Source organism: Acidimicrobiia bacterium, assembly GCA_035948415.1.
Classification (GTDB): Bacteria; Actinomycetota; Acidimicrobiia; order IMCC26256; family PALSA-555; genus PALSA-555.
Genome location: DASZJD010000021.1, coordinates 1 through 57671, shown reverse-complemented (window position 1 = coordinate 57671; position 57671 = coordinate 1). Strand labels below are relative to the sequence as shown.

General features: G+C 73.5%; 52 protein-coding genes. 32 read left to right on the top strand and 20 right to left on the bottom strand.

From position 1 onward, the window contains the following. Positions 1 to 14: 14 nt before the first annotated feature. From VG869_02915 to VG869_02905, 3 genes are all read left to right on the top strand, one after another. Positions 15 to 1265, top strand: a complete 1251-nt coding sequence (locus tag VG869_02915) for an alpha-L-fucosidase (GenBank protein HEV3450132.1) — start codon at positions 15 to 17, stop codon at positions 1263 to 1265. Between the two features lie 86 nt (positions 1266 to 1351). Then, the gene (locus VG869_02910; protein ID HEV3450131.1) at positions 1352 to 1801 is read left to right on the top strand and encodes a nuclear transport factor 2 family protein; all 450 of its coding nucleotides are present in this window, start codon (positions 1352 to 1354) and stop codon (positions 1799 to 1801) included. A gap of 200 nt (positions 1802 to 2001) precedes the next feature. After that, positions 2002 to 2310, top strand: a complete 309-nt coding sequence (locus VG869_02905) for an STAS domain-containing protein (GenBank protein ID HEV3450130.1) — start codon at positions 2002 to 2004, stop codon at positions 2308 to 2310. Between the two features lie 67 nt (positions 2311 to 2377). On the opposite strand, the gene VG869_02900 is transcribed toward VG869_02905, so the two are convergent. The 3 genes from VG869_02900 to VG869_02890 all read right to left on the bottom strand — a co-directional run bounded on the left by VG869_02900 (position 2378) and on the right by VG869_02890 (position 7839). Continuing rightward, positions 2378 to 5194, bottom strand: coding sequence for an EAL domain-containing protein (locus VG869_02900; protein ID HEV3450129.1), 2817 nt, complete (start codon positions 5192 to 5194; stop codon positions 2378 to 2380). A gap of 342 nt (positions 5195 to 5536) precedes the next feature. Beyond that, positions 5537 to 6730 (bottom strand): CoA transferase, encoded by a 1194-nt coding sequence (locus VG869_02895; GenBank protein HEV3450128.1) that lies wholly within the window; start codon positions 6728 to 6730, stop codon positions 5537 to 5539. After that, complete coding sequence (locus VG869_02890; protein HEV3450127.1) at positions 6727 to 7839, bottom strand: hypothetical protein; 1113 nt, start codon at positions 7837 to 7839, stop codon at positions 6727 to 6729. The genes VG869_02895 and VG869_02890 overlap by 4 nt, the downstream gene beginning before the upstream one ends. A 145-nt stretch (positions 7840 to 7984) precedes the next feature. Here VG869_02890 and VG869_02885 point away from each other — a divergent pair, with 145 nt between their 5' ends. The 9 genes from VG869_02885 to VG869_02845 all read left to right on the top strand — a co-directional run bounded on the left by VG869_02885 (position 7985) and on the right by VG869_02845 (position 16394). Continuing rightward, entirely contained in the window at positions 7985 to 8764 is a 780-nt protein-coding gene (locus tag VG869_02885) for a c-type cytochrome (protein HEV3450126.1), read from the top strand. Then, the gene (locus tag VG869_02880) at positions 8761 to 9630 is read left to right on the top strand and encodes a Rieske 2Fe-2S domain-containing protein (GenBank protein ID HEV3450125.1); all 870 of its coding nucleotides are present in this window, start codon (positions 8761 to 8763) and stop codon (positions 9628 to 9630) included. The genes VG869_02885 and VG869_02880 overlap by 4 nt, the downstream gene beginning before the upstream one ends. Next, positions 9627 to 10616, top strand: a complete 990-nt coding sequence (gene coxB / locus VG869_02875; protein ID HEV3450124.1) for a cytochrome c oxidase subunit II — start codon at positions 9627 to 9629, stop codon at positions 10614 to 10616. The genes VG869_02880 and coxB overlap by 4 nt, the downstream gene beginning before the upstream one ends. Positions 10617 to 10619: 3 nt before the next feature. Continuing rightward, positions 10620 to 12539 (top strand): cytochrome c oxidase subunit I, encoded by a 1920-nt coding sequence (ctaD, locus tag VG869_02870; GenBank protein HEV3450123.1) that lies wholly within the window; start codon positions 10620 to 10622, stop codon positions 12537 to 12539. Between the two features lies 1 nt (position 12540). Then, positions 12541 to 13206: a cytochrome c oxidase subunit 3 gene (locus VG869_02865; GenBank protein HEV3450122.1), complete on the top strand. Its 666-nt coding sequence runs from the start codon at positions 12541 to 12543 to the stop codon at positions 13204 to 13206. After that, the gene (locus VG869_02860; protein ID HEV3450121.1) at positions 13203 to 13568 is read left to right on the top strand and encodes a hypothetical protein; all 366 of its coding nucleotides are present in this window, start codon (positions 13203 to 13205) and stop codon (positions 13566 to 13568) included. Before VG869_02865 ends, VG869_02860 begins: the two co-directional genes overlap by 4 nt. After that, a complete protein-coding gene (locus VG869_02855) occupies positions 13561 to 14355 on the top strand; it encodes a cytochrome c oxidase assembly protein (protein HEV3450120.1) in 795 nt (264 codons plus the stop codon). The genes VG869_02860 and VG869_02855 overlap by 8 nt, the downstream gene beginning before the upstream one ends. After that, positions 14352 to 15824, top strand: a complete 1473-nt coding sequence (locus VG869_02850) for a cytochrome bc complex cytochrome b subunit (protein HEV3450119.1) — start codon at positions 14352 to 14354, stop codon at positions 15822 to 15824. The genes VG869_02855 and VG869_02850 overlap by 4 nt, the downstream gene beginning before the upstream one ends. A gap of 123 nt (positions 15825 to 15947) precedes the next feature. Next, entirely contained in the window at positions 15948 to 16394 is a 447-nt protein-coding gene (locus VG869_02845) for a pentapeptide repeat-containing protein (GenBank protein HEV3450118.1), read from the top strand. Here VG869_02845 and VG869_02840 read toward each other — a convergent pair. Next, positions 16378 to 17400, bottom strand: coding sequence for a phosphatase PAP2 family protein (locus VG869_02840; GenBank protein ID HEV3450117.1), 1023 nt, complete (start codon positions 17398 to 17400; stop codon positions 16378 to 16380). The genes VG869_02845 and VG869_02840 overlap by 17 nt on opposite strands. Before the next feature lie 114 nt (positions 17401 to 17514). Between VG869_02840 and VG869_02835 the strand changes: the two genes are divergently transcribed. After that, entirely contained in the window at positions 17515 to 19026 is a 1512-nt protein-coding gene (locus VG869_02835) for a glycosyltransferase 87 family protein (GenBank protein ID HEV3450116.1), read from the top strand. Between the two features lie 4 nt (positions 19027 to 19030). On the opposite strand, the gene VG869_02830 is transcribed toward VG869_02835, so the two are convergent. Further along, a complete protein-coding gene (locus VG869_02830) occupies positions 19031 to 19486 on the bottom strand; it encodes a hypothetical protein (GenBank protein HEV3450115.1) in 456 nt (151 codons plus the stop codon). 241 nt (positions 19487 to 19727) lie between these two features. Between VG869_02830 and VG869_02825 the strand changes: the two genes are divergently transcribed. Genes VG869_02825 through VG869_02810 form a run of 4 tightly spaced genes read left to right on the top strand, consistent with a single transcriptional unit; the run spans position 19728 to position 22979 of the window. Further along, positions 19728 to 19970, top strand: coding sequence for a WhiB family transcriptional regulator (locus VG869_02825; GenBank protein HEV3450114.1), 243 nt, complete (start codon positions 19728 to 19730; stop codon positions 19968 to 19970). Positions 19971 to 20019: 49 nt separating this feature from the next. Beyond that, positions 20020 to 21189: an acyl-CoA dehydrogenase family protein gene (locus VG869_02820; protein ID HEV3450113.1), complete on the top strand. Its 1170-nt coding sequence runs from the start codon at positions 20020 to 20022 to the stop codon at positions 21187 to 21189. Between the two features lie 16 nt (positions 21190 to 21205). After that, entirely contained in the window at positions 21206 to 22258 is a 1053-nt protein-coding gene (trpD, locus tag VG869_02815; protein HEV3450112.1) for an anthranilate phosphoribosyltransferase, read from the top strand. 1 nt (position 22259) lies between these two features. Beyond that, positions 22260 to 22979, top strand: a complete 720-nt coding sequence (locus tag VG869_02810; protein HEV3450111.1) for a hypothetical protein — start codon at positions 22260 to 22262, stop codon at positions 22977 to 22979. On the opposite strand, the gene VG869_02805 is transcribed toward VG869_02810, so the two are convergent. Beyond that, positions 22946 to 24613, bottom strand: coding sequence for a DEDD exonuclease domain-containing protein (locus tag VG869_02805; GenBank protein HEV3450110.1), 1668 nt, complete (start codon positions 24611 to 24613; stop codon positions 22946 to 22948). The genes VG869_02810 and VG869_02805 overlap by 34 nt on opposite strands. Positions 24614 to 24676: 63 nt before the next feature. On the opposite strand from VG869_02805, the gene VG869_02800 reads away from it, so the two are divergent. Then, positions 24677 to 24913: a hypothetical protein gene (locus VG869_02800; GenBank protein HEV3450109.1), complete on the top strand. Its 237-nt coding sequence runs from the start codon at positions 24677 to 24679 to the stop codon at positions 24911 to 24913. A gap of 12 nt (positions 24914 to 24925) precedes the next feature. Here VG869_02800 and VG869_02795 read toward each other — a convergent pair whose 3' ends face one another. Beyond that, the gene (locus VG869_02795; GenBank protein ID HEV3450108.1) at positions 24926 to 25345 is read right to left on the bottom strand and encodes a secondary thiamine-phosphate synthase enzyme YjbQ; all 420 of its coding nucleotides are present in this window, start codon (positions 25343 to 25345) and stop codon (positions 24926 to 24928) included. Positions 25346 to 25543: 198 nt separating this feature from the next. Between VG869_02795 and VG869_02790 the strand changes: the two genes are divergently transcribed. Further along, the gene (locus VG869_02790) at positions 25544 to 25735 is read left to right on the top strand and encodes a hypothetical protein (GenBank protein HEV3450107.1); all 192 of its coding nucleotides are present in this window, start codon (positions 25544 to 25546) and stop codon (positions 25733 to 25735) included. A 33-nt stretch (positions 25736 to 25768) separates the two neighbouring features. On the opposite strand, the gene VG869_02785 is transcribed toward VG869_02790, so the two are convergent. Beyond that, positions 25769 to 26962, bottom strand: coding sequence for an amidohydrolase family protein (locus tag VG869_02785; GenBank protein HEV3450106.1), 1194 nt, complete (start codon positions 26960 to 26962; stop codon positions 25769 to 25771). Positions 26963 to 27045: 83 nt separating this feature from the next. Here VG869_02785 and VG869_02780 point away from each other — a divergent pair, with 83 nt between their 5' ends. Next, entirely contained in the window at positions 27046 to 27570 is a 525-nt protein-coding gene (locus tag VG869_02780) for a DoxX family protein (protein ID HEV3450105.1), read from the top strand. Between the two features lie 3 nt (positions 27571 to 27573). On the opposite strand, the gene VG869_02775 is transcribed toward VG869_02780, so the two are convergent. Further along, positions 27574 to 29352, bottom strand: coding sequence for an FAD-binding protein (locus VG869_02775; protein ID HEV3450104.1), 1779 nt, complete (start codon positions 29350 to 29352; stop codon positions 27574 to 27576). A gap of 50 nt (positions 29353 to 29402) precedes the next feature. On the opposite strand from VG869_02775, the gene VG869_02770 reads away from it, so the two are divergent. The 4 genes from VG869_02770 to VG869_02755 are packed head-to-tail and all read left to right on the top strand — an operon-like array spanning position 29403 to position 34868. Next, on the top strand, positions 29403 to 30590 hold the full coding sequence (locus tag VG869_02770; GenBank protein HEV3450103.1) for an acetyl-CoA C-acyltransferase: 1188 nt from the start codon (positions 29403 to 29405) through the stop codon (positions 30588 to 30590). 3 nt (positions 30591 to 30593) lie between these two features. Then, positions 30594 to 31388: an aldose 1-epimerase gene (locus VG869_02765; protein ID HEV3450102.1), complete on the top strand. Its 795-nt coding sequence runs from the start codon at positions 30594 to 30596 to the stop codon at positions 31386 to 31388. A 31-nt stretch (positions 31389 to 31419) separates the two neighbouring features. After that, on the top strand, positions 31420 to 33774 hold the full coding sequence (locus VG869_02760) for a phosphoketolase family protein (GenBank protein HEV3450101.1): 2355 nt from the start codon (positions 31420 to 31422) through the stop codon (positions 33772 to 33774). Beyond that, entirely contained in the window at positions 33771 to 34868 is a 1098-nt protein-coding gene (locus tag VG869_02755) for an acetate/propionate family kinase (protein HEV3450100.1), read from the top strand. The genes VG869_02760 and VG869_02755 overlap by 4 nt, the downstream gene beginning before the upstream one ends. 3 nt (positions 34869 to 34871) lie before the next feature. On the opposite strand, the gene VG869_02750 is transcribed toward VG869_02755, so the two are convergent. The 3 genes from VG869_02750 to VG869_02740 all read right to left on the bottom strand — a co-directional run bounded on the left by VG869_02750 (position 34872) and on the right by VG869_02740 (position 37652). Next, positions 34872 to 35738, bottom strand: a complete 867-nt coding sequence (locus VG869_02750) for a TIGR03619 family F420-dependent LLM class oxidoreductase (protein HEV3450099.1) — start codon at positions 35736 to 35738, stop codon at positions 34872 to 34874. Between the two features lie 69 nt (positions 35739 to 35807). Next, positions 35808 to 37019: an acyl-CoA dehydrogenase family protein gene (locus tag VG869_02745; GenBank protein HEV3450098.1), complete on the bottom strand. Its 1212-nt coding sequence runs from the start codon at positions 37017 to 37019 to the stop codon at positions 35808 to 35810. 45 nt (positions 37020 to 37064) lie between these two features. Continuing rightward, complete coding sequence (locus VG869_02740; protein HEV3450097.1) at positions 37065 to 37652, bottom strand: hypothetical protein; 588 nt, start codon at positions 37650 to 37652, stop codon at positions 37065 to 37067. Between the two features lie 213 nt (positions 37653 to 37865). On the opposite strand from VG869_02740, the gene VG869_02735 reads away from it, so the two are divergent. The 6 genes from VG869_02735 to VG869_02710 all read left to right on the top strand — a co-directional run bounded on the left by VG869_02735 (position 37866) and on the right by VG869_02710 (position 45099). Then, positions 37866 to 38960 carry an acyl-CoA dehydrogenase family protein gene (locus tag VG869_02735; protein ID HEV3450096.1) on the top strand — a complete coding sequence of 365 codons (1095 nt, stop codon included), beginning with the start codon at positions 37866 to 37868 and terminating at the stop codon, positions 38958 to 38960. A gap of 5 nt (positions 38961 to 38965) precedes the next feature. After that, the gene (locus tag VG869_02730) at positions 38966 to 40648 is read left to right on the top strand and encodes a CoA-transferase (GenBank protein ID HEV3450095.1); all 1683 of its coding nucleotides are present in this window, start codon (positions 38966 to 38968) and stop codon (positions 40646 to 40648) included. Between the two features lie 116 nt (positions 40649 to 40764). Continuing rightward, positions 40765 to 41841, top strand: a complete 1077-nt coding sequence (locus tag VG869_02725; GenBank protein ID HEV3450094.1) for an ABC transporter ATP-binding protein — start codon at positions 40765 to 40767, stop codon at positions 41839 to 41841. Then, complete coding sequence (locus VG869_02720; protein HEV3450093.1) at positions 41838 to 42755, top strand: sugar ABC transporter permease; 918 nt, start codon at positions 41838 to 41840, stop codon at positions 42753 to 42755. The genes VG869_02725 and VG869_02720 overlap by 4 nt, the downstream gene beginning before the upstream one ends. After that, positions 42752 to 43645 (top strand): carbohydrate ABC transporter permease, encoded by an 894-nt coding sequence (locus VG869_02715; protein HEV3450092.1) that lies wholly within the window; start codon positions 42752 to 42754, stop codon positions 43643 to 43645. Before VG869_02720 ends, VG869_02715 begins: the two co-directional genes overlap by 4 nt. 41 nt (positions 43646 to 43686) lie before the next feature. Next, positions 43687 to 45099 carry an ABC transporter substrate-binding protein gene (locus tag VG869_02710; GenBank protein HEV3450091.1) on the top strand — a complete coding sequence of 471 codons (1413 nt, stop codon included), beginning with the start codon at positions 43687 to 43689 and terminating at the stop codon, positions 45097 to 45099. Here the strand turns inward: VG869_02710 and VG869_02705 are convergent. The 6 genes from VG869_02705 to VG869_02680 all read right to left on the bottom strand — a co-directional run bounded on the left by VG869_02705 (position 45096) and on the right by VG869_02680 (position 51208). Continuing rightward, positions 45096 to 46226 carry a thiolase family protein gene (locus VG869_02705; GenBank protein HEV3450090.1) on the bottom strand — a complete coding sequence of 377 codons (1131 nt, stop codon included), beginning with the start codon at positions 46224 to 46226 and terminating at the stop codon, positions 45096 to 45098. The two genes, VG869_02710 and VG869_02705, sit on opposite strands and share 4 nt — an antisense overlap. After that, positions 46223 to 46630, bottom strand: coding sequence for an OB-fold domain-containing protein (locus VG869_02700; GenBank protein HEV3450089.1), 408 nt, complete (start codon positions 46628 to 46630; stop codon positions 46223 to 46225). The genes VG869_02705 and VG869_02700 overlap by 4 nt, the downstream gene beginning before the upstream one ends. After that, positions 46627 to 47835: a CaiB/BaiF CoA-transferase family protein gene (locus VG869_02695; GenBank protein HEV3450088.1), complete on the bottom strand. Its 1209-nt coding sequence runs from the start codon at positions 47833 to 47835 to the stop codon at positions 46627 to 46629. Before VG869_02695 ends, VG869_02700 begins: the two co-directional genes overlap by 4 nt. Continuing rightward, a complete protein-coding gene (locus VG869_02690; GenBank protein ID HEV3450087.1) occupies positions 47832 to 48650 on the bottom strand; it encodes an enoyl-CoA hydratase in 819 nt (272 codons plus the stop codon). The genes VG869_02695 and VG869_02690 overlap by 4 nt, the downstream gene beginning before the upstream one ends. 66 nt (positions 48651 to 48716) lie before the next feature. Next, on the bottom strand, positions 48717 to 49910 hold the full coding sequence (locus VG869_02685) for an acyl-CoA dehydrogenase family protein (protein HEV3450086.1): 1194 nt from the start codon (positions 49908 to 49910) through the stop codon (positions 48717 to 48719). Beyond that, complete coding sequence (locus tag VG869_02680) at positions 49907 to 51208, bottom strand: citrate synthase (GenBank protein HEV3450085.1); 1302 nt, start codon at positions 51206 to 51208, stop codon at positions 49907 to 49909. The genes VG869_02685 and VG869_02680 overlap by 4 nt, the downstream gene beginning before the upstream one ends. 308 nt (positions 51209 to 51516) lie before the next feature. Here VG869_02680 and VG869_02675 point away from each other — a divergent pair, with 308 nt between their 5' ends. Next, on the top strand, positions 51517 to 53994 hold the full coding sequence (locus tag VG869_02675; GenBank protein HEV3450084.1) for a hypothetical protein: 2478 nt from the start codon (positions 51517 to 51519) through the stop codon (positions 53992 to 53994). 34 nt (positions 53995 to 54028) lie between these two features. After that, entirely contained in the window at positions 54029 to 55111 is a 1083-nt protein-coding gene (locus VG869_02670; protein ID HEV3450083.1) for an acyl-CoA dehydrogenase family protein, read from the top strand. Between the two features lie 2 nt (positions 55112 to 55113). On the opposite strand, the gene VG869_02665 is transcribed toward VG869_02670, so the two are convergent. Together VG869_02665 and VG869_02660 are read right to left on the bottom strand one after the other, a co-directional pair. Continuing rightward, on the bottom strand, positions 55114 to 56652 hold the full coding sequence (locus VG869_02665) for an AMP-binding protein (protein HEV3450082.1): 1539 nt from the start codon (positions 56650 to 56652) through the stop codon (positions 55114 to 55116). Beyond that, positions 56631 to 57671 (bottom strand): acyl-CoA dehydrogenase (locus tag VG869_02660; GenBank protein HEV3450081.1); only part of this gene is annotated, 1041 nt, incomplete at its 5' end. The genes VG869_02660 and VG869_02665, both read right to left, overlap by 22 nt.

Sequence of the window (57671 nt, the reverse complement as noted above, 5' to 3'; positions counted from 1 at the left end):
AGCGTCCTCGCGCGATGACCGGCTGGTTCGACCGCGCCCGGTTCGGCTTGTTCGTCCACTGGGACCACGCCAGCACGCAAGGCCTCGAGCTCTCGTGGCCGCTGGTCGGAGGACTGTTCGCGCTGCCGAAATGCCAGGCGGTCGGGGTCGAGGAGTATCACCGGTCGGCCACGACGTTCGACCCGGTCGCCTACGACCCGCGCGAGCTGGCGAGCATGGCGCGGCGGGCCGGGATGCAGTACGCGGTGTTCACCGCCAAGCACCACGCCGGCTACTCCATGTACCCGACGACGCTCTCCGACTACTCGGTCGCTTCCTCACCCTGCGGTCGCGACCTGCTGGGGGAGTGGGTCGAGGCGGTCCGGGGCGAGGGGATGCGCGTGGGCCTGTACTTCTCCCTCTCGGATTGGCATCACCCCGACTATCCGGCCTTCACCGACTCCGACCGGCCCTACCTGCCGGGGTTCTCCCCGCCCCGGCCGGATCCGGCCCGGTGGGCCCGATACCTCGCGTTCCTCCGCGGTCAGCTCGGCGAGCTCCTGACGAGTTACGGGACGATCGACCTGCTGTGGTTCGACGGCGGCTGGGAGCGGCCCGCCGACTGGTGGGGCAGCGAGGCGCTGGCGGCGATGGTGCGCGACCTGCAGCCCGGGATCCTCATCAACGACCGGCTCCCCGGGGTCGGCGACTTCGCCACCCCCGAGCAGTTCGTGCCCCCGAAGCCCCTCGAGGGCGCGTGGGAGACCTGCCTCACGATGAACGACAGCTGGGGATACGTCCCGGCCGACACCGACTACAAATCGGCGCGCGAGCTGGTCCATACGCTCTGCGAGGTCGCCTCCCGAGGCGGCAACCTCCTGCTGAACGTCAGCCCGACCGGAACGGGAGCGCTGCCAGCCGAGCAGCGCGATCGCCTCGACGCCATCGCCGGATGGATGGCCACCAACGCGGAGAGCATCGTCGGGACCGACCCGGGGCTCGAGCCCTGGCAGTTCTACGGGCCCAGCACCCGTCGCGGCGCGCGCGTGTACCTCCATCTCCTCTTCCGACCGTACGAGCTGATCACGGTCCGCGGGGTGCCGGTCCGGCGGGTCGAGCGCGTCTCGGTGCTGGGATCCGGCCACCCGCTCACGCACGTCGTTCGGACGTCGGTCCTCGACCGACTCAACGCCGACCCGCTCGGCGACCTCGTCGTGACGGTGCCCGAGGACGAGCTGGACCCCTTCGCGACGGTCCTCGCCGTCGACTTCACGCACCTGGAGTAGCGAGCGGTTCCGAGGACGGCCGGACCGCGCGCCGTCGACGGGCCGCCCACACGCGAGCGCCGCGTCCAGGGCGCGAGACTGCGGGCGTGTCCGACCGCGGCGAGGCGTCCCTCCGAACGCTCCTCGACATCGAGGAGATCAAGCAGCTCAAGGCGCGGTACTTCCGGTGCTTGGACACGAAGGACTGGGACGCGTTCGCCGAGCTGTTCACCGCGGACGCGGTGATGGATGCCGACGGGTACGTGGAGGAGGGCCGGGACAAGATCCTCGACTTCCTGACGAGGATCCTCGACGGCGTCACGACCGTCCATCACGGGCACATGCCGGAGATCACCATCACGGGGCCGGACACCGCGATCGGCGTCTGGTCCATGTTCGACTACCTGACCTTCCCGGTGGGCGAGCCCCCGAGGGGTCTCCGCGGCTACGGCCACTACCACGAGGAGTACGCGCGCGAGCAGGGAGGGTGGCGCATCCGCCGGTTGACGCTGACCCGCCTGCGTGTCGATCCGCTCGAAGGCGGACTCCCGTCGTAGGGCGCGCGAAGGCGCCCGGACCCCGGTCGTCCTCGGCCGCCGAGCGGAGCGTCGAGACCAACCGGTCGACGACCGTCACCGCGACCACCCGCGGATACCTCACCGGCTCGGGAGGGGGCCGGTCGGGCCGGGGCCGCGGGATATCTGCCCGCGCGGTGGGGTAGCACGCGCGCAGACCATCCCCGACGGCCGGAAGCCCCATGTACCCGGCACCCGAACCGACCTCCTTCGAGCGCACCGATCGCCGGCTCACCGTCCGCGGGGACTTGGACCAGGCCAGCCGCCACGCCTTCTGGCGCTCGCTCGAGGAGCTCCTCACCGCCGGGCCGTCCGTGGCGGTGAACCTGGCCGGCGTCACGTTCATGGACGCGGCCGGGCTGGCTGCCCTGCTGCGAGCCCAGCGGGTGGCGGCGCACGCGGGCGTCTACTTGATCGTCGAGGCCCCGAGCGACGCCGTCCTCCGGATCCTCGACCGCACCGACGCCACCGAGCTCTTCGACATCCGCTGACCTCGGGCGCCGACCGGCGCGGGGACCGTCGGGCACGGGCCTCGTCCCTGACGGCGGCGCCCCGCGGTCAGCGATCGGCGAGCGCGCGCCAGGCCTCGAGGCTCCCCGGGTCGGTCAGCTCCTCGGCCGGGCGAGGCTCGGCGAACAGGTGGCCCTGGGCGAGCTCACACCCCAGCGTTCGGAGCTCGGCGAGCTGCTCCGGCGTCTCGACCCCCTCGGCCGTGCAGCTCAAGCCGAGCGCGTGGGCGAGGCTCACCACCGCGGTCACGATCGCCGTGTCTTCGGGGTCGCGGGCGAGCCCGCGGATGAAGCCCTGGTCGATCTTCAGCGCCTCGATGGGGAAGCGCTTGAGGTGGCTCAGCGACGAGTACCCGGTGCCGAAGTCGTCGACGGCGAGGTGCACGTCCAGGGCCCGGAGGGCCCGGAGGGTGCCGATCGCGGACTCCGTGTCTTGCATCAGCGCCGTCTCGGTGATCTCGAGCCACAGCGACCCCGGGCGGATGCGGGTCTGCCCGACGATCTGGCCCAGCTGCTCGGGGAACGACGGCTCGGCGAGCTGGCGCGGTGAAACGTTGGCGCTCACCGTGAGCGGGCGACCGTGGCCCGGGCCTGCCTGCCAGCGCGCGGCCTGCGCGCACGCGGTCTCGAGCACCCACCGGCCCAGCGGCACGATCAGGCCGGTCTCTTCGGCCAGGCCGATGAAGTCGATCGGCGCGATCAGGCCGCGCTCGGGATGACGCCACCGGACGAGGGCCTCGTATCCGTACACCCGGCCGGTTTCGAGCTCGAGGATCGGCTGGTAGTGCAGCTCGAACTCCCCACGCTCGAGCGCGTGGTGGAGCGCGTTGGCGATGTTGAGGTGCTCCACCGTCTGGGCCCGTGACTCCTCATCGAAGAACTCCACCCGCCGTCGGCCTCGCTCCTTCGCTCGGTACATCGCGGTGTCCGCGTCCCGAACCAGCGTCTCGGGGGTTCCGCTCCCTCGGTCGCAGAACGCGATGCCGATGCTGGCGGTGACGAAGACCTCGCCGTCCGCGAGCCACACCGGCCGTTCGATCTCCTCGAGCACCCGTTCGGCCAGGGCCTTGACCGCGGCCGGGTTCGCCGCGTCCTCGCAGAGGATCGTGAACTCGTCGCCCCCGAAGCGGGCCACGGTGTCGGTCGGCCGCACCATCTGCCGGAGGCGGTGCGCCACCGCGAGCAGGAGCTGATCGCCGGCGTCGTGGCCCAGGCTGTCGTTGATGACCTTGAACCGATCGAGGTCCACGAACAGGACCGCGATCCGATGGCGCCGCCGGTTCGAGCGGACCATGATCGCCCGCAGCCGATCCATGAAGAGGGAGCGGTTCGGCAGGCCCGTGAGGGGGTCGTGGATCGCCTGGTGTACGAGGCGCTCGCCGATCGCCTTGCGCTCGGTGATGTCCTCGATCTGCCCGATCATGTAGACGGGTTCTCCGTCGTGGTTGCGGACCGCCGAGACGCTGACCGAGACCCAGATCGGGTGCCCGTCGGCGTGGACGTAGCGCTTCTCGAGCCGGTAGCCGCGGATCTCGCCAGCGAAGAGCCGCTTGATCTTGTCGTCGTTGTCGTCCCAGTCGTCGGGATGCGTGAACTGGCGGATGGTGAGCCCGGTGACGTCGCTCGGCCGACGGCCGAGCATCTGCGCGAAGGACTCGTTGCTGCGGAACACGCGTCCGGTTCGGTCGGCCAACGCCATGCCGATGGGCGCGTGCTCGAACGCGCTGCGGAAGCGCTCCTCGCTCTCACGCAGCGCGGCCTCGGCCTGCACCCGGTCGGTGACGTCCCGAGCGTTGATGACGACACCCTGGACGTTCGCATCCTCGAGCAGGTTGGTCGCGACCATCTCCAGCCAGCGGAACTCCCCGTCGACCCGCCGGAGCCGAACGGAGAGCATCCGGCTGCAGCCAGGATCGCCTCGGACCTCGTCCAACGTCACGAAGAACGCGTCGCGGTCGTCCGGGTGCACGAGTGCCGCGTGCTCGGTCCCGACGATCTCGGCGGGCTCCTGCCCGACGAACACGCCCGTGGCCGGGCTTGCGTAGCTGACGAGGCCGTCGGGCCCGGATACGACCACGAAGTCGGACGCGTGCTGGACCAGCGATCGAAACCGGTCCTGGTTCGCTCGCAGCGCCTCCTCGGCGGCCCGGCGCTCCGTGATGTCACGTGAGTTGACGACGATTCCCCGCACCGCAGGGTCGTCGAGGCGGTTCGTGCCGACCGCGTCGACCCAGCACCAGGAACCGTCGGCGCGCCGGAGGCGGAACTCGCGGCGGTCCTCGCGTTTGCCCTCGGCGATTCCCTGTCGGAAGAGGCTCTCGACGAGCTCGAGATCATCGGGGTGCACGAGGTCGAAGGCGGAGACGTCGCGAGACGGATCGCCGTTCGAGAAGACACCACTCGGCCACCCGAGTACCGCGGTGACGGCGGGACTCCCGTAGAGGATGCGGCCCTCGGCGTCGAGCACCGTGATCATGTCAGACGAGTGTTCGACGAGAGCCGCGAAGCGTCGCTCGGTCTGCCGGAGCGCGGCGTCGCGGTCGGTGAAGTGTCGAGCGATCCCGTGCACGTGTGTGGAACGACCCGAGCGGTCGAGGATCGGTTGCAGCGTGACGTCGTACTCGAGCGAATGGTCGCGGAAGTCGAACCCGACCTCGTAGTGCAGCGGCTCTCCAGTGTCGGCCACCTGCTCGTAGCGCTCGACGGCGGCCGCGGCGAAGTCGACGGGGAGGAGGTCCTCGGGCGTGCGGCCGACGATGTCGCTCACGTCGTTGTGGAACCCGATGTGGGCGGCGTAGGCGTCGTTGATCCCGACGTACCGGAAGCGCCCGCGGCGGTGTCGACGCCCAACCGCGATGAGGAACATCGGCTCGCCGGAGGGGGCCGACGCGGCCAGGCGGCTCCAGACCGAGTCGGCGGGGAGGAGCCGGTCCGAACTGCCCCTCGACCGCGCCCTCGCTCCTCGTGGTCTGCGAGCCCAGCCCACGAACGCCGCCTTTCGTCGCTTCGCCCCGGGGCGATACCACTCTCCGTGACGTCCTGGTTACTATCGGCGTCCGGCACCCCGGCATCAAGCCGAGTTCGGTTCCCGTTCGGCGGTGGCACCGCCGCGGTGGGCCCCAGCCGGGCCCGAGGGGCCCCGGGGCCCGGCCCGAGACACCGGCGGCCTGGAGGCCGGATCCGACGCTGGGGTGGGCTCGCCCGCCGGTTAGGCGACGACGCCGCGGGCGCGGAGGCGAGGGCCGCGATCCGCCAGGCCGAGGGCGGCGAGGAGCTCGTCGGTGTGCTGTCCGAGCAGCGGTGCCGGACCGCCGAGCTGGGCCGGCGTGCGCTCGAAGTGGGTGGGATGACGCGGCTGTCGCAGCCGTCCTGCGGTTGGGTGCTGCGACTCGACGAGCAGCCCGATCGCTCGCGCGTGCGGGTCGGCCGCGAGCTCGGCGGGCGAGAGCACGACGCCGCACGGGACGCGCTCGGCCTCGAGACGGCGCATGCCCTCGGCGGTGCTGCACGCCTGCGCCGCCGCGTAGCACCGGTCGATGAGGAGCCGAGCGACGCGCAGGTTCCGGTTGCGCTCGGCGATCGTGGCTACACGGGGGTCGTCGTAGCCGTCGACGTCGAAGGCCCGGCACAGCCCGGCGAAGTCGGCGTCCGACGTCGGCGTCGCGATTCCCCAGCCGTCCCGGAAGCGGAAGGGCCGGAAGTTCGCCACGAAGCTCGACGCTCGGCTGCCGTCGGCGTCCAGGAGCACCTCGTTCCCGGCCGCGTCGGCCCAGAGGAACGAGACCACGGCGTCGAGCATCGACAGCTCGAGGTGCTGACCGCCGGCGCCGCGCTCCCGCGCGTAGAGGGCCGCGGTGATCGCCTGGGCGGCGAAGAGCGCGGTGACCTTGTCGGCCGCGGTCTGGTTGAGGAAGCGGGGCTCGCCCGTGGCGGGGTCGGCCTGGTTGGCCGCGAGGCCGCCGTAGGCCTGGATGACGGTGTCGTACGCGCCCTTGTGAGCGTACGGACCGGTCGGCCCGAATCCGGAGATCGACACGTAGACGAGTTCCGAGTTCTCGCGGCGCAGGTCCGATTCGCCGATGCCGAGCCGCTCGACGACGCCGGGGCGGAAGTTCTGCACCACGACGTCGGCCTGCCGCGCCAGCCCGCGCACGATCGCGCGACCCGCGGGGTCGTGCGCGTCGACCGCGATGGACCGCTTGCCGCGGTTGCACATCTGGAACAGCGCGCTCATGCCGTTCACCGACACGCCGATCCAGCGGGCGATGTCGCCGAGCCCGGGCCGCTCGACCTTGACGACGTCCGCGCCCTGGTCGGCGAGGAGCGCCGCGGCGTAGGGGCCGGTCAGGGCGATCGACAGGTCCAGCACGCGGACGCCCTGGAGCGGACCGGGCGCGCTCATCGGACGAAGCCCGGCGTCGTGCGCGGCCGTCCGCCGGGCCCGCTGTAGGCGAGGCCGAACCCGGGCTCGGGGCGGAAGTCGGCCGCCGCCGCCATCCGCTCGCGCGCCGCGCTCCAGGCGTCGATCAGGCGGTCCTCGGCCTCGTAGTCGAAGGGGTCGGTGAGGACCTGCTCCTCGGTCCCGCCGGGGGCCGGTGGGTGCGCCGCGAGCCACCGAGCGGTGCGGGGGACAGCCTCCCGGGCCGGCACGACGTCCTGGTAGCCGAGGTCGGCGCGCACCCGGGTCAGGTCCAGCACCCGGTGTGTCGGCAGCGGCTGGGCCAGGAGGGGCCACGCCGGCACCGCCAGGTCGTACGGCATCGAGACGACGGCGAGGTCGTGACCGAGCGCGTCGGCGATCAGTTCCACGACCTGCCGGATCGACAGCACCTCCTCGTCGCCGACGTTGAAGACCTTGCCGGCCGCCGCGGCGGGGCGGTCGACCGCGAGCAGCACCGCGTGGGCCAGGTTCTCGGTGTAGCCGTGGTGGTGGAGGGTGAGGCCGTCGTCCGGCACCACGATCCGCGGTCGTCGATCGAGGACTCGACGCACGACGCACCACTCGCGCGGGGCCAGCTGGCGCGGCCCGTAGACGTACGGGTAGCGGAAGTGCGCCGCGTGCGGATGGTGTTCGAACACCGCCTCCTCGGTGCGGGCGATCCGATAGCCCTTCTCGTCCTCGTCGGGGTCGGCCACCACGGGGGCGTCCTCGCGGACGGGCACGGGCAACCCCGCCGGCTGGTGGAGCCACGGGTTCATCCAGCCGCGGTACGCGGGGACGCCCCCGACGGACACGAACCGGTCGACCCGCCCGTCGGCGGCGGCCGCGATGCGTCGGAGCCGCCCGTACATCACGACGAGGAGATCGACGGCTCGGGCGCCGAGCACGTCGGGGAGGCTGCCGTCGTCGTAGGGGTCCCGGTGGACGTGCTCGACCGCGCTCGGGGTGTCCGGGCGCTCGTGGAGGCCCCGATGCAGGATCGTGACGTCGTAGCCGCGTTCCACGAGGCCGCAGACGACGTGATGACCGGTCGGGCCGGTCCCACCGACGACGAGGGCGCGCTCGGTCACGACGCGGATCCGGCGATCACCCTGCCACCCGGGCCGCGACGCACGTGCTGGTTCTAGCCGTCGGCGGCCCGCCGCGGCCCGCCCGCGGCGCGGAAGGGACCAATTCCGACGTTTTGGGACGACAACCCGGGGGAAGGCCCGCCCCGTGGCGAGCCGCGACTGGATGCGTCGGGCCCGCCCGACCGCGCTCGCCGCGCCGGTGCGCTGGCTGGTCCCTCTCGTGCTCCTGCCGCTGGCGGCCCTCGCCGCCGCCGCCGTCGAGGCCCCAGGATCGACCCTGCCGGCGCCGAGCCCGCGGATCCGCACGATCTACGAGCGGGACTGCGCCGTCTGCCACGGCAACGACGCCCGCGGCAGCGCTCGAGGGCCGTCCCTCGTCGGCGTCGGCGCCGGCGCCCTGGACTTCTGGCTCTCGACCGGGCGGATGCCGATCCCGAGCCCGAGCTCGGAGCCGCAGCGTCGGGCGCCCGCCTACGGACCGGCCACGATCCGGAGCCTCGTCGGCTACGTCCAGTCGCTCACCGGTCCCGGTGGGCCCGTCATCCCCCACGTGGACCTCAGGACCGCCGACCTCGCCAACGGCGGCACCCTGTTCCGCGTCCAGTGCGCGGCCTGCCACTCGTGGGCGGGGGAGGGCGGCGCGCTGGTGAGCCGGGCCGCCCCGCCGACGAACCGCGCCACACCCACCCAGATCGCCGAGGCGCTCCGCACCGGTCCCGGCGCCATGCCGCGTTTCGGCTCGGCGGCGCTCAGCGACCAGGAGGTCGCCGACGTCGTGGCCTACGTCCGGTATCTCGACCATCCGAACGACCACGGCGGCTACCCGCTCGGTCGCATCGGCCCGCTGGCCGAGGGCGCGGTCGCGGTGTTCGTCGCCCTGGGCCTGCTCTTCCTCGCCATTCGATGGATCGGGACGCGCGCGTGAGCGCGGGATCGGACCCGCGGGCTCCGACGCCCACGCCCCCGTCCGACTGGCCCGCGGTCGTCGCCTTCCTCGCCAGCGCGGCGGGGGGCATCGGCCTCGCGGTGTGCTACGCGCTGGGCGGGGAACCCCAGGTGGAGGGCGCGCTCCTCGCGCTGGCCTTCGGCGGTCTGGGCGTCGGGCTGATCGCGGTCGCGCACCGGCTGCTCTCCGGCGCGCCGCGGGTCGAGGAGCGCGAGGACCTCACCGCGCCGGCCGAGGAGGAGGACGAGGTCGGCCAGGACCTGGCGCGGGCGGGCGTGGTCACCCGCCGGCGCCTGCTCGGCGGCGCGCTGGCGGCGTCGGTGGGCGCCATCGGGGTGGCCGCGCTGTTCCCGATCCGATCGCTCGGTCCCAACCCCGGGACGGCGCTCCTCCACACGCCGTGGCGAGCCGGCCGGCGGGCCATCGGCGACGACGGGCGGCTCGTGCGCGCCGCGGCCGTGCCCGAGAACGGCCTGGTGACGGTCTTCCCTGCCGGCTATCCGGGGTCGGCGAACGGACAGGCGGTGCTCATCCGCCTGTCGCAGCGGGTCCTGCGCCGCTCGCCCCTCCCGTCCATCGTCGACGCGCCCGACGGTCTGCTCGCCTTCTCGAAGGTCTGCACCCACGCCGGGTGTCCCGTCGGCCTCTACGAGGCCCAGTCGCACCAGCTGCTCTGCCCCTGCCACCAGTCGGCGTTCGACGTCCTCACGGACGCTCGGCCGGTGCTCGGGCCCGCGGCCCGCGCCCTGCCGCGGCTCCCGATCGCGGTCGACGCCGAGGGCTTTGTGGTGGCGACCGGTGACTTCTCGGCCCCGGTGGGCCCGGCCTGGTGGTCCCGGCCGTGACCGCCCGCCGGGCCGCGACCCTGGCGCTGTTCACGAGCGCGACGCTGGCGCTCGCGGCGTGCGGCCATGGCTCGCCCTCCGCATTGCACACCGCGGGCAGCAGCGCCGACAAGATCGCCGGCACGTGGTGGCTGATGTTCGGCCTCGCGATCGCCGTCTACGTCGTCGTGGCTTCATTCATCGTCGTCGCGATCGTCCGTGGCCACCGGGGTCCGCGCCCGTCGCGGATCTCGGAGCACGCCTTCGTCTGGCTGGGCGGGATCATCGTGCCGGCGATCATCTTGGCCGTCCTCGGCGTCGTGACCGTGACGACGGGCCGGGCCCTGCGGCCGGCCGGCCGGGATCCGCTCGTCGTCCAGGTCGTCGGGAAGGACTGGTGGTGGGCGGCCGTCTACCCGCGGGCCGGCATCGTCACCGCCAACGAGATCCACCTCCCGGTCGGGCAGCCCATCGAGGTGCGACTCACCTCCGACAACGTCATCCACTCGTTCTGGGTGCCCGAGCTGGCCGGGAAGGTCGACACGATTCCCGGTCAGGTCAACGTGCTGCGCTTCACGGTCGACCGCGCCGGCACCTACCTGGGTGTGTGCGCGGAGTTCTGCGGGCTCCAGCACGCCAACATGCACCTCCAGGTCGTCGCCCAGGCGCCGGGTGACTACGCCCGCTGGGCGGCGCAGCAGGCTCGGCCCACGCCCGAGCCGTCCTCGGAGCTGCAGGCCGAGGGCGAGGTGGTGTTCGTGCGCTCGTCGTGCGCGGGCTGTCACACCATCCGAGGCACGCCCGCCGTCGGCACGGCCGGGCCCGACCTCACCCACCTGGCGACCCGGCGCACGATCGGCGCGGTCACGGTGGCGAACACGCCGGCCACCCTCGCCCGCTGGATCGAGCGCGCCGGCTCCTACAAGCCCGGCGTCCTCATGCCGCCCGGACTGCTCTCGCACGCCGAGCTCCAGGCCGTGCTCGCCTACCTCGAGTCCCGGAGCTGACGGGTGGCCGCGACCGTCACCAGCGTCGAGCGGATCGCCGGCGTGCCGGAGGAGGCGGCGCGGGCGGTCTGGGAGGACGCGCCCGGGATCCCCGGCTTCCTGACCACCGTCGACCACAAGCGCATCGGCATCCGCTACATCGTGACCAGCTTCGTGTTCTTCGCCGTCGCGGGCCTCATGGCCCTGATCCTGCGCGTGCAGCTGGCGGTGCCGAACAGCACGCTGATCTCCCCCGACACCTACAACCAGCTGTTCACCGTGCACGGCACGGCGATGATCTTCCTCTTCAACACGCCCGTCCTCGCCGGCTTCGGGAACTACCTGCTGCCGCTGATGCTCGGCACCCGCGACATGGCCTACCCGCGGCTGAACGCGTTCAGCTACTGGATCTTCCTATTCGCCGGGATCTTCTTCTTCACCGGCTTCGCGCTCGGCCACGCCCCGAACGGGGGCTGGTTCGCGTACACCCCGCTCACCGACCGGAGCTACTCGCCCGGCGTGAACCTCGACTTCTGGGGCCTCGGGGTGGCGTTCGTCGGGCTCTCCACGACCGTCGGCGCGGTGAACTTCATCGTCACCACCATCAAGATGCGCGCCCCCGGCATGAGCCTGAACCGGCTGCCGGTGTTCGTCTGGTCGATGCTGGTGTTCTCGTTCATGGTCCTGTTCGCGGTCCCGGCGGTGACCGTCGCCGCCAGCCTCCTGGAGATGGACCGACTCTTCGGCACGTCGTTCTTCTCGCCCGCGCACGGGGGCAGCGCGCTCCTCTACCAGCACCTGTTCTGGTTCTGGGGCCACCCCGAGGTCTACATCCTCTTCATCCCCGCCACCGGGATGATGTCGATGATCTTCGCGGTCTTCTCCCGCCGACCCCTCGCGGGCTACCTCTGGATCGTCCTCTCGCTGCTCTCGATCGGGTTCATCAGCTTCGGCGTCTGGATCCACCACATGTTCGTCACGGGGCTCCCGCTCCTGGCGACCGCGTTCTTCTCCGCCGCCAGCCTCGTCATCGCCATCCCGAGCGGCATCCAGTTCTTCGCCTGGATCGCCACGATGTGGCGCGGCGTGGTCCAGCTCAAGACGCCGATGCTGTTCGCGATCGGCTTCCTGCTGATCTTCCTCCTCGGCGGGATCACCGGCGTGATGGTGTCGGTCCTGCCGTTCGACTACCAGGTCGAGGACAGCTACTTCATCGTGTCCCACCTGCACTACGTGCTGAACGGCGCGGTCGTGTTCCCGATCTTCGCCGCGCTGTACTACTGGCTCCCGAAGATGACGGGCCGGCTCCTGAGCGATCGCCTCGGCCGGGTCAGCTTCGCCACCATGTTCGTCGGGTTCAACGTGGCGTTCTTCCCGATGAGCATCCTCGGCCTGCTCGGCATGCCCCGACGCGTCTACACGTACCCGAGCGGGGTGGGCTGGGCCGCCCTGAACATGGTCGCCACGGTCGGCGGGTTCGTCTTCGCCGTCGGCGTGCTCCTCACGCTCGTCAACGTGGTGTGGAGCCACCGCCACGGCGCCCGTGCCGGCCCCGACCCGTGGGGCGCCGACTCCCTCGAGTGGGCGACCGACTCGCCGCCGCCGCCATACAACTTCCTGGCCGTCCCGATCGTCGAGAGCCGGCACCCGCTCTGGGACCAGCGCCCCCTCCCGTTGGCCGCCCCGAACGGCGACCCGGCCACGGCCGCGCTCGGGCCCGACGGCGCCCTCCGGCGCACGGCCGCGTTCACGACCGGCCTGCGTGCGGAGCCCGAGGCCGAGATGACGATCCCCGAGGAGACGGCGTTCCCCTTCGTGCTCGCCGCCGGCATCGCCGTGCTCGTGGTCGGCCTGCTGCTCACGACCGCGCTGCTCGCGGTCGTGGGCGTGGCCGTGGCCGGCCTCGGGCTCCTGCGGTGGACGTGGCGGACGGGGGAGCACTGACGTGGCGACGATCACCGCCCCACCCCGCGAGGACGACCTCGACCTCGCGCCCGCGACCGAGCCGGGCGGGCCGCGCGTCGTCCTGGTGCCGCCGCCGCCCCCGGCGCGCCGGCCGGGCTACGGGACCGGCTTCTGGGGCATGGTCATGGTCGTCGCGACGGAGTCGTTCATCTTCGTGGCGTTGCTGGCGGCGTACTTCTTCCTGCGGTCGTCGTCGTCGGCCTGGCCCCAGGGAAGCATCAAGGCCCCCGAGCTCTTCCCGACGTGGGTGTTCTCGATCGTCCTCATCGGGTCGAGCCTCCCGATCTTCTGGGGCGAGGCCGCCATCCGCCGCGGGCGCGTCCGGGTGCTCCAGGTCGCGCTCGTCCTCAGCTTCCTGATGGGCGCCGCCTTCCTCGCCAACGAGGGCTACGAGTGGGCCCACCTGACCTTCTCGTGGACGCAGAACGCGTACGCGTCGATCTTCTACGTCATCACCGGGCTGCACGGGATCCACGTGCTCGTCGGCCTGCTGATGAACGCCCAGGTCCAGGCAAAGGCCGGCATGGGCAAGATCTCGGCCCAGCGTCACGTCTCGATGCAGGTCTTCGGCCTCTACTGGCACTTCGTCGACGTGGTGTGGATCTTCGTGTTCTCGTCCCTCTACCTGTCGGTCAGCCTGCGGTGAGGACCTCCACGCTCCCCGACGTCGCCCACCACCCGCTGCGCTGGACCCTCGTGTCGCTTCCCATCGCCCTGTGGACCCTGCACCTCACCGTCTCGGCGGCCGTGGTCCACTTCACGTGCAGCCAGCCCGGGTGGCGCTGGGTCCTCTACGCGGTGACGGCGGTGGCCGGCCTGCCCGTCGTCGTCACCATCGGGCTCTCGGTGCTCGTCGTCCGCCAGACCGCGGGCGCCGACGCCGACGGTGTCACCGAGGACGACCAGATCGCCTTCCTCGGCTGGATCGGTGTCTTCGTCGGCGTCATCAACCTGGTCCTCATCGTGGCCGAGGGGATCCTCGTGCCGTTCCTGTCCAGCTGTGCTTGACGTCCTCCTCGTGGCGGCGGCGGTGGGGGTGGTCTCTACGTACGCGCGGGGCTGGGCGCGCACGCCGCCGTCGGCCCTCGCCGCTCGCCCGGTGCGCGTGCTCGCCTTCGGCACCGGGTTCGCGGTCACGGTGGTGGCGCTGGCGCCGCCGCTCGAGGCCGTCGCCGAGACCAGCCTCACCGCGCACATGGCCCAGCACGTCCTCCTCCTCGCCGTCGCGCCGCCGCTGCTCGTGGCCGGTCGGCCGGGCTCGGTGCTGGCTCGAGGGCTGCCGCTCGTCGCCGGGCCGGCCCGCCGAGCCTGGCGGGGCCTGCGCGCCGCCACCCGGCGGGCCGGGGTCGCCGTCCCGGCGGCGGCGGTCGCCCTCCAGGTCACGCTGATGGCGGCGTGGCACGTACCCGCGGTCTTCGACGCCGCGGTCCGCCGCCCCGCGCTGCACGGGCTCGAGCACACCACCTTCCTCGCCGCCTCGATCCTGCTGTGGTGGGCCGTCGCCGGCGCCGCCGCCCGCGGCCGGCCCGCGGTCGCGCTCCTGTGCGTGTTCACGGCCGGGCTCGCCTGCACCGCGCTCGGCGCGCTGCTGGTGCTGGCGTCGTCGCCGTGGTACCCGGCGTACGCGCATCGGGACATGTCCGCCGCCCTCGCGGACCAGCAGCTGGCCGGGATCGTGATGTGGGGCTTCGCGAACGTGGCCCTCGCCGTCGCCGCCGCGGTGCTGGTCGGCACGTGGCTGTCCGGCCTCGAGCACGTGGTCCCGTCGCGGCTGCGACCTCGGAGCGTCCCGTGATCATCCGGCGGCTGGTCCGGTTCATCGACGAGCGGCTCGGGACCACCCGGTTCGCTCGCCGGGCACTCAACAAGGCGTTCCCGGACCACTGGTCGTTCATGCTCGGCGAGATCGCGCTCTACGCATTCGTGATCCTCGTGCTCACCGGCACGTTCCTCGCCTTCTTCTACAACCCGAGTGGACGGCAGGTGACCTACACGGGCTCGTACGCGCCGCTCCGGCATGTCCGCATGACGCTCGCGTACCGGTCGACGCTGCGCCTGAGCTTCGACGTCCGCGCCGGGCTCGTGATGCGCCAGACGCACCACTGGGCCGCGCTCGTGTTCATCGGGTCGATCGTGGCCCACGTCGCTCGCGTCTTCTTCACCGGCGCATTCCGGCGGCCCCGCGAGATCAACTGGATCGTGGGGCTGACCCTGCTGGTCCTGGCCATGTTCAACGGGTTCACCGGCTACTCGCTGCCCGACGACCTCCTGTCGGGCACGGGGCTCCGGATCGCCTACTCGATCATCCTGTCGGTCCCGCTGGTCGGGGAGTGGGCGGCCTTCCTCGTGTTCGGCGGCCAGTTCCCTTCGGAGGACATCCTCTCCCGCCTCTTCGTCCTCCACATCTTCCTGGTGCCGGCGCTCATCTCGGGCCTCCTGGCCGCCCACCTCGCCATCCTCTGGCGTCAGAAGCACACCCAGTTCGCGGGCCCGGGCCGCACCGAGCGCAACGTGGTCGGGTCGCGGCTCTGGCCGACGTACGCGGTGAAGAGCGTGGGCCTCTTCGCGCTCATCGTCGCCGTGCTCGCCGGGCTCGGCGGCCTGGTCCAGATCAACCCGGTGTGGCTCTACGGGCCGTTCCAGCCCGCCGCCGTCACCACCGCGGCCCAGCCCGACTGGTACGTGGGATGGCTGGAGGGGGCGCTCCGGCTGGCGCCGCCCTGGGAGGCCCACGTGTTCGGCGGCACGATCTCCGAGGTGTTCTGGCCCGGCGTGCTGCTCCCGAGCGTCGTGTTCGGCCTCCTCTACCTGTGGCCCTTCCTCGAGCGACGCATGACCGGCGACGGGGCCGAGCACCACCTGCTCGACCGGCCCCGCGACCGCCCGGTCCGAACCGGCATCGGCGTCGGCGCGCTGACCTTCTTCGCCGTGCTGCTCGTCGCGGGCGGCCAGGACGTCGTCGCCAACGAGCTCGGGCTCTCGGTCGTGGACGTCACGCACGCGCTGCAGGTGCTCGTGTGGGTCCTGCCCCTCATCACCGGGCTCCTGGCGTGGAAGTGGTGCCGTGACCTGCGCGCCGGCGAGCCCGGGGGCGGCCCCGCCACCGCATCCGAGCCCGCGCCCCGCGCGCCGGCGATGCCGGCGTCCGGCGCGCTGCGGCACCTCGCCACCGGCGCCGGGACCCTCGGCCGGGCCGTCGGGGGAGCCGTCGCCGGGCTGGGCGCGGCTCGCCACGGGCTCGGTCGGGCGCGCCGCCAGGCCTAGCGCGCCGCGCTCGACCTCGGGCTCGCCGGACCACGCTCGGCCCGTCGGCCGCCGACACCCCGCCCGCCGCCGCCGCTACGTTCCTCGCCCGATGACGTGTCGGGCCGAAGCCGACGCCGCCCCGTGAGGCGGGCTCGCACGGCGCTGCTCGCGGTCGCGGTCGCGACCGCGGCGGCCTGCAGCTCGACGGTGACGAGCGTCGGGGGGTGTGGCATCCAGCCGGGCTCGGTGTGCATCGGGACCTACATGTACCGCGGGCACCTGGCGATGGCGAACCTCTACGGCGCCGACCTCACCCGGGCCGACCTCCGGCGCGCCGAGCTCGCGGCCGCGGTGCTGACCGGGGCCCGACTGCGGCACACCAACCTGCGCGGCGCCGACCTGCGCCACGCTCACCTCGAGGACGCCGACCTCGGCGGGGCGGACGTGCGCGGGACCAGGTTCGACGACGCCTGGCTCGACGGCGCCACCTTCATCGGGGCCCGGGGGGTCTCGGCCGCGCAGCTCGAGCGCGGGATCGTCTGCCGGACCGTCGTCGCGGTCGGGGTCGTGCTCAACGACGACTGCTGAGCGCCGCCCCGGCCAGCGCGGGCTCGGCCGCCACCGGGGCCACCGGCGCGCCGCGGGCCGCCGACCGGCGCCCCCAGGCCTCGGCGACGCGAACGCCGACGGCGTACACGACGACGGCGTAGACCCAGCCCAAGAAGATGTCGAACACGTAGTGCTCGCCCATATACACGAGCGCGAACGCCATCGCCAGCGGGTACAGCGGCAGGAGCCAGCGCCACCGCCCGGCCGACCGCCAGAAGAACAGCATCAGCAGCACCGGGTACGCGCCGTGCAGCGAGGGGATCGCCGCCACCGGGTTGGCGAGGCTCCCGCGAGCGGACAGCACGCTCGCCCCGTTGTGGAGGCCGAGGTGCACCCACACCTCGTCGACGATCTTGCTGGTCGGCGCGAGAGCGTGGGACTGGCTCGCCAGCCACGGCGGCGCCGCGGGGAAGAAGGCGTACGTCACGAAGCCCGCGAAGCTCAGCGCCACGAACAACGCCGCGAACCGGTGAAAGCGGTGGTAGGCGAACTTCCAGAGGGCGGCGGCGACGAGGATCGCGGCGAAGAAGTGCGACAGGTAGACGAGGAACGAGAGGTAGTCCCACCAGTGGGGCTGACCCGGCGTGAAGATGGCGCGCTGCAGCCACACCGTCGGGACCGTCCCGAACATGAACTTGTCGGCGTCGATCTGCGGCGTGACGTGGACCGTGAACCAGTGGTCGGCCTGGCCTCGCAGCAGGTCGTACGCGAACAGGACCACGAACAGCGGGGCCCAGTCCCGCACCACGCGGGCCACGTGGCGCAGACGTCCCGCGCCCGTGGCCACGAGGCCGGTCCCGATGATCGTGAACAGGTGGGTCCGGTCGGTCGTCACGCCCCACCGGGCCAGGAGCACGCCCACGGCCAGCAGCCACACCGCCAGCGAGACCTGGAGGCGGGTCGGGCGCCACCGCCGGCGCGCCGCGCCGTACGGGGGCGAGGTCCCCACCTCCGCGACCTCGAGGGTCGCGGGGTCGGCCGTCATCCGGGGGGCGTGCGACGGAGGGAGGCGCGCAAGGTTCCGAATAGTAGGGGAGGACCTCGCTCCCGGTGGGTACGCGGCCTCGTCGCGTCGCTCCGCCGGTACGCTCCGCGTTGCATGCGCTCGGCGGCCGACCCCGCGGACGCGCCGCCCGCCGCCCCGACTGCTGCGCCCGCGAGCGCACGCGCGGCGGCGCCGACGCGCCGGTCGGTGACCCGCGGCCCGCTGCTCGTCCTCGTGCTCGCGCTCGCGGCGATCGCCGTGCACGTCCCGTCGCTGACGAACCGCTCGTTCAACTCCGACGAGGCCTACGCCGCCACCCAGGCCCAGGTGCTGAACCGCGGCGGCCGTCTCTACGTCGACACCGTCGACCGCAAGCCGCCGGTCGTCCCGTACCTCTACGCCGCCACCTTCGCGGTCACGGGCCGCGACGACCTGCTGGCGGTGCGGATCCTCGCCCTCGGCGCCGACCTGGCGACGGCGCTGCTGCTCGCGGCGGAGGCGCGGCGGCGGTTCGCCCGCGACCACGCGGGCCTCATCGCCGGTCTCCTCTTCCTCGGCGGCTCCGCCGCCCTCTACGCCACCGACGCGCAGGCCGCGAACTTCGAGCGCTTCATGCTCCCGCTCATGGTGGCCGGCTTCGTGCTCGCGGCGCGGGCGCGCCCCCTCGCGGCGGGCGCCGCGCTCGGCCTCGCCACCCTCACGAAGCAGACCGCCGCCGCCACGCTGCTCCCGGCCGCGCTCCTCGCCTGGCGGCCCGGACCCGACGGTCGATCCCGCCGCCTGGCCCGGCTCGGCCTCGGGTTCGCGGCGCCGATCGTGGTCGCGACGTTCGCCCTCGGCGGCTCGGACTTCCTCCACTGGGTGTTCACCGGCAACGGCGGCTACCTCGCCACCGGGGGGGCGGTCGGCTTCACGATCCACCGGGGGCTGGTGCAGACGCTCTGGTTCGTGCTCGCCAACGTCGCCCTGGTCGGGCTGGCGGCGCTGGCCTGGCGGCGGCGGCGCCTCGACGTCGACCTGTGGCTGTGGACCGCCTCGGCGGTCGTCGCCGTGGCCACCGGGCTGCGCTTCTTCGGCCACTACTACCTCCAGCTGCTGCCCCCGCTGGCCCTGCTCGCCACCCGGCCGCTCGTCGCCGCGTCCCGGCGGGCCTGGGCCGCGACCGCGCTCGCCCTCGCCGTCCCCATCGCGTTCTTCGCGCACCAGCAGATCGGGAGCCGCCCCTCCCACACCGAGGTCGTGGCCGCCGACCTCACCCGCTACGTGCAGCGCACGGTCGCGCCGAACGACCGCGTCCTGGTGTGGGGTCACCTGCCCGAGGTGTACTGGCGGTCGGACCGGCCCCCGGCGACCCGTTTCGAGACCACGGAGTTCCTCACCGGCGAGAGCGGCGGCCGGCCCCCGAGCGTGGCCGGCATGGACGACGCCGCGCCCGGAGCCTGGTCCGACTTCGAGGCCGACCTCCGTGCCCACCCCCCCATGCTCGTGCTCGACCTCGCCCCGGCCAACGTCCGGAACGGGCGCTACGAGGCGATCGCCCGGTTCCCGCGCTTCGGCCGCTTCCTCCGCCGCGGGTATCGGCCGGTCGCGACCATCGACGGTGTGGTCGCCTACCGGCGGCGGTGAGCCTTCATCCTCGGGGCGGCGGGAGCGGCGACACCGGGTGGGCCCGCCGCACCCGCGTGGCCACCGCGGCGCCAACCGTCCCGACGACGGCGGCCAGGGCCAGAGCCCCGAGCAGCTGGCCGGGCGGCAGCGCGGCCCGGTCTCCGGCCAGCAGCCCGCGGTCGGTCTCCCGCAGGACCCAGATCAGGACCCGGACCGGCACCCACAGCACCACCGCCCCCGCCGCCGCTGCGGCGCCGTTCTGGAGTGGCGCGGCCCTGGCCGTCCGTCCCCCCACGCCCCCGGCCAGGCCGTAGGCGACGAGGATCAAGGCCGACAGGGGGTAGACCCAGGCGCTGGTCGAGAAGTCCGTGACGTCGCGCTCGAGCACCGCCCGGACGATCGTCACCGGGACGATGAGGGCCAGGCCCACCGCCGCCCCGCGCAGGACCGCGCCCCCCTCGACCCCGTCTCGCCGCATGGGCTGCTCCTCGGCTCGGCCCGATCGATCATCGCGCCCACCCCGGGCGGGGCGGGCCGGCCGGCCCGGGCGGCGCCGCCGGGGTCGCCGGCCCCCCCGGAGGCCCGGGGCCCGGGGGCACGGGGGCTCAGCACCCCGGCGGACTGCGCCTCAGGTCGGCGGGAATACAGGCCGATGTTGGATCCGTTCCACCGATGTTCCCCTCCCCCAGGGGGGCGGCCCAAGAAAGCGGTGATGCCCGATGGCCATGCGGGCGATCGGCGCCTGGCGGAGCCAGGCCCGATGTCGGGGTGTCGACCCCGAGATCTTCCATCCCAGTGACGAGGACGACGGCGCCGAGGCGAAGGCGATCTGCGCCGTGTGCCCCGTCCGCGAGCCCTGCCTCGAGTACGCCCTCACGGCCCGGGAGAAGGACGGCGTCTGGGGCGGCATGACCGCCCGCGAGCGGCGCCGAGTCCTCCGCCAGCGTCGGAAGAGCGCCTGACCGGGACGGCGCCCGAGCCGGCGCCAGGTCCGCCGGTACCCTTCCGGCGGTGCAGTTCGACCTGACGCCCGAGCTCGCCGAGCTCCAGGCCACGGTCCGCAAGCTCGCCCAGGAGCGCGTGGCGCCCCGGGCCCGGGCTATCGACGAGACCGACGAGTACCCCCAGGACCTCTTCGAGCTGTTCGTCGACGCCGGGCTGACCGGGCTCTGCATCCCCGAGGAGCTGGGTGGCGCCGGCGCCGGGATCTTCGGGCTGACGCTCGCGGTCGAAGAGGTCTCGAAGTACTCGCAGGCGGCCGCGCTCATGCTCCTCCTGACCCGGCTGCCCACCGGCCCGGTGCTCATCGCCGGCAGCGACGAGCAGCAGCGCCGCTACGTCACCCCCGTCGCCACCGGCGCCGCCCGAGCCGGGTTCGGGCTCTCCGAGCCCCAAGCCGGCAGCGACGTCATGGGGATCCGCACCCGCGCCCGGCGCGACGGCGACGATTGGCTCATCAGCGGGACGAAGTGCTGGATGTCCGGCGTCCGCCAAGCCGACTGGTACTGCGTCTTCGCCAAGACCGGTCCCGTCGACTCGCGAGCCCACGACAGCGTCTCGGCGTTCATCGTCGAGCGGGACACGCCCGGGGTCTCGGTCGGCACCATCGACCGCAAGATGGGCGTCCGCGGCGTCGACACCGGCGAGCTGCTGCTCGACGAGGCGCGCGTGCCGGCCGAGAACGTGATCGGCGAGATCGGGGGCTTCCGGCTCGCCATGCTCGGGCTCAACGCCATGCGGCCCATCGTCGCCGCGCGCGGCATCGGTCTGGCCGAGGGGGCGCTGATGTACGCGGTGGACTATGCGCAGCAGCGCCGGGCCTTCGAGCGTACAATCGCCGACTTCCAGGGGATCCAGTGGAAGATCGCGGAGCTGGCCACGGAGATCGAAGCCGCCCGGCTCCTGACCTACCGAGCGGCCTGGATGGCGGACCGAGGGCAGTTCACGAAAGAGTGGGTGCCGTTCCTCTCCATGGCCAAGTACTACGCGACCGAGCTCGGGGTGAAGGTGTCGGGCGAGGCGCTCCAGCTGCTGGGCGCCGCCGGGTACATGCGCGATCACCCGCTCGAGCTCTACTACCGGGACGCCAAGCAGCTCACGATCGTCGAAGGCACGAGCCAGATCCAGCTCGGGCTCGTCGCCCGCGGGGTGCTCGACCGCGACCTCTGGTGGGACGCGTGACCCCCCGGCTCGCTCGATGAGCGACCTCGTCGCCCTCTGGCCGGACGTGCTCGGACGTCTGCTCCGCCGCGAGGAGCTGCCGCCCGAGCTCGCCGAGGCCGCGCTCGGGTCGGTGCTGAGCGGCGAGGCCACCGACGCCCAGATCGCCGCCTTCGCGACGATGCTGCGCGCCAAGGGCGAGACCCCCGCCGAGCTGGCCGCGCTGGTCCGGGCCATGCTGGCCCGCAGCGAGACGGTCGAGGTCGACGACACCGGTCCGCTCGTCGACACGTGCGGCACCGGTGGTGACCGAGCCGGCACCGTGAACGTCTCGACGATGGCGGCGCTGATCGCCGCCGGCGCCGGCGCCCGGGTCGCCAAGCACGGGAACCGGGCCGCCTCCTCGCGGTGCGGGTCGGCCGACGTCCTCGACGCCCTCGGGGTCGTCATCGACCTCGGGCCGAAGGGCGTCGCCCGCTGCATCACCGAGGCCGGAATTGGCTTCTGCTTCGCGCCGCGGTTCCACGCCGCCCTTCGCTTCGCCGCCGCCGCCCGCAGCCAGCTCGGCGTGCCGACCACCTTCAACTACCTCGGGCCGCTCGCCAACCCGGCTGGCGCGCCTCGCCGCACCGTCGGCGTGTCCGATCCGGCCATGGCCGAGCGGATCGTCGGCGCACTCGCGGAGCTCGGCGTCGAGCGGGCCCTCGTCTTCTACGGCCACGACGGGCTCGACGAGCTGACCACGACCACGACCTCCACGATGTTCGAGCTGCGCGACGGGGCGATCCGGCGCAGCGACCTCGATCCCACCACGCTCGGCCTGGCGCGGGTCGAGCGCGCCGCGCTCGCCGGTGGAGACGCGGCCGGCAACGCCCAGGCCGTGCACCGGGTGCTGGCGGGCCAGCGGGGACCGGTGCGAGACGTCGCCGCCCTGAACGCCGCCGCCGCCATCGTCGTCGCCGGCCTCGCCGACGGCCTCGCCGACGGCCTGGCCCAGGCGGCCGACGCGATCGACGACGGCCGCGCCGCGGCGGCGCTCGACGCGTTCGTGCGGACCAGCGTGGCGGCGCGAGACGCGGAAGCGGCCTGAGATGTCGCGCGCGCTCGAGTGCCCGAGCTGCGGGACGAGGACCCGCCTCGACGGCCTCAACGGCGACACCTTCCGGTGCGACCAGTGCGGGCAGGTCCTGAAGGTCCCGCCCGCGGCGCGCACCGCGGCGCCGGGCGCGGCGACCTCGACCTCGGGCAGCCCGCCGCCGCCCCGGCGTCGGCGCGCGCCCACCCCCGGCTCGGTCGTCGAGCCACCGCCCCGACCCTCGCCGCCGCCCCCCGTGGCACCGGGCCCGGTGGTGGCCGCGCCCGTGGCGACGGCCCGTGACCGGCCGCCGGTCGTCCCGCTTCCCGAGCGCGACGGCCGCGGCGAGGCCGGGAGGATCCCCCGCGACGCGCTGCCGCTCGGCGTGCGGATCGGCGCCTGGGTGCTCGCGGTGCCGGTCGGCCTGGCCATCGTCGGCGTGCCGGCGGCGATCCTCGGCTACCTCACCAGCCAGAAGCTGCTCGATGTGTTCGTGAAGCACACGTTGGGCCGCTTCGTGCCCCTGCTGATCATCGTCGTGCTCTGGGCCCTGGCGACGACGGTGCTCGTCGAGGTCTTCGTCGAGGGCGGCCGGTGGCTCATGCTCCGCCGCCGGCGTCGTGGCGCCCCCCGGCAGCCGGCCGCCCCTCCCGCCGAGGCCCGCGTCGACGCGGTGGAGACCCCGCCGCGCGTCCCGCCCCGTCACCGCCGCGCGGCGCGGACCCGGGGCTCGTAACGGGGGAGCGGCGGCAGGGGCGACGCCAGCGTCCCGTCGACGACCGCCGGCCGCAGCGTGGTCGCCCGGCGGCGCAGCCACCGGGCGATCTCGAGCATCTCGTCGACCTCGTCCCGCCGGGTGAGCGGGTCGGCCTCGACGACCGGCAGCGCGGGCGCCTCCCCGGGCAGCTGCAGCCGACCGTCGACGACCTCGAACCGACCCTCGGGGCCGTCGAGCACGAGGCGCCCGGCACGCCGCAGCCCGTCGACGAGACGCTGCCGCTCGAGGGCGCCGACGACCGCCCGGAGCTGGTCGCGCGCGGCGGCGGCCGCCTCGAAGCGGCCGGCGGCGGCCATCGCCGTCATCCGCCGCTCGAGCGGGCCGAGCAGCAGGCCCGGGTCCCGGGTCAGCGCCCGCACCGCGACCGCCACGATCGCCGCGTAGTCCGCCGCCGCCGTCAGGCCTGAGCAGGGGCAGGCGGCGACGCCGAGCTGGGCCGCGACGCACGGAGACCCGCCGAGCTGGGCCCGCGGCCCCAGGCGGCGACGGCAGCGGCGCAGCGGCAGCGCCGACTCGACCGCGTCGCGCAGCTCGTCGGCGGCGCGAGCCGAGGCCAGCGGCCCGACGTGGAGCCCGGCGGCGGGGTCGGCCTCGCGCACGACGGCCAGCCGTGGGAACCGCTCGCTCATCGTGAGGCGCAGGTACGCGTACTGGCGCCACCCCTTGGCGCGGCGGTTGAAGCGGGGCTGGAGCTCGCCGATGAGCCGAAGCTCGCGCACCGCGGCCTCCAGCGGATGCGCGCACCGGACGTGGTCGATCCGCTGGGTCTCGCGGAGCAGCTGCGGCACCTTGCGCCGGTCGTCGGTCGAGAAGTACGCGCGCACCCGGGTCCGTAGGTTCGTGGCCTTCCCGACGTAGAGCACCCGGCCGGCGCGGTCCCGAAACAGGTACACGCCGGGACCGCGCGGCAGGCGGGCGGTGAGCGCGAGCTTCCCGGCCGAGGGGTGGCGGGCCAGCCGTGGCAGCTCGAGGAGGTCGTCGAGCCCGAGCACCCCGAAGCCGGCGGCCCGCTCGAGCAGGGCGTGGAGCACCTCGAGGGTGGCGCGGGCGTCCGGGAGGGCCCGGTGGATGGGGTCGGTCCGCACGCGGAGGTGACGGGCCAGGGTGGACAGCCGCAGGTTCGGGACCTCGTCGCGGATCAGCCGCCGAGCCAGCGCCGCGGTGTCGACGCGCCGGTGCGAGAGACGCGCGTAGCCGCGGGCGGTGAGCGCGGCGTCGAGGAAGGCGACGTCGAACCGCACGTTGTGACCACCGATGACGGTCCGGTCAGCCGGACCGAGGAACTCGAGGAGCGCCGGGAGCACCTCGTCGATCGGCGGCGCCGGCAGGACCATCGCCTCCGTGATCCCGGTGAGCACCGTGATCATCGGCGGGACCGCCACCCCCGGGTTCACGAGGCTGTGGAGCTCGCCGAGGCACTCGCCCCCCCGGTACTTCACCGCCCCGACCTCGGTGATGGCGCAGGTGGCCGGGGAGGCGCCCGTCGTCTCGAGGTCGAGGACCACGAACGTCACCTCGTGGAGCGGGGCGCCGAGCTCGTCGAGGCTGCGCTGGACCGCCACGGAGCCCGGGGCGGGGAGCGACGTCGGCATGCCCTCGGCAGCGTAGCCGAACATATGTTCGACGACGAGAGCAACCCCGGCTACAGTGCGACGGTGGGCCCGGCGGCGCGCTACCGGTGCACGGCGTGCGGGAACGTGACCCGCTTCGACGTGGTGGCGGTACGCCGCACGCAGGCCTTCCACCACTACAACCTGGCCGGGGACCTCACGGTCGAGGACGAGTCGATCCTCGAGGAGCGGGTGGCCGAGGTGCGGTGCCGCTGGTGCGGGGCCGCCGGTGACGCGATCGAATCGACGCCGCCGGGGGCCGGCGCCGCCGCGACGGGCTGACCGACCCGCGGGTCAGGCGCCGAGTACCTGGACGAGGATCGTGCGGGTCCGGGGGCGGTCGTCGAGGTCGATGCAGACGATGCGCTGCCAGGTGCCGACCGCCAGCCGACCGTCCCGGACCGGGACGCTGACCGACGGACCGAGCAGCGCGGCGCGCACGTGGGCGTGGCCGTTCGTGTCGGCGTTGCGGACGTTGTGCTCCCAGCGCCGGCCGCGGGGCACCACCTCCTCGAGCACGACGTTGAGGTCGGCGTTGCAGCCGGGCTCGCACTCGATCGTCGTCACGGCGCAGGTGGAATGGGCGACGAACACCGTGCACAGCCCGTCGCGCACGTTCGTCTCCTCGACGACGCGCTGCGCCCGCTCGGTCAGGTCGATGACCTCGCCGTCGCCCGCGGTCGAGATCCGCAGCTCCTCGCAGCTGGCCTGCACGGGGCGGGAGTGTATGCGTCGCCGTTCGGCCCGGTGCCGCCGATCCACCGTCGTCTCGCCGTCACCCGGACCGCAGGGCCGCCTCGGACCCGCGCCGCGCCGCGACCGCGGTTGGCGCTTCGACCACGCCCGGCCGGGCCTGGACGGCCGGCCTCCGACGCCGGCTGGGCTGTCACACCGGGACGCGAGGCTGACGCCGTGCGGATCGACTGCGACGAGTGCGTGATGCAGGGCACCGAGGCCTGTGACGACTGCGTCGTCACCTTCCTGGTGCGCCGCCAGCCCCGGTCAGCTGTGGTCCTCGACCTCGACGAGGAGCGAGCGCTGCGGTGCCTCGCCGGCGCCGGGCTCGTCCCTGGCCTGCGCCACGTCACGCGCCCCGAGCCCTAGCCGGCCCGGGCCGGGCCGGGCCCGGTGGCGACGTCAGGCCCCGACCTCGCGGCGCAGCGCGCCCACGGTCGCCTGCTCCTTCGCCCGGTGCGCGAAGGGGTCGAAGCGGAAGATGCGCATCGCGTTCTCGTGCGTGATCTTCGCGATCTCGTCCTCGGGCACCCCTTCGAGCTGCTTGGCGATCGCCTCGGGCGAGTGCGGCCACGTGGAGTCGGAGTGGGGGTAGTCGCACTCCCACGTGATGTTGTCGAGCCCGATGCGGTGACGGTCCTCGACGCCGGACCGGTCGCTGATGAAGCAGAAGGTGAAGTGCTCGAGCGCGACCTCGCTCGGCAGCTTGTCGCCGAAGTCCTGGTGGGTCCAGAACCGGTGCTGCTGGTAGACGTAGTCGACGCGCTCGAGCCAGTAGGGGATCCAGCCGGTCCCGCCCTCGGACAGCGCGAACTGCAGGCTCGGGAACCGGCGGAGCACCGACGACCAGAGGAGGTCGGTGGCGGCCTGCATGGTGTTCAGGGGCGTCAGCGTGATCATGATGTCGATCGGGGCCCCCGGCGCGATCTCGAGGGTGGTGGACGACGACCCGATGTGCAGGCAGATGATCGTGCCCTCGTCCTGGCAGGCGGCGAAGAACGGGTCCCAGTGGTCGCCGAAGATGTGCGGCCACCCGAGCTTGAACGGGTTCTCCGAGAAGGTCACGGCGTGGCAGCCCTTCTTCGCCACCCGCCGCACCTCGTCCGCCATGAGCTGCGGGTCCCAGATCGGGGGGATCGACAGCGGGATGAACCGGCCCGGGTAGGTGCCGCACCACTCGTCGATGTGCCAGTCGTTGTAGGCGCGCAGGAGCTGCAGCCCGACGTCGAGGTCCTTCGAGCGCGAGAAGAGCTGGCCGCAGAACTGCACGAAGCTCGGGAAGCACATCGAGCCGAGCACCCCGTTGCGGCTCATGTCGCGGATCCGATCGTGGATGTCGTAGCAGCCGCTGCGGATCATCTCGTACGACGTCGGCTCGATGTTGTACTCCTCGGGCGGACGTCCGGCGACGGCGTTGAGGCCGATGTTCGGGATCTCGGCGTCCTGGTAGACCCACACGTCGGTGCCGTCGTCCTTGTGGACGCTGCGCGGCGCGTACGGCTTCCACTTGTCCGGCAGATGGGCGTCGAAGAGCGTCGGCGGCTCGACCACGTGGTCGTCGACGCTGACCAGGATGAGATCCTCGGCATTCGGCATGCGATGCTCCCGCTCGTGCCTGACGTCGCCGTCAGCCTAGGTCCCCCCGGATAGCCTCGCCTCACACGAACCGGGGGGAGACGATGACGGACCCGAGCCTGACCGACTTCGCGCTGGCGCTGGCCCGGGTGTGGCTCGGGATCATGATCTTCGCCCACGGGTGGCGCCATCTCGCCGCCACGCGTTCCGGTCCGGGGATCGCCCGATGGTTCGAGAGCCTCGGGCTGCTCCCGGGGCCGCTGCACGCCTGGAACGTCACCGTCACCGAGCTCCTCGTCGGCGTCGCGCTCGTCGCCGGCTTCCTCACCCCGCTGGCCTACGGCGGTCTCTGCTCGTTGCTGCTCGTCGCCGCGGTCACGAACCACCGCAAGAACGGCTTCTTCATCAACAACCCGGGGGAGGGCTGGGAGTACGTCGTCACGGTCGCCGTCGTCGCGATCGCGCTCGGAACCCTCGGCCCGGGGAACTGGTCACTGGACCACGCGGTCGGATTCTCGTTCCCGTTCGAGAACGGCACCGCGCTGCTCATCACCGCCCTGCTGGGACTGGGCGGCACCGCGGGATTCCTCGCCGTCTTCTGGCGCCCGCCCGCCGAGCAGCCGAGCTGAGGCTCACCCGCCGGTCGTGACACCGGCGCCGGCGAGGGCCGCCGCGAGCGCGGGCACGACGCGGTGCCAGTCGCCCACGATCCCGATGTCGGCGGCGTCGAAGACCGGGGTGTCCCGGTCCGGGTGGACGGCCAGGATCGTCCCCGCGGCGCAGGCACCGACCATGTGCTCGAACGCGCCCCGCACGCCGACGGTCACGTAGAGCCGGGGCGCGATCGCGCGTCCGGTCAGCCCGACCTGGCGCGCGTGGGGGAGCCACCGCCGGTCGGTGACCGGGCGCGTGGCCGCCAGCTCGGCGCCGAGGCCCTCGAGGAGCGGCGCCAGCGCGGGGTACTCGGCGCGGTCGACGCCGAGCCCGACGCCGACGACGATCGGGGCGCGCGCGAGGAGGTCGAGGTCGTCGTCGCGGCTGCGGGAGCGCACCCGGAGCCGCGACCGGCGCTCGAGCGTCATCGTGCGGATCTCGGGTCGGCCGGCGGCCCGCGGCCTCGGCAGGGCCAGCGAGCCCGGCCGCACCGCCACGAGCTGGACCGGCGACGACGCGCTCACGGTGACGAGCAGCTGCCCGCCGAGCACGGGGACCCCGGCGGCCAGGCGGCCGTCCTCGCCCAGGGCGAGCTCGACGGCGTCGCCGATCAGGCCGGCCCCGAGCTGCGCCGCGGCTCGCGCCGCCACCTCACGACCCCAGGCCGTGCTCGGCGCCAGGATCGCCCACGGCGTCGCGACCCGCGACCAGGCCGCCAGGCCGCCGGCGACGTCCTCCTCCACGTCCGACCCCTGCAGGTGCACGACCGCGTCGGCGCCCCACGAGGCCAAGGCCTCGGCGTCGGGGGGCTCGGGGCTGACCGCCACGACGTGACCGTCGACGGCCGACGCCAGGCGCGCCGCAGCGCCGAGGAGCTCGCGGCCGACGTGGGAGCGGTGCGGCTCGACCGCCACCGCCACCGCCTCGCCGCGCTCGCCCTGCGCCGGTGGGATCGGCGCGCCGAGGGCGGCGGGGGCGTCGAGCGCGCCGCGCTCGCGGAGCCGGGCCACGGCCCGACGCGCCGCGTCGTCGCCGGCGCCGTCGAGCACGAGCCGCTCCCGCTCCACCGCCCGGGTCCGCACCGCGCCGGTCCGGGTCGGGCTCGCCGCCGCCCCCCACGGCCCCGACCCGAGCTCGGCCGCGGTCAGCACCTCGAGCGGCCCCGGCGGCGCCGCCGCCGACGCGGTCCAGCTCGGGTCGATGAGCCGCTCGGCGCACGACACGACCGCCGGCACCTCCACGTCCACCTGGGCCCAGCCGTCGTCTCGTTCACAGCGGACGCGGAGCGTCTCGCGCTGGACGCTCAGGTGGCGGGCCCCGCCCACGAAGGGCAGCCCGAGCAGCTCGGCGAGCTGCGGACCGACCCCTCCGACGTCGGCGTCGACGTCGCTGCGGCCGGCGAGGACGAGGTCGTAGTCGCGGCGTGACACGGCGGCGGCCAGCGCCCGCGCCGTCGCCAGCGTGTCCGAGCCGGCGAACCCCGGACCGGCGAGCAGGACACCGTCGCACACCACGTCAGTCGCGTGGCCGGCCTCCATCGCGGCGCGCACGAGGTCCGCGGCGCGCGCCGGTCCGAGCGTCAGCACCGTGACCGTGCCGTCTCCCACCGCCGCCGCCAGCTCACACGCCTGCGCCACCGCGCGCAGACCGTACGGGTCGGCGACGAGCTCACCGTCCTGCTCGCGCCACGAACGCTCACGGTCGGTCGGGGCGGCGGCGAGGGCCAGCACCGGCTTCAGCAGGGCGGCGATCCGCACGGCGGCGCAGCGTAGGCTGCACCCCGCCGGTCTCACGGAACGAGCAGGTCATGCCGACACGGGAAGCGGTCATCGTCGACACCGTCCGCACTCCGGTCGGGAAGCGCAAGGGCGCGCTCGCGGGCTGGCATCCGACCGACCTGCTCGGGTTGACCCTTCGGACGCTGCTCGAGCGTCACGACGTCGACCCCGGCCGGGTCGACGACGTCGTCGGCGGGTGCGTCACCCAGGCCGGCGAGCAGGGCTGCAACGTGACGCGGAACGCCTGGGTCGCCGCCGGCCTCCCGTGGCACGTGCCGGCGACCAGCGTCGACCGCCAATGCGGGTCGTCGCAGCAGGCGGTCCACTTCGTCGCCCAGGGGGTGATCGCCGGCGCCTACGACCTCGCGATCGCCTGCGGGGTCGAATCGATGACGCGCAGCCCCATGTCCAGCAACGCTCGGGGCGGGACCGGGCCCTTCAGCCCGGCGTTCCTCGAGGCGTGCAACGGCGTGCTCGGGATCCAGTTCTGGGTCGCCCAGGTCCTGGCCGAGAAGTTCGGGATCACCCGCGCCGAGATGGACGAGTTCGCGCTCGAGAGCCATCGACGGGCGCACGCGAACACCACGAGCGGGTGGTTCGCCGAGGAGCTGGTCCCGGTGCCGATTCGCGACGCGCAGGGCGCCCCGACCGGCGCGGTGCTGACCGCGGACGAGGGGATCCGCCCGGACACCTCGCTCGACGCCCTCGCCGCGCTCCCGCCGGCCTGGGTGTCCGACGACCAGCCGGCCCCCGACATCACCGCCGGCAACTCCTCGCCGATGAGCGACGGCGCGTCGGCGATGCTCATCGCCGAGCGGTCGACCGCCGAGCGGCTCGGCCTGCCGGTCCGGGCCCGCATCGCGCACTTCGCGGTGCTCGCGGACGACCCCGTGCTCGTGCTGTCGGCGCCGAACCCGGTGACCCGCCGGCTCCTCGAGCGCTCCGGGCTGCGGATCGAGGACTTCGACGCCATGGAGTGCAACGAGGCGTTCGCCTCCATCGCGCTGATGTGGGCCAAGGAGTTCCGACCCGACCCCGCTCGGCTCAACCCCCGCGGCGGCGCCATCGCGATCGGCCACCCGCTCGGTGCCAGCGGGATCCGGATCATGACGACGCTGCTGCACCACCTCGAGACGGTCGACGGCCGGTACGGCTTCCAGACCATGTGCGAGGGCGGCGGTCAGGCCAACGCCACCGTGATCGAGCGTCTGGCCTGACCCGTGGTCGAGCTGCGGGCCGGCTCGGCGTCCGTCGTGCTCGACCCGGCCCGCGGCGGACGCGTCGAGCGGCTCGTGGCCGGGGGCCTCGACCTGCTCGTGCCCCCCGACCTCGACGACCACAACTACGGGGCGTTCCCCATGGCCCCGTGGGCCGGTCGGATCCGCCACGGCCGGTTCCGGTTCGACGGCGTCGACTACGAGCTGCCGTGCAACGATCCGCCGCACGCCATCCACGGCGTCGTGCGCGACCGACGGTGGCGGGTCGACGACGCGTCCACGTCGACGGCGGTGCTCTCGGTGCCGCTCGGCGCACCCTGGCCGTTCGGCGGCCGGGTCGTGCAGCGGGCGGCCCTGGCCCGAGACGCCCTGACGCTCACCCTGGAGGTCCACGCGGCCGACCGCCCGATGCCCGCCACGTGCGGCTGGCACCCGTGGTGGTACCGGTCACCCCCGGGGGCGGCGGCGCCGCTCGAGGTCGAGCTGCACGCCGACGCCATGTTCGCCCGCGACGACGAGGGCATCCCGACCGGCGAGCTCGTCCGCGTCTCGCCCCCGCCGTGGGACGACTGCTTCACGCAGCTCGGCTCGCCGGCGGCGGTGCTGCACTGGCCCGGGACGCTGACGGTCACGCTCGAGACCGACTGCGCGACGGTCGTGGTGTTCACCGAGCCCGAGCACGCCGTCTGCGTCGAGCCCCAGTCCGGGCCGCCGGACGCGGTCAACCTCGGCGTCGCGACGGTCGTGGCCCCCGGCGAGCCCCTCGTGGTCCACGCCACGTTCCGCTGGGCCGGGTAGCCCGACGCGGCCCGTGGGTACCATCCGCCCGGTGCCTCGCGACGTCGACCTCGCCGCGCTCGACGCCTACTGGCGCGCCGCCAACTACCTCACCGTCGGCCAGATCTACCTGATCGAGAACCCCCTCCTGCAGGAGCCGCTGCGGCCCGAGCACATCAAGCCCCGGCTGCTCGGACACTGGGGGACCTCGCCCGGTCTCAACCTCCTCTACGCGCACCTGAACCGCGTCATCCGCGAGCGTGACAACGACGTCCTCTACATCGCCGGTCCGGGGCACGGCGGCCCCGCGGTCCTGGCCAACGTGTACCTCGAGGGCACCTACACCGAGGTGTACCCCGACGTCACGATGACCCGGGAGGGCATGGCCCGGCTGTTCCGGCAGTTCTCGACGCCGTACGGCGTGCCGAGCCACGTGAGCGTGCCGACCCCCGGGTCGATCCACGAGGGCGGCGAGCTCGGATACTCCCTGGTACACGCCTGCGGCGCCGCCTTCGACAACCCCGACCTGGTCGTCGCCTGCGTCATCGGCGACGGCGAGGCCGAGACCGGCCCTCTGTCGGGCTCGTGGCAGGGCATCGACTTCCTGAACCCGGCCCGCGACGGCGCGGTGCTGCCCATCCTGCACCTGAACGGGTACAAGATCTCGGGCCCGACCGTGTTCGGCCGCTCCTCGGACGACGCCGTCGCGTCGGTGCTGGCCGGGTACGGGTACGACGTCCACTTCGTCGTCGGCGACGACCCGCCCCGGGTGCACGAGGCGCTCGCCGGCACCCTCGACCGGTGCTTCGACGCCATCGCCGAGATCCAGGGCGACGCCCGCCGGCTCGGAGTCGGCGCCCGTCCCCGGTGGCCGGCGGTGGTGCTGCGCACCCCCAAGGGCTGGACCGGGCCCAAGACCGTCGACGGCGAGCCGGTCGAAGGCACCTTCCGGGCCCACCAGGTCCCGATCCCCACCCCGCGGGAGAACCCCGAGCACCTCCGGCTGCTCGAGGAGTGGCTCCGCTCCTACCGCGCCGACGAGCTCTTCGACGCCGACGGGCGCCTCCGGCCGGAACTGGCCCAGCTGGCACCGACCGGCGACCGCCGCATGGGCGCCAGCCCGCACGCCAACGGCGGTCGCGTGCTCACCCCGCTCGAGCTGCCCGCGGCCAGCAGCTACGCCATCCCCGTCCCCCGCCACGGCGCCGAGCTCCACGAATCGACGGCCCGCTTCGGCGAGCTGCTCCGCGACGTGTTCGTGAAGAACCAGCCCGCGGCGAACTTCCGACTCTTCTGTCCCGACGAGACCAACTCGAACCGGCTCGGGGCCGTGTTCGAGGTCGAGAACCGCTGCCTGCTCGAGCCCACGATCCCGATCGACGACCACGTGAGCAACGACGGCCGGGTGATGGAGGTCCTGAGCGAGCACAGCTGTCAAGGCTGGCTCGAGGGCTACCTGCTCACGGGTCGCCACGGCGTGTTCGCGACGTACGAGGCGTTCGCGATGGTGTCGGCCTCGATGACGGTGCAGCACGCCAAATGGCTCGAGGTGGCCGCGGATCTCCCGTGGCGCGAGCCGGTGGCATCGCTGAACGTGCTGCTGACCTCGACGGCGTGGCGCAACGACCACAACGGGTTCAGCCATCAGGGCCCGGGCCTGATCGACATCGTCATCACCAAGCGCGGCAACGTGGCCCGCATCTACTTCCCCCCGGACGCCAACTGCCTCCTCTCGGTCGCCGACCATTGCCTGCGTAGCCGCGACCAGGTGAACCTGATCGTGATCGACAAGCAGCCCCAGCCCCAGTGGCTCGGCATGGAGGAGGCTCGCGAGCACTGCCTGCGGGGCGCGTCGATCTGGGACTGGGCCGGCACTCCTGGTTGCGAGGACCCGGACGTGGTCCTCGCCTCCGCCGGCGACATCCCCACCATGGAGCTGCTGGCGGCGGCCGCACTCCTCCACGAGCGCGTGCCCGAGCTCGCCCTCCGCGTGGTGAACGTCGTCGACCTGATGGCGCTCTTCTCGCCCGAGCTGCACCCGCACGGGATGGGCGAGGACCGGTTCATCGAGCTCTTCACCGCCGGTCGCGACGTGGTCTTCGCGTTCCACGGCTATCCGAGCGCGGTGCACGACGCGGTGCACGGGCGTCCCCGCCCGGATCGGTTCCACGTGCGCGGCTACCGCGAAGAGGGCACGACGACGACGCCCTTCGACATGGTCGTGCGCAACGGGATGAGCCGCTACCACCTGTGCATCGAGGCCCTCCGTCGGGCCCGCCGGGTCCCGGACAGCGCCGAGGACGTCATCGAGTACTGCAACGCCCAGCTGAAGCGCCATCCGCGGTACATCCGCGAGCACCTCGTCGACCTGCCGGAGGTGCGCGACTGGCGCTGGCCGGGTTCGTGACCGACCCGGCCCCCCAGGTCGTCCTGTGCGTCAACGGCGGATCGTCCACGATGAAGTGCGCCGTCTACCGCGTCGGCGACGCCGAAGAGCGACTCGGGGCGTCGAGCGTCGACGGGAGCGGCGTCGCCGCGCTGGGGGCGGCGCTGGACGCGCTGGGACCGGCGCAGCGCGACGTGACCGCGATCGGCTACCGGGTCGTCCACGGCGGGCCGCACCGCGACCAGCCGGCGCGCGTCGACGACCGGCTGCTCAGCGACCTCCGCGCGGCGGTGCCGTTCGCACCCTTGCACCTGCCCGCGACGCTGGACGTCATGGAGGCGCTCATCCGTCGCCATCCGGGGCTGCCCCAGGTGGCGTGCTTCGACACCGCGTTCCACCGGACGATGCCCGAGTCGGCCTGGCGTCTCCCGGTGCCGTCGGCGCTCGTCGACGCGGGCGTTCGCCGCTACGGGTTCCACGGCCTCTCCTACGAGTACGTGGTCGGTGCCGTCGGTGCCGACACGCTTGGGCGGGCGGTGCTCGCGCACCTCGGCAGCGGCGCCAGCCTCGCCGCCGTGCGCGACGGGCGGTCCGTGCACACCACCATGGGGTTCACGCCCACCGGCGGCGTCGTGATGAGCAGCCGCAGCGGCGACCTCGATCCGGGTGTCCTCGTCTACCTCGCCCGCGAGCTCGGGTACGACGCCGATCGCCTCGAGCGGCTCGTCGACCAGGAGGCCGGCCTCCTCGCGCTCTCGGGGACGAGCGGCGACATGCGGACGCTGCTCGACCGTCGTGGCGCCGGCGACGATCGCGCCGCGCTCGCGGTGGAGGTCTTCACCACCCGGGTGCGCATGCAGATCGGCGCTTACGCCGCGCTCCTCGACGGCCTCGACGCGGTCGTGTTCACCGGCGGGATCGGGGCCCACGCCGCCTCCGTGCGCGCCGAGGCGTGCGCCGGGCTCGAGCCCCTGGGCGTGGGCGTGGACGCGGGGCGCAACGCCGCCCACGCCCCGATCGTCAGCCCGCCCGGGGCGCCGGTGACGGTGCGGGTCGTCGAGACCGACGAGGACCTCGTCATCGCCCGCCATACCCGGGCCGTGCTCGCGGCCTGACGCTCAGGCCAGCGGCAGCAGCGCCTCGAGCTGCTCGAGGTAGTGGGCAGGGGACCGGTGGCGCACTCGAACCGCCAGGCTCGTGGCGCCGGCCCGCCGGTGAGCCTCCACGGCGTCGGCGGTCGGCCCCGGGTCGTCGAGGGGGTCGAGGGGGCGCGTCGGCTGCAACACGACGTCGAGCGCCTCGTCGCGCTCGCGCCAGGCCGGCGTCGCGGCCGCCGCCTGGAGCAGGCCCGCCACCGCGTCGGGCTCGAGCGCGAACGGCGCCCACGCGTCGCCGAGCTCGACCGCGCGGCGCAACGAGCGCGCCGTGCGGCCACCGACCCAGATCGGGACGCGGGGCTGGACCCCGCAGGGATCGACCACGAAGTCGGCGAAGGTGTAGTGCGAGCCGGCGTACCGAGGCTCGGGCACGCCGAAGGCGGCTCGCAGCGCTCGGATGGCGTCGTCGCCACGGCGGCCGCGGTCGGCGAACGGCGCGTCGAGGAGGGCGAACTCCTCGGCGAGGGATCCCACGCCGACGCCGAGGACCAGACGGCCGCGACAGAGCCGGTCGAGGGTGCCGTAGCGCTTGGCGATGGCCAGCGGGTGGTGGTAGCCGAGGACGAGTACGAACGTGGCCAGCCGGATCCTGTCGGTGTGGGCGGCCAGGTATCCGAAGGTGGCCAAGGGATCCCAGTACGTGGCCCCGCGCACCGGTGCCACGTCCTTCGGGACGGCGACGTGCTCGCTGCAGGTCGCGAACTCGTAGCCGAGCTGCTCGGCGCCGACGACGATCCGCGTCACCTCGTCGATGCCCGCCTCGGCCTCCCAGCGGGCGTGCGCGCGGGGCAGCCGGGTCAGGACCGGCGTCACGATGCCGAACCGCATCGACGGCTCAGGTTCGGGCCGACCCGGCGGAGCCGGGGACCGCGCCGGTGGGAGCGGCGCCCCAGCCGGTCACTTGCGCGGCAGCAACGCCCGGTCGGCGATGATGTTCTTCTGCACCTCGGTCGCGCCAGCGCCGATCGACGTGTACCGCTGGAAGCTGTACAAGCGCGTCCACGTGCCGCCGTCCACCGCGTCGGGGCCGCCGCGGGCCAGCAGCCCGTTCGGGCCCAGCAGGTCGACGGCGAGCTCGGCCAGGGTCTGGGCGAGGTGGCTCCACTGCAGCTTCGCCAGCGGAACCTCGGGCCAGTTCTTCTGACCCTTGATGATCTTCGTGAGCGCCCGGTAGTTCAGGAGCTTCGTGAACTCGATGTCGGTGTGGGCGCGGGCGATCCGCTCGCGGATCTCGGGGTCGGCGAGGGCCTCGGGGTTCACGGCTCGCGCCGCCGAGATCATCGCCCGCAGGTCGGCGGCCATGGTGATGGCGAGACCGGCGGTCCCGACCCGTTCCCGTCCGAGTGTGCCCATGGCGACCTGCCAGCCCGCGCCCTCGTCGCCGAGCCGGCAGTCAGCCGGGATCCGCACCTCCGTGAACCACACCTCGTTGAACATCTCGTCGCCGACGATGTCGCGGATCGGGCGGCACTCGATGCCCGGCGTCTCCATGTCGACGATGAACGCGGTGATCCCCTCGTGCTTGGCGCCGCGCTCGATCGCCTGCGGGTCGGTGCGAAACAGGAACAGGCCCCACTTGGCGAGGTGCGCGGTCGAGATCCAGATCTTCTGACCGTTCACGACGTACTCGTCGCCGTCGCGCACGGCCGTGGTGCGCAGGTTCGCGAGGTCCGAGCCGGCCTGCGGCTCGCTGAACCCCTGGCACCAGTGAACGTCGGCGCTCAGGATGCCGGGGAGCCACCGCTGGCGCTGGTCGTCGGTGCCCCACTGGATGATCATCGGGCCGATCTGCCAGATGCCGTTGGCGTTGTAGATGCCGGGGGCCCGGACCCGGGCCATCTCCTCGGAGTAGATGACGTTCTGCACCGGGGTCGCCTCGCGGCCGCCCCAGTCCCGCGGCCAGTTGATCGCCGCCCACCGCCCCTCGTTCAGCCGCCGCTGCCAGTCCTTGCGTCGCTCCTGGGTGCGGGCGACCCCGCCCCCGGTCCGGCCGCCGCCGGGGTCCTCGTCGCCGCCCCAGTCGGCCAGGAACTTCGGCAGCTGGACGTCGAGCCAGGCCCGCAGCTCGTCGCGGAACGCCTCGTCCTCGGGGGTGTGGGAGAAGTCCACGGCTACCTCACCGGTCTGTGCGCCGCGGCGCGGGGGGCGGGGCCGTCACCGACGCGCCCACGCCTTGGCCTGCTGGTCGAGCGTGGCGGCGGCGGCGTCGAGGTCCTGCCGGGCGGCCTCGGCGTTCGACAGCCGGTACGTGAATGCGACCGCGTCGTGGTACCGCCGGGCCGCGGCGATGGCCTCGTCGCCCGCGGTCGCGGCCTGGTCCGCGATGAGCCTCGCCGATCCCGACACGCCCGCCGCGAGCTGACGGAGCCGGTTCACGTCGAGCGTCATGCCGTCGATGATCACGCGGGTCTTCACGTCGAACGCGTGCAGCTCGGTGAACCGCTGCACGTCCTGCGCCGCGGCCGGCAACGACCTCGCCGTCGTCGCGACCCGCTCCGCGGTGTGCACGAAGTCGTGCGACGTCGCGGTCGTGCCGGAGCTCCGGTTCGTGACGAGGTAGCCGGCGGCTCCGACCGTCGCCAGGGCGAGGAGGAGGATCAGCAGGAGCCGTCCCCGGTGGCGTCGCCGCGGGGCGCGGGGCGCGGGGCGCGGGCGCCGCGGCGACGGCGGGAGGGCCCGGGCTTGCGGTCGCGGCGGGCTTGGCGGGCTCGGCCGGCCGTTCATCGGCGTCGGCGCGACCACGTCGCTCACCCTAGAGGCGCGACCGCCGGAGGGGGTGGCAACCCGAACCGGCCCCGCGACACGTGCCAACGAATCCCGCACCTCGTGAATGGCAGCACGATAGCGGCGCGCGCGCTGCGGAGACTAACGTCCGGGTCCGGTCGTGCCGGAGCCGTGGGCGGCCGCATCCGAGGCGCGGCGACGGCGCCCGCCGCGGCGATTGGGACGAGTCCGGTGGACTTCACCTTCAGCGACGAGCAGGAGGCGCTGCGGGACGCAGTGCGGTCGTTCCTCGGTCACGACGCGCCGTCGTCGTACGTCCGGGCGATGGCCGAGGACTCGCGGGGCTTCACCGACGAGCTCTGGGGGAAGATCGCCGACCTGGGCTGGCCCGGCCTCCTCGTCCCCGAGGCCCACGGCGGCCTCGGCCTCGGGCTCGTCGACATGACCGTCGTCATGGAGGAGATGGGCCGGCTGCCGCTCCCGGGGCCGTTCTTCTCGTCGGCGGTGCTCGCCACGCTCGCGGCCCGACGCCTGGGTGCGGACGACCTCCTCCGGGGCCTGGGGTCGGGCGCGCTGCGCGGCACGGTCGCGCTCGAGGAGCAGGGTCACGACGGTCCCGTCGAGCGGGTCCGGACCCGGGCCCGCCGGCGCGGCGGCACCTGGGTGCTGACCGGTCGGAAGCCGCTCGTGCTCGACGGGCACACCGCCGACTGGGTGATCGTCGTGGCTCGCACCGAGGAGGGGCTCGGCTCGTTCCTCGTGCAGTCACCGGACGCCGAGCCGGTCCCGACCCTCGACCCGACCCGCAAGGCCGGTCGGCTCGTCCTCGAGGAGCAGCCGGCCGAGCGCGTCGGGGCTCCCGGCGATCACACGGCGACGTGGCGCCGGGTCGTCGACGACGCCGGGGTGATGCTCGCCGCCGAGCTCGTCGGCGCCTCCGAGGCCGCGCTCGACCTCGGCGTCGAGTACGCGAAGGTGCGGGTGCAGTTCGACCGGCCGATCGCGTCGTTCCAGGCCATCCGGCACAAGGCGGTCGACATGCTCCACCGCCTCGAGCTGGCTCGGGTCGGCACCCACTACGCCGCGTGGACGTCGGACGTCGACCATCCCGATCGCCAGCCGGCGGCGGCGATGGCGAAGGGGTACGCGGCCGAGGCGGCCGTGTTCGTCACCGGTGAGGACATCCAGATCCACGGCGGAGTCGGCTTCACGTGGGACTGCGACGCGCACTGGTACTACAAGCGCGCGAAGCAGAACGACGCCATGCTCGGCTACCAGGGCTGGCAGCGCCGCCGCCTCGCCGACCTCGTGCTCGAGCCGGCCTAGGGCGGGTGCCCGACCGCCGCCGGTCGCTGGCCGACGCCGTCGCCGAGCACGTCCGCGCCGGCGACGCCCTCCACGTCGTCGTCGGCCACACCCGTTGGACGGCCGCGGCGCGCGAGGTCGTCCGCCAGTGGTGGGGTCGCGATCCCGGCTTCACGCTCCACATGCTCAGCCTGTCGAGCCTGGGTGCCTTGTTCTTCCGCGGCGGCTTGGTGCGCCGCGTCGTCACCGGCTACTCCGGTGACACCTTCCCGAACTTCACGCCGAACCCGCATTTCGCCGACGCGTACGAGCGGGGCGCCGTCGACGTGGAGCACTGGTCGTTCCTGACCTTCGCGCAACGCCTCGAGGCCGCCGCCGGCGGGCTCCCTGCGGTGGCCACCCGCTCCCTCGCCGGCTCCTCGATGGCTTCCAACGACGCGTACGCGAGGGTCGACACCCCGTTCGGCGAGGTCGGGCTCGTCGCCCCGCTCGTCCCCGACGTGGCCCTGCTCCACGCCCCGGTCGCCGACCGTGACGGCAACGTGGCGATCCACCCGCCGCTGCTGGAGGGGGTCTTCGGCGCGCTGGCGGCGCGGCGCGGCGCCATCGTCACCGTGGAGCGGGTTGTCGACGACCTCCGGCCGTGGGCGCACCTGGTGCGGGTGCCGGCCCACCGGGTGCTCGCCGTGTGCGAGGCCGAGCTCGGCGCGCACCCCGGCGGCTGCTTCGCCGCCGGCCTCCCGGTCCCGGGCTACGGCGAGGACTACGACTTCTGGGTCGAGGCCCGGGCCGCGACGCGCCGCGAGGACTACGACGCGTGGATCCGTCACTGGGTCCTCGACGTCGACGACCAGCCTGCCTACCTCGAGCGGCTCGGTGTCGACCGCGTCGCCGCGCTCCGGGAGCGGGCCGCGCCCGATTCGTGGCGCGCCGACGCGGCCGCGCACGCCCCCGACCTCGACGCGCCTCCGAACCGCTGGGAGCTCGCGGCGGCGTGGGGCGCTCGGCACCTGGCGGCGCGCGTGCTCGCCCTCGACGCCGACGCCGTGCTCGCCGGCGCCGGGGTCGCCAACCTGTCGGCCTGGCTCGGCGTGGCGCAGGCGCGGGCGGCCGGCAGCGCGGTGCAGCTGACGGCCGAGATCGGGCTCTGGGGCTACGACCCGGCGCCGGCCGACCCCTTCGTGCTGAACCACCGCAACTTCTGGCGCTCGACGATGCTCGGCGACGCCTCGATCGTGCTCGGCACCCTCGTGGGCGGGCCGGGCACCACGACGGTGGCCTGCCTGGGCGGCGCCGAGGTGGACCGGCACGGCAACATCAACTCGACCCGGCTCGGCGACGGTCGCTTCCTCGTCGGCTCCGGCGGCGGGAACGACGTGGCGTCGGTCTGCGCCGAGGCGGTCGTGGTCGCCCTCCTCAGCCCGGCGCGGACGCCGCCCGAGTGCCCCTACGTGACATCGCCGGGCCGGGCGGTCCAGGCCCTCGTCACCGACCTCGGGACGCTCGAGCGCCGCGACGACGAGCTCGTCCTGACGGCCGTGCCGGCGGGGCCGGGCTCGCGCGCCGAGCGGGTCGCGGCCGCGCGCGCCGCGTGCGGCTGGGACCTCGAGGTGGCCGCCACCGTCGCCGAGCTGGACCCGCCGACCCGAGCGGAGCTCGACGCCCTGCGGTCGTGGGACCCGCGCGGCTGGTTCCTGCGCAGCCGGTAGGCGCGACGCCGCGCCCGCTCCGCCCGCGCCGGACGCGCGGCTCGGCACGGGCCGACGCGCGCGTCGGGCGGACTCGTAGGCTGCGCAGCGGTCAGCGGACGCGAGGGGTCGGGCGTGTGAGCCGAGTGGTGCTCGAGGGGGTGACGAAGCGCTTCGACGACGTCGTCGCGGTGCAGGACCTGACCCTCGAGGCTCGCGACCAGGAGTTCCTCGTCCTCCTCGGGCCCTCCGGCTGCGGCAAGTCGACGGCCTTGCGCGTCATCGCGGGGCTCGAGCAGCCCGACGCGGGGACGGTGCGGATCGGGGACCGCGTGGTGAACGACGTCGAGGCGAAGGACCGCGACGTGGCCATGGTCTTCCAGTCGTACGCCCTCTACCCGCACATGACCGTCGGCCGCAACATCGAGTTCCCGTTGCGAGCCCGGCACGTCCCGAAGGACCAGCGCGACGTGCTCGTCGCCGAGGCGGCACGAATCGTCGGCCTCGCCGACCTGCTCGCCCGCAAGCCGGGGCAGCTGAGCGGCGGGCAGCGCCAGCGGGTGGCACTGGCGCGGGCGATCGTGCGGCGGCCGCAGGCCTTCCTCATGGACGAGCCGCTCTCGAACCTCGACGCCAAGCTCCGGGTCCAGACCCGGGCCGAGCTGATCGACCTCCACCGCCGCTTCCAGGCCACCGTCGTCTACGTCACCCACGACCAGGTGGAGGCCATGACGATGGGTGACCGGATCGCGGTCCTCGACCACGGGGTGCTCCAGCAGCTCGACCGGCCCCAGCAGGTCTACGACCGGCCGGCGAACCTCTTCGTGGCCGGGTTCATCGGCACGCCACCGATGAACACCGTGCGGGGGCTCGTGACCGGCGACGAGGCCGCGGTGGCCTTCGAGGCGCCCGGCGTGCACGTCGTCCTCCCCGACGCGCTCGCGGTCGCCCGGCGCGGAGACGCCGTGCTCGGCGTCCGACCCGAGGCCCTGCGCGTCGACCCCGCGGGGTCGTTCACGGCCAAGGTGACGCTCGTCGAGTCCCTCGGCTACGAGCGCCACCTCGTGGCCCGCCTCGACGACGGCCAGCTCCTCATCACCCGCCAGCCGGCGCGGGGCGCGGCCCCGCGCGAGGGCGAGGTCGTCACGCTCGGGGCCGACCCCGACGCGCTGCACCTCTTCGACCCCGTCACCGAGCAGCGCGTCGGCGCATGAGCGCGGCGACCGCGCCCGCGACGCCGGTCGGCTCCCAGCGCCGGCGCCGACGACGCGAGGCCGGGCTCGCCTACCTGCTGCTCTTCCCGGCCCTCGCGATCTTCTCGATGTTCGTCTTCTTCCCCTTCGCCAAGAACTTCCAGCTCGCGCTGTACCGGAACCCGCCCTTCCCCGGCCTGCCGAGCCACTACGTGGGGTTCAAACAGGTCACCGACATCCTGACCTCGTCGGCGTTCCGACACAGCCTCTGGACGACGGTCCTGTTCGCCCTCCTGACCGTTCCCGCCGGCATCCTCGCCGGGCTGGCGCTGGCCGTGCTCGCCCACCAGCGGCTGCGGGGCATCGCCGTCTACCGGACGATCTTCTCCTCGACGGTGGCGACGTCGGTGGCGGTGGCCTCGGTGATCTTCGGGACCCTCCTGAACCCCCAGGTCGGGCTGCTGCCCTGGCTCGGCCTCAACCCGACGCCGCCGTTCCTCGAGAGCCCGACCTGGGCCCTCCCCGCGGTCGCGCTCACGACGGTCTGGCAGACGCTCGGGCTCAGCTTCATCCTCATGTCGGCCGGGCTCCAAGCCGTCCCGGACGACCTGCTCGAGGCGGCCGAGGTCGACGGCGCCGGGCCGTGGACCCGGTTCTGGCGCGTCACGGTGCCGCTGCTGTCGCCCACCATCTTCTTCGCCGTGGTCGTGGGGTCGATCTTCGCCTTCCAGAGCTTCGGGCAGATCGACCTGCTCACCCAGGGCGGACCGCAGGACAAGACGAACGTCCTCACGTACTTCATCGTCACCGAGCTCCGCCAGCACCAGAACCCCGGCTCGGCCGCGGTCCTCTCGATCGCCCTGTTCCTGATCACCCTCGTGCTCACGCTGCTCCAGCTGCGGTTCCTCGAGCGCCGGGTCCACTACGCCCGATGACCGCCGACACCACCCGCATGCCGCCGACCGACGTCGCCGCGCCGCCGGTCGCGACCGGCCCGCCCGGGCCGCGGCGCCGGCTCCGCGTCGCGGGGCGCTACCTGCTGCTGACGATCCTGGCCGTCGTCGTGCTCTTCCCGATCTACATCACGATCGTGAACTCGCTGCTGCGGCCGGATCGGATCGCGGCTCGCCCGCCCTCCCTCTTCCCGACCCATCCGCTCTGGAGCTCGTACCGGGCGGCGTGGGACCAGGGCCACTTCGGCCACTACCTGTTCAACAGCGCCGTCGTGAGCGCGCTCATCGTCACCGGCCAGGTCCTCACGTCGATCCTGGCCGCCTACGCCTTCGCGTTCCTTCACTTCCCGCTCAAGCGCACCCTGTTCGTCGTCGTGCTGGCGTCGCTGATGGTGCCGTTCGAGGTGACCGTGGTGCAGAACCTCACCACCGCCGTGGACCTGCACCTCTACAACACCTACGTCGGCCTGGCGGCGCCGTTCCTGGCCTGGGGGCTCGGCGTGTTCCTGCTGCGCCAGGCCTTCCTCGGCCTGCCCCGGGACCTCGACGACGCCGCCAAGCTCGACGGGTACGGGCACTGGCGGTTCCTGTGGCGGGTGGCGGTGCCGCTGGCCCGACCGGCGATCGCCGCGCTCACCGTGTTCTCGTTCCTCACCGCCTGGAACCAGTACCTCTGGCCGCTGCTGGTCACGAAGGACGAGCACCTCCGCACGGTCCAGATCGGCCTCCGTCAGCTGCGGGCGACCAGCATCCAGAACGTGAACATCACGTTCGCGGGGGTCGTGATCGCGTTCCTGCCCCTCGTGGTCCTCCTGCTCGTGTTCCAGAGGCAGCTGGTCCGGGGGCTCACCGCCGGGGCGGTGAAGGGCTGACAGGATGACGGCGCGCTGACCCGACCGACCGAGGAGCCCTGATGCGACGACGGACCCGATCCGCGGCCACGGTCATCGTCGCGGCCGCCCTGGCGGTCGGCGCGCTCTCGGCCGGGTCGGCGACCGCGTCCACGGCGGCGGCCGCGAAGCTGCCCCCGTGCCCGCTCGGCGCGCTGGCGAAGGCCAAGAAGCCGGTCCAGATCACGCTCTGGCACGGCCTGACCCAGGCCAACGAGCAGGCGCTGCAGCAGCTCACGAGCCAGTTCAACGCCGCCCACCCGGACATCCACGTGACGCTCGTCAACCAGACCACCTACGAGGAGGACCAGAACAAGTTCGTGGCCGGGCTCTCCACCGGCGACCTCCCCGACCTGGTCCAGATCCAGGACACCGGCCTCCAGCAGATGATCGACACCCGCGCCATCCTCCCGGCGGCGTCGTGCGTGAAGGCCGACGGCTACTCGGGCCAGCTCGGCGACTTCCTGGACCGCGTGCTGCAGTACTGGACGGTGAAGGGCGTGCTGTACCCGATGCCCTTCGACGTCTCGAACCCCGTCTTCCTCTACAACAAGAAGGCGTTCACGAAGGCGGGGCTGGACCCGAACTCGCCGCCCCAGACCCTCGACCAGGTCATGGCCGACGCCGAGAAGCTGAAGGCCTCGGGCGCGGTGACGAAGGCGGGGTACGGCCTGAAGACCGATCCCTGGTTCCTCGAGCAGTGGATGGCGAAGGCGGGCGACCCGTACGTGAACAGCGGGAACGGCCGCCAGGGCCGGGCGACGAAGGCGCTGTTCAAGAACGCCGCCGGCCTGCAGGTGTTCACGTGGATGTCCCAGATGGTGAGCCGGGGCCTGGCCGTGCCGAACATCGACCAGGGGACCAGCGTCTTCGACAACCTGCTCGGGATCGGCAACGGGAACCAGGCGATGACCGTCGACACCTCGGCCACGCTCGGGACGATCACGCAGGTGCTGAACAGCGGCCAGTACCCGAACGTCGAGCTCGGGGTGGGCCCGATGCCGGGACCGGTCGGGAAGGGCGGGGTGCTCGTCGGCGGGGCGGCGCTGTTCATCTCGGCCCGGTCGGCCCCCGAGAAGCAGGCCGCGGCGTGGCAGTACCTGAAGTTCCTCGCCTCGCCGGAGACCCAGGCGACGTTCGGGGCCGCGAGCGGCTACGTCCCGATCCGGAAGTCGTCGGTGACCCTGCCGGCGATCCAGCAGCTGTGGGCCCGGATCCCGGGCTACAAGGTGGCCTACGACCAGCTGGTCGGCGGCGTCAACAACGTCGCCACCGCCGGCGCCGTCATCGGCGACTACCTCGGGGTGCGGAACGCGGTGCGCAACGCGGAAGAGGCGATGTTCTCGAGCGGCGCCAAGCCGAGCGGGGCTCTGTCGCAGGCGCTCCAGAACGCCAACTCGGCCATCGCCGCGTACAACGCCCGGGTCGGCGGCTAGCGGGTCAGGATCGTCACCGAGGCGTTCGCCCCTCGGCCGACGGTGTGCGCGAGCGCGACGCGGGCCCCCTCGACCTGCCGCGGCCCGGCGCAGCCGCGCAGCTGCCGCGTCAGCTCGACGACCTGGCCGAGCGCCGAGGCGCCGAGCGGCTCGCCCTTCGAGAGCAGGCCGCCGCTCGGGTTCACCGGCAGCCGCCCGCCGAGGGCGGTCGCCCCGGCGTCGACGAGGCCGCCTTGCTCTCCGCGCCCGCAGAGGCCGAGCTCCTCGTAGGAGAGCAGCTCGCGGGCGGCGTCGGTGTCCTGGCATTCGACCACGTCGAGGTCGGCCGGCGACGCGCCGGCGGCCTCGTACGCGTCGCGGGCGGCCAGGGTGGTCGGCGGCGGGATGGCGGCGTCGTCGACGCCGCTCAGCGGCGTGGCCTCCCCGAGGACCGACCCGGGCCGGTGCGACCGCAGTGCCACCGCGGCCAGCCGGACCCCGCTCGCGGCGCCGTCGCCGCGGCGGAGGACGACCGCCGCCGCGCCCTCGTTCGGCGAGCAGAGCATGAAGAGATGGAGCGGCTCGCACACGACCCGGGAGCCGAGCACCTCCTCGACGGTGGTCTCGGCGCGGAACATGGCGTCGGGGTTGTGCACGCCGTGACGCCGGTTCTTCACCACCACTCGGGCCAGCTGGTCCTTCGTCACCCCGGCCTCGCGCTGGAGCCGCTGGGCCCGCAGCGCGAAGTAGGCCGGGGTGGCGGCGAGGCCCGCGGCCTCCCGCCACGGCTCGAAGAACGACGAGCGGATGATGCCCTTCGGCATCTTCTCGATCCCGTAGACCAGCACGGTGTCGTACTGGCCGGCACGGATGCCGCCGGCGGCGAGCAGGAGCGCGGCGGCGCCGCTCGCGCACCCGGCCTCGACGTCGACGATCGGCATCCCGGTCCGGCCGATCGCGCTCAGGACCTTGTGCCCGGCGGCCACGCCGGCGTACGCGGTGCCGCAGAAGGCGGCGTCGAAGCGCGGGTCGCCGGCCTCGCCGAGGGCGGCCCGCACCGCCGCCACCCCGAGGTCGGTGACGGTGCGGTCCGGGAAGCGCCCGAACGGGTGGATCCCGACCCCGGCGATCCGGACGTCGTCGGTCATGCCGGCGCGAACGTGTACGTGACGACGGTGTCGCCGTCCTCGTTCTCGGCGAGGGCCGCCAGCCCGGCGCGCATCGGCATCCCGAAGCGCACGTCGGCGGCCCCGACGGTCTCGAGGCGCGTGATGACCCGCACGCCCTCAGGCAGCTCCACCACCCCGAAGCCGAAGGGGACGGGGCCGTCGTAGCCCGGGGGCGCGGTGGTCACCGTGGTCCAGCCCCAGAGGGCGCCGGTCGGGGAGAGGCGCACCGCCTCGACGTCGTCCGAGGCGCAGTAGGGGCAGACCTCGGCCCGCGGGAACGTGGTGGCTCCGCACGCCCGGCAGCGCGTGCCGAGCAGCGTCACCGTCCCGCCCCCGTCCTCCTCGAAGAGCCCGGCGCGGACCGGGACCCGACGGCCGGTCACACCACGCCCCCCGCTTCGAGGGCGTCGAGCTCGGCGTCGGAGAGCCCGAGGACGTCGCGCAGGACCGGCCGGGTGTGCTCGCCGAGCCGCGGCGCGCCCGCGGGCGTCGCCAGCGCCTCGCCGACCCGGCGCGGGAACGGTGCCTGCTGGCGCACGGGGCCGACGACGGGGTCGTCGACGGTCACGAGGTCGCCGCGGGCCTGCAGGTGCGGGTCGGCGAAGAGGTCGGCGGCGGTGTAGGCGGTCGCCACCGGGACGTCGCAGGCGACGCACCGGGCCTCGACGGTCGCGGCGTCGAGGCCGGCGGTCCAGGCCGCCACCAGGTCGTTGATCTCGTCGCCGTGCGCGGCGCGGTCGGCGAGCCGCGCGTACCGGGGGTCGTCGACGAGCTCGGGCCGGTCCATCGCCTTGCAGAGGCGGGCGAAGTTGGCGTCCGAGCCGGCCACGATGCACACGTACTTGCCGTCGGCGGTGGGGTAGTTGTCCAGCGGCGCCGAGTTGGCCAGGCGGTTGCCCTCCCGGTTCCGGACGACGCCGAGCGCGTCGTAGGCGGCGACCGTCCACTCCAGCACGCGGAGCGCGGCGCCGTACAGCGCGGCGTCGATCACGGCTCCCTGGCCGTCGCGGCGTGTGTCGCGCGCGTACAGCGCCGCGGTGGCGGCGTGGGCGGCGAACACGCCGGTCAGGTAGTCGGAGATCGTGACCCCGACGCGGACCGGCGGGCGGTCCGGGTAGCCGGTCAGGTGGAGGAGGCCGCCGTAGCCGATCCCGACGCGGTCGAGGCCGGGTCGTCGCGAGTACGGCCCGTCCTGTCCGAAGCTGCTGATCCGGACGACGACGAGGCGGGGGTCGAGCTGGCTCGGCGCGAGGTTCCACGCCTCGAGCGTCCCGGGCCGGAAGTTCTCGACCACCACGTCGGCGGTGGCCGCGAGCCGTCGGAACACGTCCTGGCCCCGCTCGTCCCGCAGGTCGATCGTCACGCTCTTGCGGCCGCGGCCCTCGACGGCCCAGAAGAGCGAGTAGTCCGGCTCGTCGCTCCCGGGGCGGGGCGCGAAGGGCCCGATCTCGCGCAGGAAGTCACCGCGTCGCGGCTGCTCGACCTTGATCACCTCCGCCCCCTGCTCGCCGAGCAGCCCGGCGCAGAACGGCGCCGCGATCCGGGTGCCGAGGTCGAGGACGCGCCGGCCCTCGAGCGGCGCGGTCACCGACCCGCCTGCTCCCGCTTCACGGCGTCCATGCCGCCGGCCTTGCGCGCCTCGCCGGCGGCCAGGGCGGTGGCGGTGTTGCTCACGAGCTGGTGGATCACGAAGTGGTAGCGCCACGAATCGCGTTGCCCGCTGAGGTCGAGCATCCGGTTGATCGACTCCTTGATCGCCTGGGCGGTGACGGGCGGCACCAGCGCGACCTGGTCCGCCATCGCCCGAGCCGCGGCCGCGAGCTCCCCGGCGGGGACGACGCGGTTCACGAGTCCGAGCCGGGCCGCCTCGGTGGCGTCGATCGTCTCCGCGCAGAGCAGGAACTCCTTGGCCTTGCGGGGCCCGAGCTCCCACGGCTCGACGAGCAGCTCGACGCCGACGCCGGTCATGCGGGCGACCGGGTTCGAGAACCGGGCGTCGTCGGCGGCGACGATCAGGTCGCACATGCAGGCGAGCATGAGCCCGGCGGCGGCGCAAGCGCCGTGAACGGCGGCGATCGTCGGCTTGCGGAAGTCGCGCAGCCGGACGCACCGGTCGAAGTACATGACCTGCTCGTGCCGCCACTTTCCCTCGGGCGTGTCGCGCCGCCGGGCCCACTCGTCGCTGCCGGTCAGCAGCTCCTTGAGGTCGTGGCCGGCGGAGAAGTGCTTGCCCGCGCCGGCCAGCACCACGACCCGGACCTCGTCGTCGCGGTCGGCGACGTCGAGGGCGGCGTCGAGCTCGTCGAGCATGCGGCTGTTCTGCGCGTTGGCGACCTCGGGCCGGTCCAACGTGATCGTCGCGACGGGCCCGTCGACGGCGTAGCGGATGGTGTCGAAGTCCACGACGCCATCATGCCAGCGTCGAGCGAGGCGGCGGCGCTGGCGTGCCCCGGGGCGCGCCCGCGCCGTTCAGGTCGCTGGGCGCGGCGGCTCGCGCGGGAGGCCGAGCACGCGCTCGCCGATGATGTTGCGCTGGATCTCGTTCGTGCCGGCCCAGATCGACGCCGCCTGGTAGTAGAGCCACGACCGCTGCCAGGTGCCGTCCCCCGGGTTGTCGGCGGCGCCGTGCCACAGCGGGGCGGCGGCGCCGAGCACGGCCATCACCGTGTCGTGGAGGCGCTTGCTCATCTCGCTCCAGGCCAGCTTCATGGCGCTGCCCTCGGGACCGGGGTCGCGGCCCCGCGCCGTGCGCGAGAGGCTCCGCCAGTTCGCGAGCTGGAACAGGCGGACCTCGACCGCGGCCTGGGCCAGCCGGGGTCGGAGCCGGTCGTCGTCCCAGGCGCCGTCGGCGAGACCGAGGCGGAGGAGCTCCTCGACGAGCTGGAGGTGGATGACGAGCTGCCGCGGGTTGATGCCGCGCTCGTGGGACAGCGTCGAGTTCGCGACCCTCCACCCCTCGTTCAGCGGGCCGACGAGCCGGTCCTCGGGCACGAACACCTCGGTGAAGAACACCTCGTTGAACTCGGTCTCGTCGGTGATCTGGCGCAGGGGGCGGACCTCCACGCCGTCGGCGCGCATGTCGACTGCGAAGGCGCTGATGCCGCGCTGCTTCGGTGCCTCGGGGTCGGTGCGGGCCAGGCACAGCCCCCAGTCGGCGAACTGCGCGTAGCTGGTCCAGACCTTCTGGCCCTCGAGCAGCCACCCGCCCTCGGTCGGGACGGCCCGGGTCGACAGGGAGGCCAGGTCGCTGCCGGCGCCGGGCTCGCTGAACAGCTGGCACCACAGCTCCTCGGCGGGCAGGATCCGGCCCAGCCAGCGGCCCCGCTGCTCCGGCGTGCCATGGGCAAGGAGGGTCGGCCCCACGAGGTTGATGCCGATCCGCCCCACCAGCTCCGGTGCCCGCGCCCGCGCCAGCTCCTCGGTGACGATGAAGTGCTCGATGGGGCCGGCGCCACGCCCGCCGTACTCCTCGGGCCAGGCGACGCCGACCCATCGCCCGGCGGCGAGCTGGGCCTGCCAGGACCGCAGGAAGGCCACCTCGTCGGCGAGGTCGTCGAAGCGCGGGGGGAGCCCCCGCCCGTACTCCCAGGGCAGGTGCTCGCGAAGCCAGGCGCGAAACTCGGCTCGGAGACGCTGCTCGTCGCCCGTCGGGGCGAGGTTCACCGCCGCTGGTCGATCGGCACGTAGTCCCGCTCGACCGGCCCGACGTAGATCTGGCGGGGTCGGCCGATCTTGGTCTTCGGGCTCTCCATCATCTCCTTCCAGTGCGCGATCCAGCCCGGGAGGCGGCCCAGCGCGAACAGGACGGGGAACATGTTGGTCGGGAAGCCCATCGCCCGGTAGATGAGGCCCGAGTAAAAGTCGACGTTCGGGTAGAGCTTGCGGTCGATGAAGTAGCTGTCGGAGATGGCGACGTCCTCGAGGCGCAGCGCCAGGTCGAGCAGCTCGTCCATCCGCCCGAGCTCTTCGATCACGCGGTGCGCCTGCTCCTTGATGATGCGGGCGCGAGGGTCGTAGTTGCGGTAGACGCGGTGGCCGAACCCGGAGAGACGGAACGGGTCGTCGGGGTCCTTGGCTCGAGCGACGTAGGCGTCGATGTCGTTGCCCTCGGCGCGGATGTGCTCGAGCATCTCGATCACCGCCTGGTTGGCGCCGCCGTGGAGCGGCCCCCACAAGGCGTTGATCCCGGCCGCGACCGACGCGAAGAGGTTGGCCTCGCTCGACCCCACGAGGCGCACGGTCGACGTGGAGCAGTTCTGCTCGTGGTCAGCGTGGAGGATCAGGAGGATCTTCAGCGCGTGCACGACCGTCGGGCTGACCTGGTACGACTCCGACGGCACCGCGAACATCATGGTGAGGAAGTTCTCGATGAGGTCGAGCTCGTTGTTCGGGTAGAGGAACGGCTGCCCGATCGACTTCTTGTACGAGTAGGCCGCGATCGTCGGCAGCTTCGCGATCAGCCGCACGATCGCCAGCTGCACCTGGGCCGGGTCGTGCGGGTCCGAGCTGTCCGGGTAGAAGGTCGACAGGGCGCTGACCACCGACGAGAGGGCGCCCATCGGGTGGGCGTCCCGCGGGAAGCCGTCGAAGAACTGCTTGGCGTCCTCGTGCAGCAGCGTGTGCTTGCGGATCGCCCGGCTGAAGCCGTCCCGCTGCTCGCGGGTGGGCAGCTCCCCGTAGATCAACAGGTAGGCGGTCTCGAGGAAGGAGGGCGAGTGCCCGGACACCAGCTGCTCGATCGGGATGCCGCGGTAGCGGAGAATCCCGGCCTCGCCGTCGATGTAGGTGATCGCCGATTCGCAGGACCCGGTGTTCACGAACCCGTAGTCGAGGGTGACGAGGCCGGTCTGGGCCCGGAGATGGGAGATGTCGACGCCCAGCTCGTCCTCGGTGCCGCGGACGACCGGGAGCTCGGTCTCGGTGTCGCCGTGACGGAGGTACGCGGGCTTCTCGTCGTTCACGGCGACACTCCTGCTCGTAGTTACGCTCAGCGTAGCGGCGCGCTGCCACGACGGCGGACCAGACGTCGTCGCTCGTCGCCATCGCGTTCGCCCCCCGCTGCGCCCGCCGGCCGGTCTCCGGGCGTCCGATGCTCGAGGCGGCCGCCGAGCGGCGACCGCGGCGGAGCACGCGGCCAGGGGGGACGGGAACCGGGGGTGACCCTGGGAACGGGGCCGGTGCACCCGGGACGAGCGGCCCGTCGGGTACGGCTCGCTCTGCCCCCGTGCGACACAATGACGGGCGCTGGGCGTGGAGTGGACGGGGGACCATGGCGAGAGATCGCGGGACAACTGCTGACGCGTCGGTGCGCGCCCACAGCCTGCAGCTCTTCGCCGTCAGCTTCGCGGCGCTGCTGCTGGAGATCAGCTACACGCGCATCATCTCGTTCAAGCTCTTCTACTACTACACCTACCTCGTCATCGGGCTCGCGCTCCTCGGCATCGGGTCCGGCGGTGTCGCCGTCGCGGTCTCGCGGCGCATCCAACGAGCGGCCACGGACACCGTCTTGCTGTGGAGCTTCCTGATCGGTGCGACGAGCGTGCTGGTCGGCTACGTGATCGTGGCCCGAGTCTCGACGGACACGCTCAACATCTGGGACTACGGATCCGGCGCGCAGGTCTCGGCGCTGGCTCGCCTCCTCCTGGTGTGCCTCGCCATCTTCGCCTCGTTCTTGGCGGTCGGCGTGATCGTGGCGATCCTCTTCGCCCGCCGTGCGGATCGGATCGGCCGCCTCTACTTCGCCGACCTGCTCGGAGCCGGTCTCGGCGCCGCCCTGGTCGTGGCGCTGATCTCCTCGATCGGCCCTCCCGGGACGATCATGCTCGCCGGCCTCGTGCTGGCGGTCACCGGCCTCGCCATCGCGGCGCGCGGTGCCCGTCGTGGCCTGGCCGCCGGCGCCGTCATCGCCGCCCTGCTCGCCGTGTTCGTCGCCCGCCCGTCGCTGCTGCCGGAGCAGCGGGACGACGCCACGAAGGCCCAGCTCACGTCGGCGAACACCAGCTACTCGTCCTGGAGTCCGATCTTCCGGGTGGACGTCGGGAACTACGTGAACGAGCGGATCCTCTTCCACGACGGGCTCCAGGGGTCCGGCATCTTCCGGTACAACGGGGACCCGGCCACGCTGAGCCGCTACGACACCGATCCCCGCCGCTTCCCTTACGCCGTGACGGGCGCAGCGCCGCGGCGCGTGCTCATCATCGGGGCGGCCGGCGGGAACGAGGTCCTGACCTCCCTGTACTACCGGGCGAGGCACGTCGACGCGGTGGAGCTGAACCCGGTGACCTGGGACCTCGTCACCCACAAGTACGCCGCCTACGACGGGCACCTGGCCCAGAACCCCCGGGTGAACTACGTCAAGGGTGACGGGCGCACCTACCTGGCCCGGAGCGACGCGAAGTACAACCTCGTGTGGTACCCGGCCCCGGACAGCTACGCGGCGAACGCCGCCGCCGTCGGTGCCTACGTGCTCTCGGAGAGCTACCTGTACACGAGCAACGCGATTGTCGACAGCCTCCGACACCTCAGCGGCCACGGTCTGCTCGCGGTCCAGTTCGGCGAGTTCGACAAGCTCAACCGGACCCTGCGCTACGTGGCCACGGCTCGCCACGCCCTGGGGGAGCTCGGCGTCCGCGACCCGACGCGGCACATCGTCGTCGCCACGTCTCCGGACATCAACGGCTTCTCGCTCAGCACCATCCTCGTCAAGCGCGACGCCTTCACCGCCGCCGAGCTCGGCGGCCTCGAGGCGGCCCTCCCGAGGGTCCGGGGCGCGTCGCTGCGGTACGCGCCGGGACTGCCCGCCGACGCCAACGTGGTGAGCCGCCTCATCACGACCCCCGGCAGCCGGCTGGACGCCTTCTACAGCTCCTACCCCTTCGACATCCGACCGATCAGCGACAACCGTCCCTTCTTCTGGCACTTCACGTCCTTCCCCGACGTGCTGCGGGGGTTCCTGAAGCCCATCGACAAGCGGGACTTCGAGCAGGCCGTCGGTGAGCGCGTGCTCGTGCTGCTCCTGGGGATCGCCACCCTCCTCGCCGCCGTCTTCCTGCTGCTCCCGTTCCTCGCCATTCGCAGGACGTGGTCGGAGCTGCCCCGCAAGCGACGGTCCGCGGCCTACTTCTCGCTGCTCGGGCTCGGCTTCATCTTCTTCGAGGTGACGCTGATCCAGCGCCTCGTGCTGTTCCTCGGGTACCCGACCTACTCGCTGACCGTCACCCTCATGTCGATCCTCGTGTTCACGGGGATCGGCGCCTACCTGAGCGAACGGGTCAAGGACCGAGCGCGCCGCGTGCTGCCGGTGCTCGCCGGCGCCATCACGGCCCTGACCCTCTTCTACCTGGTCGGCTTGACGCCGCTCACCGACGCCACGCAGGTCTGGCCGCTCACGGCCCGCATCCTGCTGGCGCTCGCCGTGCTCGCCCCGCTCGGGCTCTGCCTGGGCATGTTCATGCCGCTCGGCATCGGGGCCGTCGCCCGCCTGACCGAGGCGTCCCGCGTGTACGTGGCCTGGGGCTGGGCCGTCAACGGGTTCGCCTCGGTGATCGGCGCGGTGCTGGCGACGATCCTGGCCATGACGTTCGGCTTCGGCGTGGTGCTGGTCCTGGCCCTCGTGGCGTACCTGGCGGCGATGGTGGCCCTGGTCGGCCTCCTGCGCGTCGACGCCGCACCGGAGCGGCCCGGCGCCCCGACCGCGGCGCGCGCCCACGCCGACGTCGGCGTGCGCAGCGGCACCGTCCCGGCCTGACCCGTCGCCGAAGCGCGCGGATAGCCTGCGGCGCTTGGATTTCGCCCTCGACGACGACCAGGAGGCCCTGCGCGAGAGCGCCCGCGACCTCCTGGATGACCTGGCGTCGAGCCCGCGGGTCCGCGCCGTCGTCGACGCCGGGGGCGGATGGGACGCCGAGCTCTGGCGGGCGATGCTCGACCAGGGGTGGGTCGGCGTGGCCGTCCCGGAGCGCCTCGGCGGGCTCGGCCTGGGCCCGGTCGAGGTCGCCGTCCTGGCGGAGGAGATCGGCCGGCACGCGGCGCCGGCCCCGTTCGCGTCGACCGTGCTGGCGATCGGGACGCTGGCCGCCGCCGGGCAGGACGACCGGGTCGCCGCCCTGCTCGAGGGGGACGTGGCCACGGTGGCGTGGAGCCGCGGCCCCGACGCGGTGCGGGCCGACCCGGCCGGGCGAGGGTGGCGGCTGCGCGGGCGGGCCGATCCGGTCCTGTACGCGCCCTCGGCGCGTCTGGCGGTCGTCGTCGGCGCGGCCGCCGACGGCCCCGCGGTGTTCGTGGTGGAGCTCGACGACGAGCACCGGGTGCCGGCCGAGGCGGCGATGGACCGCACCCGAGAGCTGGGATGGCTGCGCTTCGACGAGACGCCGGCGACGCGCCTGGACGACGTCACCGTCGCCGCCGTCCTCGACCACGGGGCGACGTACGCCGCCGCCGAGATGCTCGGCGGCGCCGACCGCGTGCTGTCGATGGCGGTCGAGTACGCGAAGGAGCGCGTGCAGTTCGGTCGGCCGATCGGGAGCTTTCAAGCGGTGAAGCACCGGTGCGCCGACATGCTCGTCGACGTCGAGGGCATGCGGTCGAGCGTCTACTGGGCCGCCTGGTGCCTCGGCGCGGACGACCGCGAGCGCTCGGTGGCGGCGTCGACCGCGAAGGTCTGGTGCTCGGACGCGTCGAAGCGGGTCATGGCGTCCGGCCTCCAGATCCACGGCGGCATCGGGTTCACGTGGGAGCACGACCTGCACCTGTTCTTGAAGCGGGCGCAGCTCGACAAGGTGAGCTTCGGGGACGCCAGCTTCCACCGGGAGCGGCTGGCCTCGCTGCTGCGCCCGCGCGTCGAGGCGGGCGAGAGCATCCTCTGATCTCAGGCCGACGAGCGCTCGGCGGCCGCCCGCCGGCGGAGCGCGGCGCGGTCCGGCTTGCCGGCCGACAGGAGCGGCAGCTCGTCGACCCGCACGACGCGCTCCGGGGTCTTGTACCGCGCCACCCCTCGGTGCTCGAACCAGGCCCGACACGCCTCGAGGTCGAACGGCCGCCGGGCCACCACGAACGCGCACACCCGTTCCCCGAGCGTCGAGTCGGGGGCGCCGACGGCGACGGCCTCGGCGATGTCGGGGTGAGCCTCGAGGACCGCCTCGACCTCGGCCGCGGGGATGTTCTCGCCGCCCCGGATGATCGTGTCCTTGATGCGGCCGACGATCGTCAGCCACCCGTCGGCGTCGAGGATGGCGAGGTCGCCGGTGCGGAACCAGCCCCGGTGCACGGCCTCGGCGGTCTGGGCCGGGTCGGTGTACCCGACGAACAGCTCGGGGCCGCGGAGCCACAGCTCGCCGGTGCCGCCGGGCGGGCGCGGCCGTCCGCTCTCGGGGTCGCTCACCCGCAGCCGTGCCGCGCCGACGGCGCGACCGTCGGTGTCTCGAGCCCGGGTGGGCGGGTCGCCAGCGGTGCTGGTCGTGACCGTCGGCGCCTCGGTCGACCCGTACGACCGCTTCACGAGGGCGCGGAGGCGCTCGCTCGCCTCGACGACGAACGCCGGTGTCACCCCGGCGCCGCCACTCGACACCAGGCGCAGGCTGTCGACGCGACCGGGCGCGAAGCCGGCCGCGCCGATCAGCGCCACGAAGAACGTGGGCGGGCCGACCATGAACGTGATGCGGTCGGCCTCGATGGTCGTCAGCGCCCGCTCGGGGTCCCACCGGGCCATGAGGTGCGCGGCCATCGGCACCACCCCGGGCACGAGCACGGCGTTGAGGAGCCCCGACACGTGGGCGAGCGGCGCCGGCATCAGCACCGAGTCGTCGCTCCGGAGCCCGTGGGTCGCGGCCATGACGCGGGCCTTGTACGCGAGCCCCCGTTGCGTGTGGAGGGCCGCCTTCGGGCTCCCGCTGGAGCCCGCGGTGAACAGCACCACCGCCACGTCGGCCGGACGCGCCGCCGACCGGGTGACGGGCGCCGCCGCCTCGAGCAGGGCGCGGAGGCGGGCCGACGCGCCGTGCACCTCCTCGCGCGGCAAGAACAGGCGCGGCTCGAGGACGGCGAGCATCCCCTCGACGTCGCCCGTCCCCGCCTGGTGGTGGATCGGCCCCGCGACCGCGCCGAGACGCCAGCAGGCGCGGTAGAGGAGCGCGACCTCGTGGCCGTTCGGGGCCTGCCAGGCCACGACGTCGCCGCGCCGGACGCCCGCGGCGCGCAGGCCGCCGGCGAGCGCCGCCGTCGCGGCCTCCACCGCCGGTCCGTCGAGCGAGGCGCCGGTGTCGTCGACGAGCAGCGGCCCGCGGGCGGACCCGGCGGCCCGGCGCAGGAGCGCGTCGAGGGTCGGGGCGTCCCACGGGCCGCCGGGCGCGGCGTACGCCCGCGCCTCGGGGTGGCGGTACGTGGGCCTCAGCCGAGCGGGCCGCGCCACGACGCGCCGACGGGCGTGGCGCCGCGGACGATCTGCGAGCCGATGAAGTTTCGCTGGATCTCGACCGTGCCGGCGCCGATGCACAGTCCCCGGATGTCCCGGTACGCGCGCTCGACCGGGTATTCGCGGCTGTAGCCGTACCCGCCGAGCAGCTGAATCGCCTCGTCGCACACGAACTTCGCGGCCAGGTTCGCCGCGCACTTCGCCATCGCGGTCTCGAGCGCGGGCGGGGTCCCGTGCGGGCCCGCGAGGCGCAGGGCGCGCTGGAGCAGCAGCCGGGCCCCCTCGAGCTGGGTGGCCATGTCCGCCACCTTCCACTGCAGTCCCTGCAGCTCGCCGATCGGCCGCCCACCCACGACCCGCTCGTTCATGTAGCGGACGGCGTACTCGAGGGCGCCCTGCGCGGCTCCGACGCACATCGCCGCGTTCCCGCACCGCTCGTGGTTGATGTGGGCGATCAGCGTCTTGAACGAATCGCTCGTGGCCGGGTCACCGGCGAGGAGCACGTCTTCCGGTCCGACGTACACGTCGTCGAAGGCCAGCTCGGCCTCGCTCGTGCCGCGCAGCCCCATCTTCACGTGGGTGCCGGTGACGCTCACCCCGTCCGCCTCGAGGTCGACGACGACCGCCCCGATGCCCTTGGCCCCCTCGCCGCCGGGGAACCGGCACCACACGAGGCAGCAGCGGGCCTTGTGGCCCCCCGTGACGTAGTTCTTGTAGGCGTTCAGGCGGTAGCCGTCGCCGTCCGGGGTGAGCCGGGCCCGCATGTGGGTGACCGCCGACCCGGCCTCCGATTCGCTGATCCCGATGCAGAACAGGCCCTCGCCGCTCGCCGCCATCGGCAGCCACCGGCCCTTCATGGCGTCGCTGCCGAGGTGCTGGATGGCGCGGGGCGGGCCGTTGAAGATGAGCTGGGCGAGGATGGCGCTCGACACGTCGACGCGGGCCAGCTCCTCGAGGACGATCGCCGCCTCGATGTCGCCCATCCCCATCCCGCCGTAGGCCTCGTCGACGGTGAT

What these genes read in the sequence shown, in the direction of transcription:
- VG869_02825 (HEV3450114.1), top strand. Translation starts at nt 19,728, where the DNA reads ATGGCCATGCGGGCGATCGGCGCCTGGCGGAGCCAGGCCCGATGTCGG.
- VG869_02840 (HEV3450117.1), bottom strand. Translation starts at nt 17,400, where the DNA reads ATGACGGCCGACCCCGCGACCCTCGAGGTCGCGGAGGTGGGGACCTCG.
- VG869_02710 (HEV3450091.1), top strand. Translation starts at nt 43,687, where the DNA reads ATGCGACGACGGACCCGATCCGCGGCCACGGTCATCGTCGCGGCCGCC.
- VG869_02835 (HEV3450116.1), top strand. Translation starts at nt 17,515, where the DNA reads ATGCGCTCGGCGGCCGACCCCGCGGACGCGCCGCCCGCCGCCCCGACT.
- VG869_02780 (HEV3450105.1), top strand. Translation starts at nt 27,046, where the DNA reads ATGACGGACCCGAGCCTGACCGACTTCGCGCTGGCGCTGGCCCGGGTG.
- VG869_02895 (HEV3450128.1), bottom strand. Translation starts at nt 6,730, where the DNA reads ATGAGCGCGCCCGGTCCGCTCCAGGGCGTCCGCGTGCTGGACCTGTCG.
- VG869_02785 (HEV3450106.1), bottom strand. Translation starts at nt 26,962, where the DNA reads ATGCCGAATGCCGAGGATCTCATCCTGGTCAGCGTCGACGACCACGTG.
- trpD (HEV3450112.1), top strand. Translation starts at nt 21,206, where the DNA reads ATGAGCGACCTCGTCGCCCTCTGGCCGGACGTGCTCGGACGTCTGCTC.
- VG869_02830 (HEV3450115.1), bottom strand. Translation starts at nt 19,486, where the DNA reads ATGCGGCGAGACGGGGTCGAGGGGGGCGCGGTCCTGCGCGGGGCGGCG.
- VG869_02770 (HEV3450103.1), top strand. Translation starts at nt 29,403, where the DNA reads ATGCCGACACGGGAAGCGGTCATCGTCGACACCGTCCGCACTCCGGTC.
- VG869_02750 (HEV3450099.1), bottom strand. Translation starts at nt 35,738, where the DNA reads ATGCGGTTCGGCATCGTGACGCCGGTCCTGACCCGGCTGCCCCGCGCG.
- VG869_02715 (HEV3450092.1), top strand. Translation starts at nt 42,752, where the DNA reads ATGACCGCCGACACCACCCGCATGCCGCCGACCGACGTCGCCGCGCCG.
- VG869_02675 (HEV3450084.1), top strand. Translation starts at nt 51,517, where the DNA reads ATGGCGAGAGATCGCGGGACAACTGCTGACGCGTCGGTGCGCGCCCAC.
- VG869_02900 (HEV3450129.1), bottom strand. Translation starts at nt 5,194, where the DNA reads ATGTTCCTCATCGCGGTTGGGCGTCGACACCGCCGCGGGCGCTTCCGG.
- VG869_02720 (HEV3450093.1), top strand. Translation starts at nt 41,838, where the DNA reads ATGAGCGCGGCGACCGCGCCCGCGACGCCGGTCGGCTCCCAGCGCCGG.
- VG869_02805 (HEV3450110.1), bottom strand. Translation starts at nt 24,613, where the DNA reads ATGCCGACGTCGCTCCCCGCCCCGGGCTCCGTGGCGGTCCAGCGCAGC.
- VG869_02705 (HEV3450090.1), bottom strand. Translation starts at nt 46,226, where the DNA reads ATGACCGACGACGTCCGGATCGCCGGGGTCGGGATCCACCCGTTCGGG.
- VG869_02810 (HEV3450111.1), top strand. Translation starts at nt 22,260, where the DNA reads ATGTCGCGCGCGCTCGAGTGCCCGAGCTGCGGGACGAGGACCCGCCTC.
- VG869_02915 (HEV3450132.1), top strand. Translation starts at nt 15, where the DNA reads ATGACCGGCTGGTTCGACCGCGCCCGGTTCGGCTTGTTCGTCCACTGG.
- VG869_02905 (HEV3450130.1), top strand. Translation starts at nt 2,002, where the DNA reads ATGTACCCGGCACCCGAACCGACCTCCTTCGAGCGCACCGATCGCCGG.